The 56,145-nt window shown below is 68.2% G+C and carries 51 protein-coding genes and 1 pseudogene (2 of these 52 cut by a window edge); 24 read left to right on the top strand and 28 right to left on the bottom strand.

The features are described from left to right. Positions 1–406, bottom strand: partial view of a TorF family putative porin gene (locus ACERLL_RS03025; RefSeq protein WP_373654585.1) — the 5' portion only. 323 nt of this gene lie to the left of the window's left edge; 406 of the gene's 729 nt are visible here — the first part of the coding sequence; it begins with the start codon at positions 404–406; its stop codon lies off the left edge, out of view. A 457-nt stretch (positions 407–863) separates the two neighbouring features. Between ACERLL_RS03025 and ACERLL_RS03020 the strand changes: the two genes are divergently transcribed. Further along, positions 864–2,087, top strand: coding sequence for a M16 family metallopeptidase (locus tag ACERLL_RS03020; RefSeq protein ID WP_373654584.1), 1,224 nt, complete (start codon positions 864–866; stop codon positions 2,085–2,087). Between the two features lie 27 nt (positions 2,088–2,114). Here the strand turns inward: ACERLL_RS03020 and ACERLL_RS03015 are convergent, their stop codons facing one another. After that, positions 2,115–3,029: a LysR substrate-binding domain-containing protein gene (locus ACERLL_RS03015; protein ID WP_373654583.1), complete on the bottom strand. Its 915-nt coding sequence runs from the start codon at positions 3,027–3,029 to the stop codon at positions 2,115–2,117. Positions 3,030–3,158: 129 nt separating this feature from the next. On the opposite strand from ACERLL_RS03015, the gene ACERLL_RS03010 reads away from it, so the two are divergent. After that, entirely contained in the window at positions 3,159–3,614 is a 456-nt protein-coding gene (locus ACERLL_RS03010; RefSeq protein WP_373654582.1) for a c-type cytochrome, read from the top strand. 31 nt (positions 3,615–3,645) lie between these two features. Here the strand turns inward: ACERLL_RS03010 and ACERLL_RS03005 are convergent, their stop codons facing one another. Then, a complete protein-coding gene (locus ACERLL_RS03005) occupies positions 3,646–4,329 on the bottom strand; it encodes a cytochrome b/b6 domain-containing protein (protein WP_373654581.1) in 684 nt (227 codons plus the stop codon). 181 nt (positions 4,330–4,510) lie between these two features. On the opposite strand from ACERLL_RS03005, the gene ACERLL_RS03000 reads away from it, so the two are divergent. Further along, complete coding sequence (locus ACERLL_RS03000; protein ID WP_373654580.1) at positions 4,511–5,491, top strand: CobW family GTP-binding protein; 981 nt, start codon at positions 4,511–4,513, stop codon at positions 5,489–5,491. 6 nt (positions 5,492–5,497) lie between these two features. Here the strand turns inward: ACERLL_RS03000 and ACERLL_RS02995 are convergent, their stop codons facing one another. The 4 genes and pseudogenes from ACERLL_RS02995 to ACERLL_RS02980 form a co-directional block, all read right to left on the bottom strand. Beyond that, the gene (locus ACERLL_RS02995) at positions 5,498–6,469 is read right to left on the bottom strand and encodes a DUF5996 family protein (RefSeq protein WP_373654579.1); all 972 of its coding nucleotides are present in this window, start codon (positions 6,467–6,469) and stop codon (positions 5,498–5,500) included. Between the two features lie 83 nt (positions 6,470–6,552). Further along, positions 6,553–7,587, bottom strand: coding sequence for an Acg family FMN-binding oxidoreductase (locus ACERLL_RS02990; RefSeq protein ID WP_373654578.1), 1,035 nt, complete (start codon positions 7,585–7,587; stop codon positions 6,553–6,555). Between the two features lie 235 nt (positions 7,588–7,822). Then, positions 7,823–8,203, bottom strand: a pseudogene (locus ACERLL_RS02985) (methyl-accepting chemotaxis protein); the annotation flags it as partial. Between the two features lie 983 nt (positions 8,204–9,186). Further along, a complete protein-coding gene (locus ACERLL_RS02980) occupies positions 9,187–9,714 on the bottom strand; it encodes an SCO family protein (RefSeq protein ID WP_373654577.1) in 528 nt (175 codons plus the stop codon). A 415-nt stretch (positions 9,715–10,129) separates the two neighbouring features. Between ACERLL_RS02980 and ACERLL_RS02975 the strand changes: the two genes are divergently transcribed. Continuing rightward, a complete protein-coding gene (locus ACERLL_RS02975) occupies positions 10,130–10,549 on the top strand; it encodes a hypothetical protein (RefSeq protein ID WP_373654576.1) in 420 nt (139 codons plus the stop codon). A 195-nt stretch (positions 10,550–10,744) separates the two neighbouring features. Here the strand turns inward: ACERLL_RS02975 and ACERLL_RS02970 are convergent, their stop codons facing one another. Then, entirely contained in the window at positions 10,745–11,428 is a 684-nt protein-coding gene (locus ACERLL_RS02970) for a DNA alkylation repair protein (RefSeq protein ID WP_373654575.1), read from the bottom strand. 580 nt (positions 11,429–12,008) lie between these two features. On the opposite strand from ACERLL_RS02970, the gene ACERLL_RS02965 reads away from it, so the two are divergent. Together ACERLL_RS02965 and ACERLL_RS02960 are read left to right on the top strand one after the other, a co-directional pair. Next, a complete protein-coding gene (locus ACERLL_RS02965; RefSeq protein WP_373654574.1) occupies positions 12,009–12,350 on the top strand; it encodes a hypothetical protein in 342 nt (113 codons plus the stop codon). Positions 12,351–12,420: 70 nt separating this feature from the next. Next, a complete protein-coding gene (locus ACERLL_RS02960; RefSeq protein WP_373654573.1) occupies positions 12,421–13,062 on the top strand; it encodes a DUF6064 family protein in 642 nt (213 codons plus the stop codon). A gap of 7 nt (positions 13,063–13,069) precedes the next feature. Here ACERLL_RS02960 and ACERLL_RS02955 read toward each other — a convergent pair whose 3' ends face one another. Together ACERLL_RS02955 and ACERLL_RS02950 are read right to left on the bottom strand one after the other, a co-directional pair. After that, positions 13,070–13,762 carry a DNA alkylation repair protein gene (locus ACERLL_RS02955; protein WP_373654572.1) on the bottom strand — a complete coding sequence of 231 codons (693 nt, stop codon included), beginning with the start codon at positions 13,760–13,762 and terminating at the stop codon, positions 13,070–13,072. Positions 13,763–13,806: 44 nt separating this feature from the next. Beyond that, positions 13,807–14,106 (bottom strand): hypothetical protein, encoded by a 300-nt coding sequence (locus ACERLL_RS02950; RefSeq protein WP_373654571.1) that lies wholly within the window; start codon positions 14,104–14,106, stop codon positions 13,807–13,809. Positions 14,107–14,255: 149 nt separating this feature from the next. On the opposite strand from ACERLL_RS02950, the gene ACERLL_RS02945 reads away from it, so the two are divergent. After that, positions 14,256–14,798, top strand: a complete 543-nt coding sequence (locus ACERLL_RS02945) for a hypothetical protein (protein WP_373654570.1) — start codon at positions 14,256–14,258, stop codon at positions 14,796–14,798. Between the two features lie 64 nt (positions 14,799–14,862). On the opposite strand, the gene ACERLL_RS02940 is transcribed toward ACERLL_RS02945, so the two are convergent. The 10 genes from ACERLL_RS02940 to ACERLL_RS02895 all read right to left on the bottom strand — a co-directional run bounded on the left by ACERLL_RS02940 (position 14,863) and on the right by ACERLL_RS02895 (position 24,557). After that, entirely contained in the window at positions 14,863–15,750 is an 888-nt protein-coding gene (locus ACERLL_RS02940; RefSeq protein ID WP_373654569.1) for a universal stress protein, read from the bottom strand. A 107-nt stretch (positions 15,751–15,857) separates the two neighbouring features. Then, complete coding sequence (locus ACERLL_RS02935; RefSeq protein ID WP_373654568.1) at positions 15,858–16,613, bottom strand: hypothetical protein; 756 nt, start codon at positions 16,611–16,613, stop codon at positions 15,858–15,860. A gap of 423 nt (positions 16,614–17,036) precedes the next feature. Beyond that, positions 17,037–17,504 (bottom strand): very short patch repair endonuclease, encoded by a 468-nt coding sequence (locus ACERLL_RS02930; protein ID WP_373654567.1) that lies wholly within the window; start codon positions 17,502–17,504, stop codon positions 17,037–17,039. Between the two features lie 12 nt (positions 17,505–17,516). Continuing rightward, positions 17,517–18,704 carry a hypothetical protein gene (locus ACERLL_RS02925; protein WP_373654566.1) on the bottom strand — a complete coding sequence of 396 codons (1,188 nt, stop codon included), beginning with the start codon at positions 18,702–18,704 and terminating at the stop codon, positions 17,517–17,519. 6 nt (positions 18,705–18,710) lie between these two features. Beyond that, positions 18,711–19,949 carry a DNA cytosine methyltransferase gene (locus ACERLL_RS02920; protein ID WP_373654565.1) on the bottom strand — a complete coding sequence of 413 codons (1,239 nt, stop codon included), beginning with the start codon at positions 19,947–19,949 and terminating at the stop codon, positions 18,711–18,713. Positions 19,950–19,971: 22 nt separating this feature from the next. Then, positions 19,972–20,628: a TSCPD domain-containing protein gene (locus ACERLL_RS02915; protein WP_373654564.1), complete on the bottom strand. Its 657-nt coding sequence runs from the start codon at positions 20,626–20,628 to the stop codon at positions 19,972–19,974. A gap of 85 nt (positions 20,629–20,713) precedes the next feature. Then, positions 20,714–21,100 carry a type II toxin-antitoxin system VapC family toxin gene (locus ACERLL_RS02910; protein WP_373654563.1) on the bottom strand — a complete coding sequence of 129 codons (387 nt, stop codon included), beginning with the start codon at positions 21,098–21,100 and terminating at the stop codon, positions 20,714–20,716. Further along, the gene (locus ACERLL_RS02905; protein WP_373654562.1) at positions 21,101–21,256 is read right to left on the bottom strand and encodes a type II toxin-antitoxin system Phd/YefM family antitoxin; all 156 of its coding nucleotides are present in this window, start codon (positions 21,254–21,256) and stop codon (positions 21,101–21,103) included. A gap of 255 nt (positions 21,257–21,511) precedes the next feature. Beyond that, entirely contained in the window at positions 21,512–22,327 is an 816-nt protein-coding gene (locus ACERLL_RS02900) for a DUF4393 domain-containing protein (RefSeq protein WP_373654561.1), read from the bottom strand. A gap of 85 nt (positions 22,328–22,412) precedes the next feature. Beyond that, the gene (locus ACERLL_RS02895; protein ID WP_373654560.1) at positions 22,413–24,557 is read right to left on the bottom strand and encodes an adenosylcobalamin-dependent ribonucleoside-diphosphate reductase; all 2,145 of its coding nucleotides are present in this window, start codon (positions 24,555–24,557) and stop codon (positions 22,413–22,415) included. Between the two features lie 333 nt (positions 24,558–24,890). Between ACERLL_RS02895 and ACERLL_RS02890 the strand changes: the two genes are divergently transcribed. The 4 genes from ACERLL_RS02890 to ACERLL_RS02875 all read left to right on the top strand — a co-directional run bounded on the left by ACERLL_RS02890 (position 24,891) and on the right by ACERLL_RS02875 (position 30,750). Continuing rightward, the gene (locus ACERLL_RS02890; protein WP_373654559.1) at positions 24,891–25,682 is read left to right on the top strand and encodes a class I SAM-dependent methyltransferase; all 792 of its coding nucleotides are present in this window, start codon (positions 24,891–24,893) and stop codon (positions 25,680–25,682) included. Between the two features lie 18 nt (positions 25,683–25,700). Then, on the top strand, positions 25,701–27,398 hold the full coding sequence (gene ubiB, locus ACERLL_RS02885) for a 2-polyprenylphenol 6-hydroxylase (protein ID WP_373654558.1): 1,698 nt from the start codon (positions 25,701–25,703) through the stop codon (positions 27,396–27,398). 43 nt (positions 27,399–27,441) lie between these two features. Next, positions 27,442–29,034: a GGDEF domain-containing protein gene (locus tag ACERLL_RS02880; RefSeq protein WP_373654557.1), complete on the top strand. Its 1,593-nt coding sequence runs from the start codon at positions 27,442–27,444 to the stop codon at positions 29,032–29,034. A gap of 99 nt (positions 29,035–29,133) precedes the next feature. Beyond that, entirely contained in the window at positions 29,134–30,750 is a 1,617-nt protein-coding gene (locus tag ACERLL_RS02875; RefSeq protein WP_373654556.1) for a GGDEF domain-containing protein, read from the top strand. 7 nt (positions 30,751–30,757) lie between these two features. Here ACERLL_RS02875 and ACERLL_RS02870 read toward each other — a convergent pair whose 3' ends face one another. The 6 genes from ACERLL_RS02870 to gpmI form a co-directional block, all read right to left on the bottom strand. Beyond that, on the bottom strand, positions 30,758–31,462 hold the full coding sequence (locus tag ACERLL_RS02870; protein ID WP_373654555.1) for a DUF4396 domain-containing protein: 705 nt from the start codon (positions 31,460–31,462) through the stop codon (positions 30,758–30,760). Between the two features lie 206 nt (positions 31,463–31,668). Next, positions 31,669–32,238, bottom strand: coding sequence for a DJ-1 family glyoxalase III (locus ACERLL_RS02865; protein WP_373654554.1), 570 nt, complete (start codon positions 32,236–32,238; stop codon positions 31,669–31,671). Further along, complete coding sequence (locus tag ACERLL_RS02860; RefSeq protein ID WP_373654553.1) at positions 32,235–33,236, bottom strand: divergent polysaccharide deacetylase family protein; 1,002 nt, start codon at positions 33,234–33,236, stop codon at positions 32,235–32,237. The genes ACERLL_RS02865 and ACERLL_RS02860 overlap by 4 nt, the downstream gene beginning before the upstream one ends. A gap of 10 nt (positions 33,237–33,246) precedes the next feature. After that, on the bottom strand, positions 33,247–34,578 hold the full coding sequence (locus ACERLL_RS02855) for a S41 family peptidase (protein WP_373654552.1): 1,332 nt from the start codon (positions 34,576–34,578) through the stop codon (positions 33,247–33,249). A gap of 167 nt (positions 34,579–34,745) precedes the next feature. Further along, the gene (locus tag ACERLL_RS02850; RefSeq protein ID WP_373654551.1) at positions 34,746–35,945 is read right to left on the bottom strand and encodes a murein hydrolase activator EnvC family protein; all 1,200 of its coding nucleotides are present in this window, start codon (positions 35,943–35,945) and stop codon (positions 34,746–34,748) included. A 17-nt stretch (positions 35,946–35,962) separates the two neighbouring features. Then, positions 35,963–37,537, bottom strand: a complete 1,575-nt coding sequence (gene gpmI / locus ACERLL_RS02845) for a 2,3-bisphosphoglycerate-independent phosphoglycerate mutase (RefSeq protein WP_373654550.1) — start codon at positions 37,535–37,537, stop codon at positions 35,963–35,965. Between the two features lie 200 nt (positions 37,538–37,737). Between gpmI and ACERLL_RS02840 the strand changes: the two genes are divergently transcribed. The 12 genes from ACERLL_RS02840 to ACERLL_RS02785 all read left to right on the top strand — a co-directional run bounded on the left by ACERLL_RS02840 (position 37,738) and on the right by ACERLL_RS02785 (position 53,216). Beyond that, the gene (locus ACERLL_RS02840) at positions 37,738–38,061 is read left to right on the top strand and encodes an ArsR/SmtB family transcription factor (RefSeq protein WP_373654549.1); all 324 of its coding nucleotides are present in this window, start codon (positions 37,738–37,740) and stop codon (positions 38,059–38,061) included. Between the two features lie 182 nt (positions 38,062–38,243). After that, positions 38,244–39,599 (top strand): TolC family protein, encoded by a 1,356-nt coding sequence (locus ACERLL_RS02835; RefSeq protein WP_373654548.1) that lies wholly within the window; start codon positions 38,244–38,246, stop codon positions 39,597–39,599. A 37-nt stretch (positions 39,600–39,636) separates the two neighbouring features. After that, the gene (locus ACERLL_RS02830; RefSeq protein ID WP_373654547.1) at positions 39,637–40,698 is read left to right on the top strand and encodes an efflux RND transporter periplasmic adaptor subunit; all 1,062 of its coding nucleotides are present in this window, start codon (positions 39,637–39,639) and stop codon (positions 40,696–40,698) included. A 69-nt stretch (positions 40,699–40,767) separates the two neighbouring features. Then, positions 40,768–44,031: an efflux RND transporter permease subunit gene (locus ACERLL_RS02825; protein ID WP_373654546.1), complete on the top strand. Its 3,264-nt coding sequence runs from the start codon at positions 40,768–40,770 to the stop codon at positions 44,029–44,031. 177 nt (positions 44,032–44,208) lie between these two features. Continuing rightward, complete coding sequence (locus ACERLL_RS02820) at positions 44,209–45,225, top strand: ABC transporter substrate-binding protein (RefSeq protein WP_373654545.1); 1,017 nt, start codon at positions 44,209–44,211, stop codon at positions 45,223–45,225. Next, positions 45,222–47,591, top strand: coding sequence for a GGDEF domain-containing protein (locus ACERLL_RS02815; protein WP_373654544.1), 2,370 nt, complete (start codon positions 45,222–45,224; stop codon positions 47,589–47,591). The genes ACERLL_RS02820 and ACERLL_RS02815 overlap by 4 nt, the downstream gene beginning before the upstream one ends. Before the next feature lie 107 nt (positions 47,592–47,698). Further along, positions 47,699–48,547: a cytochrome c oxidase assembly protein gene (locus tag ACERLL_RS02810; RefSeq protein ID WP_373654543.1), complete on the top strand. Its 849-nt coding sequence runs from the start codon at positions 47,699–47,701 to the stop codon at positions 48,545–48,547. A 163-nt stretch (positions 48,548–48,710) separates the two neighbouring features. Next, positions 48,711–49,352 (top strand): SCO family protein, encoded by a 642-nt coding sequence (locus ACERLL_RS02805; protein ID WP_373654542.1) that lies wholly within the window; start codon positions 48,711–48,713, stop codon positions 49,350–49,352. Further along, on the top strand, positions 49,349–49,696 hold the full coding sequence (locus ACERLL_RS02800; protein ID WP_373654541.1) for a hypothetical protein: 348 nt from the start codon (positions 49,349–49,351) through the stop codon (positions 49,694–49,696). The genes ACERLL_RS02805 and ACERLL_RS02800 overlap by 4 nt, the downstream gene beginning before the upstream one ends. Before the next feature lie 143 nt (positions 49,697–49,839). Next, on the top strand, positions 49,840–50,988 hold the full coding sequence (locus ACERLL_RS02795) for a hypothetical protein (RefSeq protein WP_373654540.1): 1,149 nt from the start codon (positions 49,840–49,842) through the stop codon (positions 50,986–50,988). A gap of 93 nt (positions 50,989–51,081) precedes the next feature. Further along, positions 51,082–52,446 (top strand): hypothetical protein, encoded by a 1,365-nt coding sequence (locus ACERLL_RS02790; RefSeq protein WP_373654539.1) that lies wholly within the window; start codon positions 51,082–51,084, stop codon positions 52,444–52,446. Next, complete coding sequence (locus ACERLL_RS02785; protein ID WP_373654538.1) at positions 52,443–53,216, top strand: MipA/OmpV family protein; 774 nt, start codon at positions 52,443–52,445, stop codon at positions 53,214–53,216. Before ACERLL_RS02790 ends, ACERLL_RS02785 begins: the two co-directional genes overlap by 4 nt. Before the next feature lie 24 nt (positions 53,217–53,240). Here the strand turns inward: ACERLL_RS02785 and ACERLL_RS02780 are convergent, their stop codons facing one another. Further along, a complete protein-coding gene (locus ACERLL_RS02780) occupies positions 53,241–54,035 on the bottom strand; it encodes an undecaprenyl-diphosphate phosphatase (protein ID WP_373654537.1) in 795 nt (264 codons plus the stop codon). A gap of 206 nt (positions 54,036–54,241) precedes the next feature. Continuing rightward, positions 54,242–55,426: a class I SAM-dependent methyltransferase gene (locus tag ACERLL_RS02775; RefSeq protein ID WP_373654536.1), complete on the bottom strand. Its 1,185-nt coding sequence runs from the start codon at positions 55,424–55,426 to the stop codon at positions 54,242–54,244. Positions 55,427–55,552: 126 nt separating this feature from the next. Between ACERLL_RS02775 and ACERLL_RS02770 the strand changes: the two genes are divergently transcribed. Beyond that, a protein-coding gene (locus ACERLL_RS02770) for a pteridine reductase (protein ID WP_373654535.1) crosses the window boundary here: on the top strand, positions 55,553–56,145 show its 5' portion. 151 nt of this gene lie beyond the right edge of the window; 593 of the gene's 744 nt are visible here — the first part of the coding sequence; it begins with the start codon at positions 55,553–55,555; the stop codon falls past the right edge of the window.

Here is a 56,145-nt window from a genome sequence, read left to right as displayed (position 1 = left end):
AGCCCACCGAGCCGTACACCTCGCCGAAGTCGGCATTGTCCGACAGCGGGTAGGTGAACAGGGCGTAGCCCAGGTCGTAGGAGAAGTCGCTCACCGCTCCGCCATAGCCCACGTACCAGTCCTGCTCGATCTCGTTTTTCGAGGCGGGGGAACTGTCGGAAGCCGTGGTGGTATCGGAGAAATCCACGTTGGAGATCCAGGTTCCAGCGTAGAAGCCCGACTCATGGGCATAGTCAATGCCGCCGGAAACGGCCGGCTCGTCATTGGTCTGCGTGACGCCGCGCCAGATGTAGTTGTTGGACACTCCCACATTGCCGGTCAGCTCTGCGTGGGCCGTGGCGGCGCCGGCAAGCAGGACGACAGAGGCCCCAAAGGGAACGAAACGGGACGGGCAATGCTTGGCCATGCGGTTCTCCTAGCTGGAAACGAAATATGGTTCGCTTCCCCTAAGGCATGCTTTGTGCCAAATTCTTATTCCCTTAAAAAACAGTCCATTACGCGGTATACCCCAAACCGGGTAGCGGTTGTTTGCACCAAATCGGGGAGCCATTTCCAGCGCTGCTCAGAAAGGGTGCACAACAATTAAAGGTTGTATCCACAGATCGGCCGGCGGATGCGCACTCCGAAGAGACGGCGGTGGGGACTGTCCGGCGGCGGGATGCCGACAGGGGCCGGCGAGCCGGGGCACTCGACACCTTCCGCTGCGCCGTAGTACATGTCGAAAAAAGGGGTCGATTGCGGAAACCCCTTAGCCCTCAGCACGGCGAACCGGTCCGGGAACGGACGGTAGGCGATGTTCGGATGGTGCCCGGTGCAGGGCCCCATGCGCGCCCATGTGCTCCCGGAGCGGAAGGGAAGGATCGGTGCGAGAAGAAACCATACGGAAGGACTGGCCCAACGGGGTGCGCCTGGCCATGCAGCGCAAGCCGGGCTTCGCCGGAGCGGCCCTGGGCCTCTGGCTGGTGAACGGTACCCGCCACCAGGCGCCGGAGGAAGACGGCTACGCCCACCTTTTGGAGCACATCCTGCTGGAGGGGCCGGAGGCGGGCCAGGCCCGATTGCGGGCCTTCGAGCGGCTGGGCGGCCGGGTCAACGCCCAGACCGGCCGGGAGCTGACTACCCTCTACGGCACGGTTCCCGGAGACCGGGCCACGGATCTGGCGCGGCAGCTGGCGCAGGCGCTGCACTCGGGGCCCATCAGCCGGGACGCCCTGGTCCGGCAGCGGGGCGTGCTGGAGCGGGAGCGCGAGGCCTGGAACAGCGACCCCGCCGCGGTGCTGGAGGACCGGGCACTGGCGGCGGCCCTCGGCGACGACCCCCTGGCGCGGCCCCTGCCGGGCGAGTCCGACGCCCTGGCCCGGGCCACACCGCTTTCGCTCTCCCGCTACTGGTCCGCCACCATCCACGGCGGACGCGTCCTGGTGGCGACGGTCGGGAACGTGGACCCGGCGGACCTGGAGCAGGCCCTCAGCCCGCTGTCGGAGCTGCCCGACGGCGGCCCGCCCCCGGTCACCCCGGCCCGCTGGCACGGCCCGGTGGCGGTCTCGCCCTCCCGAGCCGACGAATTCGGCCAGCTGTCCTGGCTCCTGCCCGCGCCCGGCGCCGCCTCCCCCGACCGGGACGCGGCCCGCCTCGCCAACCAGATCCTGGGCGACGGCATGGACTCCCGGCTCGACCGCAAGCTCCGGCACGAATCCCAGCTGGCCTACCGGTTTCGCGCGCGCATCGAGACCTATTCCGACCTGGGCCTCTGGTGGCTGGAGGTGGACACCGACCCGCAATGGCGGGATACCTGCCGGCAGGTGGTGGAGGAGACCGTGCAGGAGCTCGCCGAGGAAGGGCCCACCGAGCAGGAGGTACGGGACGCGGTTGCCCACTGGCACGCCGAGGAAACCCTGCAGCGCGACGACCTGCTCACCCAGATGGAGCGTCTCGCCCTCCAGCGGATCTATGATCCGGAAGGGGAAGCGCGGGCTCCGGACGGGATCACCGCCGCCGCCCTGCGGGACTTGGTGGCGGATGCCTGGGGGCGCCGGATCGCGCCGCCCGCGGAGCTGCCCGCCCGGATGCGGGCGCCCGTCCATTAGCGGAAGGAGCGTCGCCGGGGAGCCCCCTCAGCCGCCATTCCCGGCCAGCCGCGCCAGCAGCGGCTCTTCCTCCGCCAGGGCCTCCAGGAACCAGTGCAGGGCGCGTCCCCGCACCGGGGTCCGCCAGGCCAGGTAGGTGGGGACAGGCGGCATGGGATCCCGCAGGGACAGGGCCCGCAGCGCCCCGCTCTCCAGATGGGGCGCGGCCGCATGGCGGGGCAGGTGGGCCACCCCCAGACCCCGCAGCAGGGCCGCCACCTTGGCCTCCTGGTCCGGCACGGTCAGCACCGGCTGGCCGTTCTGCAGCCCCGCCGAGCGCTCAGGACGGTTGCGCGCCGTGTCCGCCACCGCCACTACGCGGTACGGCCGCAGATCCTCGGGCTCAAGCGGTCCCTCCAGCTCGCACAGCGGCAGGCCCGGTGCAGCCACCGGAACGAGCGGCACCTCCCCGATGGTCCGGACCGCGTAGCCGCCTCCGGGCGGCCCTTCCCCGGTGGCGCCCACCACCAGGTCCGCCCGGCCATCGAGCAGCGCGTCCCAGGCCCCCGCCAGGACCTCGCGGCTCAGCCGCACCCGGACCCGGGGCTGCTCGGCGTAGAAGCGCTCCAGCAGCGGATACAGCGCAGTGAGCGGAAATATGCCGTCCACGGCGATGCGCAGCTCCGCCTCCCACCCGGTGGCCACGCGGCGCACCGTGGCCTCCAGCTCGTTGGCCGCCTCCAGCAGCGGACGGCCCTGCTCCAGCACCACCCGGCCCGCATCGGTGAGCACGGCGCGGTGCCCGCCCCGGTCGAACAGGGTCACGCCCAGACCCTCCTCCAGGCGCTGCACCGTGTAAGTGATGGCGGAGGGCACGCGGTGGAGCTCCGCCGCGGCCGCGGAGAAGCTGCCCTTGCGCGCGATGGCGTCCAGGACCTGCAGGGCTTCCAGGGTCAGTGCCATGGGGCTGCGCCCCCTTTCAAAAAATCTGAATGATTTTATCGAAACTTTCTTATTTACTTGCGGCCCAGCACTGCCTAGGTTCTGTACTTCCTTGACCCAAGCATCCATCGGAGCAGGAGGAGCAACCTCATGCAGCGCAAGACCGCCGCCCTGTTGGCGGGCACCCTCTTGGCCACCGGCGCCGCCGCCCATGCCGAGAGCGAGGCCGAGAAGGCCGTGGAATACCGGGAATCCGTATTCCATGTCATCGGCCACAACTTCATGCCCATGGCCGACATGGTAAAGGGCAAGATCGACTACGACGCCGAGGAGTTCGCCACCCGCGCCGAGCGCGTGGCCCAGCTCGCGCGGATGCCGCTGGAAGGCTTCGTGGAGGGAACCGCCGGGGTGGCCGGCAGCGAGGCCAAGCCCGGCATCTGGAGCAACTGGGACGACTTCCGCGGCAAGCTGGAGGACCTGCAGAAGGAGTCGGCGAAGCTGGCCAAGGTCGCCGGGAAGGGCGACCTGCAAGCCATCAAGCCCCAGTTCATGGCCGTGGGCAAGGCCTGCAAGTCCTGCCACGACGAGTACAAGGAAGAAGACTGAGGAATCCCCGCCGGGGCCCCGCCCCGGCGCCTCATCCCGCCCAGCTCACGCCCCCGTACACCGCCGCCGCGCACAGGCCCAGCAGGATCAGGGCCCGGACCCCGACCCGCCAGCCGAAGCCGCCCGCCGATCCCGAGGGCGCCGACAGGCGCTTGCGTCCCGTGATCATGGGGGCAATCAGATTGGTGCGGGCCACCAGGGGGTAGAACAGCACCACCGCCGCCACGTGCAGCCCCACCACCCACAGCAGGGCGTCGAACAGCACATGGTGGGCCCAGGTGAGGAAATCGCTGGTCTCCCCGGAAACGCGGCCGGCCAGCGGCCCCTCGGTGAAGATGTCGTCGCTGGCGAACAGTCCGCTGCTCGCCTGCAGGGCCACCAGCGCCAGGATCGCAACCACCATCCAGCCGCCCACCGGACCATGCCCCGTATGCGGCTCCGGACGGCCGCGCAGCAGGCCGCGCAGGTCGACGAGGACGCGGCGGGGACCGGCCAGGAAATCGGCGAAGCGGGCGTGGCGGGTGCCCAGCAGCCCCCATAGCACCCGGAAGGCCACCAGGGCGAGGATCGCCTGGCCGGCGAGCATGTGGGCGCTCATCCAGCCCAGCCCCTGCTCGCCGCTCCACCAGGAGAACCCGATCAGGCCCACCAGGGCCCAGTGAAAGAGGCGGAGCGGAGCGTCCCAAACGGCGGTGCGTTGCTCTGCGCTGGACATGACGGTCGGGCGGCCTCGCTGGATTGCGGGAATTGCCCGCAAATCTTGCAAGGCCTCCGGGTTTTTTTCAACAAATCTGAATGAAAAAGTCGCTGGGCCCTTGTGCCGCAGGCTGGACGGGCCGGCGCAACCTCCGTCAGGATACCCGCCCAACCACACTCCGGAGCCGAAACCAGCCGCCATGTCCAAGGAATCCGCCCTTCCCTGCCACGTGATCGCCGGGCCCCTGGGGGTCGGCAAGACTACCGCCATCCTCGACTACCTGCGCCGCCACGCCGGCCAGCAGCAGGTGGGCGTGCTGGTGAACGATTTCGGTCCCGTGGGGCTGGACGGCGCCATCCTGGAGGGCGACCCGAGTGGCGACGGCCTGCGGATAACCACCGTTCCGGGCGGCTGCGTCTGCTGCGCGGCCGCGGAGGGCCTGGTCACGAGCATCCAGCGCCTGCTGGAGGTGCCCGGCCTGGACCGGCTCATCATCGAGCCCAGCGGCATGGCCGATCCCGAGCAGGTACTCGGCCTGCTCCGCCAGATGGCCGGCACCACCCGCCTGGAGCTGCGGCCCACCATCGCCCTGCTCGACGCCACCGAGTTCGAGCCGCAGCGGGCGTCGCAGATGCCGTTCTTCCGGCACATGGCCGACGCCGCCGACATCCTGGTGCTGAACCGCTGCGACGCCGCGGATGCGGCCACCACGCAGGCCTTCCGGGACTGGGCGGAGGCGCTCGAGCCGGCCAAGATGCGGGTGGTGACCACCGAGCACGGGCATCTGGACGATGCGCTGTTCGCCCTCCGCCTGCCCGAGGGCTCCGGACCGGAGGCGCCCGGCCACGAGGGGACGCACGAGCATGCCCACGGGGAGGCCGACGGCGAGAGCGACCGGACCGGCGGCGCCACCTGGCCCCCGGAGCGGCAGTTCCACCACGGCCGCCTCACCGCCGCCCTCGCGGAGCTCGCCGAGGCGGGCGTGAAGGAAGGGGAAGTGGAGCGCTTCAAGGGGATCTTCCACACGGACCGGGGCTGGTTCGTCCTGCAGATCGCCGGGGGCCGCTTCACGCTCCGGGAAACGCCGCCCCGGCGCGACAGCCGGGCCGACTGGATCGTCTCGGACGGCGACCCGAGGCGAGTCCGTCAGGCCCTGGAGGATACGCTGGCCGGCGAATAGCCGCCCTCAGCCCTCCGGCCCCGGTACCGGCCGCGGCACGCCCGGCCGTCCGGGCTCGCACTCCAGGGCCGCGCGGTCCCATCCGCCCCGGTCCGCCGCGGCGGCATAGGCGGAATCCAGGAACCGCAGCAGGGTAGCCTCCGGATCCCGGGCCCGGCGCACCGCCTCGTAGGGCAGCACGAATTCCCCCAGCCGCGCGTTGTAGGCGGCGGCTTCCGGCTCCACCGGGCCTTCCCGGAAGCCCTCCGGCTCCGGATAGGCGTAGGCGTAGAAAACCGGCTCCTCCCAACCGGCGCCGCCCGGCCAGAATCCGGCGCTGAACACCTCGTGGGAATAGGCCTCGCGGGCCACGGCGTCCGGCAGATTGGGCACGCCGCCGGGATGGGGCGGCGCCGGCCGCCCGGAGAACCGGGTAACCGCCAGATCGAAGCTGCCCCAGAAGAAATGCACGGGACTGGTCTTGCCCAGGAAGGCGCTGCGGTGCTGCTGGCAGACCCGCTCGGCAGCCACCAGCACCCGCCAGAAGCGCTCCGCGTGGACCGGGTCGTAGGTGCCGTGCACCCGGTCCTCCGCGAAGGGAATGGCGTCGGGGAGCTCGTTGGGGACGCCGTGGAGCCGGACCGGGGCGCCGACCGCCTCCAGGGCCGCGCCCACCTCGGCGTGGAAATCCGCCACCGTCCGCGACCGCAGGGCCAGGCGGTACGCCCGGCCCGCGCTGGACTGCAGGACCAGCTGATGGGCGAGGAAATCGAAGTCCATCTGCAGGGCGTCCGCGCCGTGGGGCATCACCGAGGTGGTCAGGCCCCGGGCGGTGACGTACAGTGCCGACTGCCAGGAATGATTGATCCACGGCGCCAGGGCCACCCGGACCTTGCCCACGATCTGCGTCCAGAGGTGGAGGGTGTCCCGGGTCTCCCGCCAGGCTTCCAGGGGCAGAGCCGGCCAGGTTTCCGCGCTCGGGCTCGCGATGCTCGCCATGACGCCCTCCCAATAGATCCGCGATCCTCTCCGGAGAACATAGCACTGCCGAACGCCGGGGGGTCCTGGGGAATTCCCGCAGGCTAGGCCGGGTCCACCACCTCGTCCACCGGGCGGCGCGGCGTGGGCGCGCGCTTTTCCACGCCGAACCCCATGCGGAGCAGCACCTGGGGCATGCCGTGAACCCCGCCCACCTCCTGGAGACGCAGGCGCAAGGCCGGGATCTCGACGGGCTGATTGAGGAAGGAGGCCTGCACACCGTCCTCCGCCGCCCGCAGCAGCACCCCGGCCAGGCCCTGGCCGGCAGCCAGCCAGCACAGGGGATCGTCGCGGTCGGTGGCCACCACAGCCAGCACCGGGGCGTTCACCGCCCAGTAGCGGTCCCGTTCGGCCTGCCGGCCGCCCCAGTTGATCCAGCGCAGCATCCAGGGGCCCACCAGGGACGGCAGCCGCCCGAAGCCCAGCGCGTAGCCGGGCAGGCCGTCACGGCGCGGCGAATCGTTGATGCGCACCCACTCGGACAGCTCGCGGCGGAACCGGGCGCTCGCCCCCTGACGGCGCGTTCCCTCGGCCACCAGGCCGGCCACCGGCTCCTTCTCCTCCGGCCGGGCCAGACAGAGCAGACGCGCCCCTTCCGATTCGGCCATCCAGGTGAGCATGTGGGTAAGCTCCGGCGGCACCGGCGCCTCGCGGAAGGCCCCGCGATGCGTGAAGCGGCGGAACAGGGCGCTGAACAGGAGCCGATCCGAATCCTCGGGGGCGTGCGGACCGCCGGGCGCCACCCGGGCCAGCCAATCGGGCCGGTCCGGATCGGGCAGGAGGGTGACGGCGTCCCGCAGGCCGAAGTGGCGCAGCGCCACGCGCAGGTGGAACAGCGCCGCGCCGCAGCTCATGATCAGCTCGCGGTCGTTGGGATCCACCACCGGCAGGCCACGGCTGTGATCGGCGAAGAGATCCACCCCGCCGTCGCGGATGCGGAAACGCCAGGGCTGGGAATTGTGGCTGGACGGAGCGAGGACGGCGTATCGCAGCAGGAAGCGGAGCTGCTCGTCGATGCTGCCCTTGCGCGGAAAATCCGATTCGGCCACCCGCCAGGAATGAACGGCTTCCTTGCCCATGACATACCTCCCTAGCCCCTTCCCCCCTTAAAACAAGAATAACAAGCTTGGGGAAGGGGTGCCGGATCCCGAGGGCCCGGCGGTGTCCCCGCGGTTACCGGGTGGTGGTGAAGCCCGCCAGCGAGGCCTGCAGGCCGTGGGCCATTTCGCCCAGCTCGTGGGCGGAGCGCTCGGTGTCCCCCACCGTCTGCGCCACGGTCTCGGCATTGCTCTGTATGCCGGAGACATTCTCGGTGGTGTCGTTCATGGTGGCGGCCAGCTCCTCCGCCGCCGCGGCGATCTGATTGGCGATCTGATCGGTCTCCTCGATGCCCGAGCGCACTTCGTCCATCACCGAGCGCACCTGCCGCATGGAGGCCACGGAGGAATCCGACTGGCTGCGCAATCTGGCCAGGATCTCGTTCACCTGGGTGGTGGCCTGCGCGGTCTGGTCGGCGAGCTTGCGCACCTCGTCGGCGACCACCGCGAAGCCCTTGCCCTGCTCGCCGGCGTTGGCGGCCTCGATGGCCGCGTTCAGCGCCAGCAAGTCCGTCTTCTTGGCGATGGATTCGATGGAGGCGACGATCTCGTCCACGCGCTGCGCGGAATCCGACAGCTCGTGGATGCGGTCCGAGGCCTCCGAAACCGATTGCATCCCCTTCTGGGTGGTTTCGGCGCTTTTCGAGGCGGCATCCGAGACCTGGCTGATATTCTCCGCCACTCCTTGCACCACCCGGTTCACCTCCTGGGTGGAATCGGCCACCTGCTCCACCCGCTGGCTGGAGGCGTCGGCGCTCTCCTTGAGGTTGTCGGAAACCGCCGAGAGCTCCTCGCTGGCGGCGGCGAGCTGGCCCGACTTGCCCTTCCAGTCGCCGAACAGCCCCTCCAGGGCGTCCATCAGCTCGTTGAAGGACTGCACGGCATCGCTATGCCCCCCCACCTGCCCGCCGTCCACGCGGATGCGCAGATCGTGCCGGTCCTGCAGCTCCCGGACCGCCCCGGCGATGCCCTCGTTGGCGATGAACTGGGCCGCCTGATCCCGCAGGATCAGCATCAGCACCGCCGCTTCCACCAGCACCCAGGCCGCGTGCAGGAGCACGATGTCCAGTCCGGTGCCGTAGTTGAACACCAGGAGCGGGGCGCCGAACAGCTCCACGCCGTTCACCTGGCAGTAGTTGAACACCAGGTGGTGCAGGGCCGTGGTCGCAACCGCCACCAGGACGGGGACCCCGTCCCGGTAGCGCAGCAGGAAGGCCAGGGCGGCGAAGATGTGGAAGTGCATCTCGATGCGCCCGAGGTGCTGCTGGATGAAGATGGCCGAGAACACCATGAGGGACATGGCGATGATGCTCCGGGAGAGGACCCGGCCGGGGAAGGCGCGATAGGCGATGAAGGCGGCGCCGAAGGTGAGCCCGCCGGCGGTGAAGCCGAGCAGGTAGGTGCCATGGCTGAAGGCCATGAGGGTGGTGGCCACCACCCAATGGATGAACAGCAAGCCCACCAGGAAGCGGTCGGCGTTTTGGTTGTCCTCCCGGAGCGCCCGTTCGAGGCCCGCCGGGAGGTCTTTCCGATAGGGGAGGAAGAGCTGCCAGAACATACCGGCTCCTTGTTCGTGCTCCATCAACCGGCGCGGGGAGGCGGCAGGGCCCGGCGAATGCCGGCGATCACCCGCTCGCCGGCGGGGATCCGGGCCCGAATGCGCCAGCCTCTGTCACCGCGGCCCAGGACGTAGACATAGGGATTGTGGAAAGGCTCGCTGCCCTCCCCCATGCGATACAGCCAGGCCCCGAACTCCCGCGACAGGCGAGCCAGGGCGTCCTCGGCGGGTGCCACGCCCTTGAAACGGGGATCGTGCGCACGGATGTAGGCGTGGGTCCGCTCGGAATCGGGGACAGGCTGGAGGTTGACGAAGAACACCTCCAGACCGGGGTAGTGGTCCCGCAGGCGGGGATAGGCGTCGGATAGCCGGTGCAGGGTCAGGGGACAGCTCCGGGAGCAGCCCGGGAAGCCGAAGAAGACCAGCGCGAGGTCCCCGCGGGCGCGCTCCAGAAAAGGGGCGGTCACCCCCTTTTTACCGTGAAGGGGAAGCTTGCCAGCGACGAGCAGCGCACCGAGGTTGAGGAGGACCAGGGCGCCGAACAAGGTCATTTTCTGCCACCGGGACAAGCAGTAGCCCCTCCGCAGCACAGCGGGTTCAAGGAGCCCGGCGCGCAGCCGACCCGCGGATCCGTCCGACCCCCGACGTCCTCGCGACATTCTCCGGCGGCCCGGGAATGTCCCCAGGGGAACAGGGTGCTTTCATTATGGACCCGGGGACATCCCCGTCAAGGAAAGCGGTTCATTCCGCGGCTCGCCCGCGCTCCGGGGGCAGCGCGGCACCGGGGCGCCGGAAAAGGCCGCGGAGCAGCGGCGGCTGCACGAAACGCGGACAGGGGGGCTGTCCGCCCTTGCGATTCGCTGTCCCGGGAAATTGATGGGGCCCGGGGCTTCGGATTGCCCGGTGCCCCGAGGACGGTTATGGGTGGTGGGACCATTCGGTTCCCCACACGACCGGAAATGCACCTTGGCCATGAAAATCTTCGACGTCTACCACCACCCCGAGCACGGCCTGCGCTCGGTGAAGCAGGGCTTTTGCTGGCCGGCGTTCCTGGGTAACGGGCTCTGGGCCCTGCGCAGGGGGATGGCGGGCCTGGGGGCGGGCCTGCTGGTCGCCGTCCTGACCCTGGCCGGGACAGTGGCCGCAGCGGTCCTCCTGGAAGCCTACGGAGCGGCCGCGGGAGCGGGCCTGGCGGCCATGGCGATGCTGTCCTTCGCGGGACGCCGCGCCAACCACTGGTGGCGCCTGACCCTGCGCAGGGAGGGCTTCTATCGACTCTGCACCGTGGACGGACACACCTCCACGGCGGCCGCCGCGCAGGTGGCGCCGCCGGAACCGGAGCCGGACCGGTCCGAGAGCGCTCCGACCATCATGGACCGGGAATAGGGCAGGCTTGCGCGCTCCGGGAGGGACCGGGTCCGCGCCCGCCACCGTCGCGGCCGGAGGCCGCTCCCACAATGGCCCATAAACCAGAGGGCCGATCCGGCGGGAAGACGCGCACCACAGCGCCAAGCCAGCGAATCCGGCCGGTCAATGCCGGGCGTCCCGCCCGCTTCGACCGGCCATCCCGAAGCGTCGCGGCTAGGAATCGCTCCGCATGCGCGCCCGCACCTCCTCGGAGTCCAGCTCGCCGAGGACGTCCTGCCCCACCCAGCGGGCCGCCTCCTCCGGCTGCTCCTGGAGCCCGCGGGCGATCTCCAGGGCCTGGTCATACAGCCCCGCACTGCGCAGGCCGATGCGGCGCAGGGCCCAGCTCACCGCCTCGCGTACCCGCTCCCGCTGGTCACCGGCGGCCATCTCGATGGCGGGATAGAACACCGAGAAGCGGTCGTCACCAGCATCCAGGTCGTACATGGCCAGGGCGGCAATAAGGGCGAAGGCGGCCCGCTTGACCTGCTCCTCCTCCCGTTCGGTCCACTCCTCCGCCTTCCGCCAGGCGCGGTCCATCCGGCGGAACAGGTAGAGGCTCGCCTGGTCGCTCAGCTCCCAGGAGTCCAGGGAAGCCACCCACGCCTCCGCCTGCTCGTCATCCACGCGCTCGGCATCGGCGAGGCGGGTGGCCAGCAGCCGGGCCTCGTGCGCTCCGCTTTCCCAGAGGGAGAGGGCCAGCTCGTGATCGGTGCCGATGCTCGTGGCCAGCTCCTCGATCACCTCCTCGGACACCCCCAGGGCATTCTCGGAACGCACCCCCTGCCGGACTCTATCCGTCACGCGATCCGGCTCCGACCGGGACCGCAATACCTCCAGAACCTCATTTGCGTCCATGTCACCCCACTCGCTGAATCGGGCTGGTGGCCGCATCGCCATCCAGGTGGAAATCCCGCCCCGCATCAAGGGGGCCCATGACGGCGCCGGGATGGGCCCCGGCGACCGGCCCGCGGGACGGCACGCCCCACGGCCGCGCTCCATGGCCGAGCAATCCACTCCCTGGACGGACGGTATTCCGTCCCGGGCGGCATGGATGCCGGGAAGGCCGTGCCGGCTTCGAGAAAAACCTAGGGTTTTCCGGGATTTTTACCGAATGTACCCGGCTACGGCAATCCCGAATCATTCTTCGGCGCGGGACAATGCCGACGGCATCCCCAGTGGGATTCGGCACGGAAGGACAGTGCCGCAGCGACTTTCCCGGGAAAACGGAGAATTTTTTCCGTTCCCGACAGTCCAATGCGGCGACAGCCGGACGTCCCGGAAGCGGACGCCCGTGCGGCGGAAAAACGATGCATCCTTATAGGCATAGGGAGTCCCCCCAATTGGTGCGGAGCGGGGCTTCGAGGCTTAATACACCCTCAGCCCGAGGACGTCTCCGACGGGGAAACCAACCTTCTTTCGAGCAGGGCCGACATTCATGAAGCACAAGGATTGGCAGACGAACCTGGACACGGCGCGATCCAGCCTCCGTGCCCAGGAAGAGATCCTCGAGCAGCTCCGCAGGGAGGCCGAGGACGGCGAGGATCCCTATCTCTCCGTTTCCGAGCTTATGACTCGCTGGCAGTTCCTCCGTACCCACTTCCGCAAGACCCAGCTCACGCTCATGCGGGAAGCCGATCGCATGCCGAGCCTGAACGACTACCAGCAGCGCCGGGTCATGGATTCCCTGGAGCTTCAGGCCCGACAGCTCGATTCCCGTCTTTCCGCGATCCTTGGCAGCCTGGAGCGCCGCGAGGGGAAGCACTGCGTTAGCGCCTGAGGACTCGGCCCGGGCCACGGCACCCGATGGTGGTGTAGACTGGTCCCGTTACCACCTCACGGGGTACGGGATGCCCTTCACGGCCGAGGAGTTCTTCGCGGTCTTCGCCGCCTACAATCGTGCCCTCTGGCCCCTGCCCCTGGTGACCGAGCTACTGGGGCTGCTGGCGGCGGCCCTGCTGCTGGTGCGCCCCCCTTGGGCGAGCCGCGCGGTGGCCGGGATTCTGGCCATCCTGTGGCTGCTCGTGGGGGGCGGCTACCACTTGGCGTTTTTCACCGCCATCAACCCCATGGCCCACGCATTCGGGGCGATGTTCCTGGTACAGGGCGCCCTGCTGGCGTGGACGGGGGCCTGGCAGGGCGCCTGGCGATTGGAGCCCGTTTCCGGAGCGCAGGGCTGGCTGGCCGGCCTGCTGGGCTTCTACGCCCTGGTTGTCTATCCCCTGATGGGTCTGCTCGCGACCCATCCCTATCCCGGCACGCCGCTGTTCGGCATGGCCCCCTGCCCAACCGCCATCTTCACCCTGGCCGTGCTGCTGCTGTCCACGGACGGACCGCCCTGGCGCCTGACCGCCATCCCCCTGGCATGGGCAGGCATCGGCGGCAGTGCCGCCATGCTGCTGGGCGTCCTCCAGGACTACGGGCTGATCGTGGCCGGCCTCCTGGTGCTCGGGGCCACCCTCCACCCCTCGGGCGCCCGCACCGCCTCCTGAAACCGGCTCAGGAGGACGCGCCGCGCAGACGCCCCTGCACCAGCTCCGAGCGCAGCTCCACCTCCGCCTCGTGGCCCAGCCGGTGGGCCTCCTTGGACTGATTGACCGGATCCTGCAGGCCCTGGGCCACCTCCAGCGCCCGGGCGTTGAGGCCCGGGGAGCGCTTGCCGATCTGGCGCAGCGCCCAGCTCACGCCCTTGCGCACGCGGTCGCGGTGCTCGCCGGCATCGCGCTCTATGGCGGGGAAGAAGGCCTCGAAGGCGTCGTCCCCGGCCTCGTCGTCGTGCAGGGCCAGGGTGGCCATGAGCACGAAGCCGGCGCGCTTGGGATAATCCTCGTCGCGCGCCGACCAGGCCAGCGCCTTGTCCCAGGCGGGCGCCGCCTTCCAGAACAGGTTGGCGCAGCACTGGTCCACCAGGTCCCAGGAGTTGAAGTCCGCCGCCCAGGCCTCCATGCGCTCGCCGTCAACCCGGGCGGGGTCGGCCACCATGGAGGCCAGGATGCGCGCCTCGTGGATTCCGGTTTCCCAGAGGGCCACGGCCAGCTCGTGGTCGGTGCCGAGCTCCCGGGCGAGCTCGCGCAGCCGGGGCACCCGCACCCCCAGGGCGTGCTCGGTATTGATGCCCAGGTGGGCCATGGAGGGGATGGTGCCCGGCTCCACCAGGGCATGCAGGCGTTCCATTACGGCGTCGGCGTCCATGAATTCCTTCCTCGGAGGGTGGCTCGTCGGGACGGGAAGGGGCGCTATTCCTCCCATTCCACGTTCTTGAATATACAAAGGTAATCGGCATCCGGCCGCCCCCGGCACACCTGGTAGGCCTCCCAGAAGGACTGTCCCCAGCCGCCCAGCCACAGGCCCACCAGGAAGGCGAAGGGAACGAACACCGCCTTGCGCTCCCGGGGCCCCTTGCCGGACCGGGTGGCCCAGGCCCAGAAGCGCTTGAGCTGACGCAGGAGCAGGTAGAGCGCCGGCAGCCCCACCGCCCCCACCCAGACCACCGGACCGAGGTCCCAGAGATCCACGAATCGGGTGAACAGCTCCATGCTCCCTCCCCGGCGGCCGGACCGCATTTCCCACCGCGACCGCAGGCATCCCCGGACATCCGGCCCCGGATGTCCCGCTGTCCGCCAGCCCCTTGCCACCTCACCGGACGTGGGAGAGACTAGGCGCGACCGAAAACAAGGGGATTACCATGAAACCGATTACTGCTGTGCTCGCCGTGTTTCTGGCGGCCGTGCCCACGCTGGCCCAGGCGGTGGATCGCAACTTCGCGGGCCTGGAGCTCGGCACCTTCTCGCACCGCATCAGCCTGGAATCGAGTGGTGACGAGTACGACACGGACAGCGACGGCGATTATGCCGGCCTCTCCCTGGGCCGGGTGTCCTCCGACTGGCGGGCCCTGGCCACCGTGCACGTTCCCAACCTGGAAGACGATGACACGGTGATCTGGCTCACCGCCAGCTACGACTACCTGTTCAACGAAGGCTCGGTCCTGCAGCCCTACGCAGGCGGCCATTTCGGCTACTACACCTTCAACGATGACGACTCGGACAACTCGGTGAATTCCATCACCGTGGGCCCGGAGGCGGGGGTGCAGCTGCGGGTGGACCCCTTCATGGCGGAAGTGGGCGCCAAGTACGGTTTCGGCGTGAACTCCAGCGACAACGTCAACGGCGCCAACCTGCAGGTGGACTACGCCCAGACCGTCTTCATCCGGATCAGCTCCCTGTTCTGAGCATCCCGGGGAACCGGCGATTGCGGCAAGGGCGGCCCGGCGGGCCGCCCTTTTCGCTTCCCGGTCACGGCCGGACGGTGAGGAGATCGCAGGTGCAGCGCTGCATGAGGTGCACGTTGACGCTGCCCAGGAGCGATTCGGTCCACGGTCCCAGGCCGCGCGAGCCCACCGCCACCAGGTCCACCTCCTGGCTTTCCGCCTGGCCCAGAATGACTCGCGCCGGATTCCCCTGACGCACCAGGGGCCGGCACCGCTGGCCGTCGAAGGCGGCCAGGAAGCGCTCCAGGCCCTCCCGGGACTGCTCGTGGCCCACCTGCCGGTAGCGCTCGGCCACCTCCCACGGCATGGCCTCCAGGTCGAAGGTGCCCTCGAAGGGCAGCTCGAAGACGTGCAGCACGTACACGGTGGCCTCCGGACAAAGATCCAGGGCCCACTGGAGGGCCTTCCGGGAAGCCTCGGAGAAGTCCACCGCCACCAGGACCCGCCGGTAGGCGCGCCCCGGATGGTCCTCACTACGGACCAGCAGCACCGGCCGGTCCGCCGAGCGCACCACCTTCTGGGCGGTGACCCCGGAAAGCAGCCGCTCGTTGCCGCCCTCGCCGAAGGCCCCGGCCACCACCAGATCGAAACCGTGCGCCCGGGCGTACTCGCTGATGGCGAGCTTGGGATGGCCCTCCTCCACCGACGCGGACAGGGTGCCGGCGAATCCGGCGCCCAGGCGCGCCCGCAGCGCCTCCATGCGCTCCTCCGCCTGGGCCAGCGCGGCCCGGCGCGCCGCATCGCCATCGGCCATGCCGAGCACCTCCCGGATGCGCTCCAGGAGTCCCGTGGGCAGCACGAAGAGCAGGTGGATGGTGCCGTCGGCGGGCGCCAGGGCCATGGCGCGCCGCGCGGCCCGCTCCGCCTGGGCGGAGAAGTCGGTGGCGACGAGGATTCGGCGAACTCCGGACATGGGCGCTTTCCCCACTGTGGAACACGGGACCTCCGCCCAATGGTATCCGGGTGGAGCGCGCGGAGCGAGGAGGGACGGGCGCCCGGAGGGAGTCCATCCCTTTTCGCTCAGTCCCTGGAGTGCGCGATCAGGGCGCAATCATCCGGATAGGCGGCATCCGTCAGGCTGGTGCAACCGACCGTGAAGGCGAACGCCTTGTCCGGGGTCAGGTAGTGGCGCAGGTCGCCGCCGGAAATGCAGTTGGGTCCGGAGTTATTGGTGAAGGTGCCCGGGAACACCCCGTAGGAAGAGTCGGGCGCGTTGATGGTGCCGGAGTCCTTGCACCCCGAGCCGTCCTCGTAGGAGAAGGCCAGGGGCGCGCTGGACCCGGTAATAGCGGTTCTGGTATCGGCCCGGCCCGCCAGGGTGAAGTCCCCGTAGAGGGCGATGCCCTCCCCGTCATAGGACCCGGCCGCATCCTGGACGGAATAGGTGGACAGAGCGGACGCCCCCTTCTCCAGGACCCCCACCACCGCGGTGGAATCGGCGATGGCGATGTGCTCGTGGCCGCTGTCGGCATAGACGGCCAGGGTGTCGCCGGCCGCATCGGTGTAGTCGTAGAGGCGCTGGCTTTCATCGTTCAGGGCGGCCGTGTTGCCGGTTACCGCCCCGTCGATCTCGATCTTGGTGATGGCGCCGTTCGAGTCGAAGGTGAGCCGGATGGTCTTATAGCTGCCGGCATCGGTAATGTCGTCGGCCACTCCGTACCAGACCCCGGTCAGGGGATGCTCCGAATCGGAGGAGCCACTGCCCCCGCCCGAGCAAGCGGCCAACAGGAAAGCGCCCAGCAGCACCCCGGCCAGAACGCACGCAAACTTCCGCATTTATACCCCCTTTTATGTACGCATTAAGTAGTAAAGGGGTATCCTAGGAAAAAGTTTTCTCCCGGGAAAGTGCGCCCGCCCGTTCCGTTTTTCCGAAGCGTCTTTCCGTAAAATTCGGATTCCGGGGCCGATTCCCTGCGGGGCAATGAATTACCGCTCTCTCCTACTACACGGTACGAGTTCGAGCCGGAAATATTTTGAGATGGCGGGGATGGCAACGTATGGGCTGGTCGGGTAGCCATGCGGCTAATACTTCCGAAAACAGGCCGTCGAAGCCGTTTCTGGCATGGAAGACCAAAATTGCGGACCTTCCAGGGAAGCCGCTCTCGACGGTGCACTGTTTTAGTTGCAGACAGTGTGAGGTGGCATCGAGCCGGAGGGGCTATCTTTCGGAACGGCCCGACGTGTCCTGGAAGGCTTCTATCAACCACCTCCCGGGTTCCGGGAGGCTATTGCGGCGAGCACTGCTTCCACCGCTTCTTGAAGGTCCTTCTTTACATCCGTCTCCCAGAAACGGAGCACCGTCCAGCCCAGGGCTTCCAGCGCTTTTGTCTGATGCCGGTCCCGCTCCATGTTGTACTCGATTTTGGCCACCCAGTAGTCGCCATTGCTGCGCCGGGCAACCTTCTCCCGGTTTTTCTCCCAGTCCCGGCCATGCCAGAAATCGCCGTCCACGAAGACGGCCACGCGCTTGCCTCGAAAAACCAGATCGGGCTTGCCGGGGAGGTCCCTGGCATGCAGTCGATAGCGGGCTCCTCGGGCCCAGAGCGCCTTACGAAGCAGCATTTCGGCGCGGGTGTCGGTCCGGCGGTTCTTCCGCTTGGCCTTGGAGGCGTGCTCGGAGGCGGGTCTGCGGTCATCGAAGCGGGGGGCCTTGCGCTGGTCGCCCATGGCGGAGGCTGCCTATGCTTGAGGTGCTGACCGGATAACTTCCAGGGGATCGGAAGCCCAATCACCGGTCACCTTGATCCGGTTATTGATTCGTCCCGGACACTTCTCATGCACACCCAGCTCCCGGGTCAATGCGTAACGAAACTCCCATTGCTCGGTTCTGGGGTGCAAGCAGGCCGCCGCTACCTGGAACTCAGTAGGAGAATAGTAACGGGAGCAGGGATCCCCCTTGGCCGCACGGGTGCGCTGGAAATCCAGCTTGTAACTGCCGTCGGCGTAGGCATCCCGAAGGATGTTCTTGCACTCGATCAGGACCGGCCCCTGGCCGGGAAACCGCACCTCCACGTCCGGCTGGCCTTCCCCTTCCAGGGGGCGGCATTGCTCCAGCTCCGGCAAGGCCCGCAGCTGCTCCACCAGATGGCGCTCGGCCACCCAGCCCCGGACGGCCATCTTGAGGCGCGGCGCACTCTGGATGAGGTCCAGGATCTCGTCGGTGGTCAGCTCGAATTCCGCCGCCAGATCGTGCAGCCGGCCCGGCCCCATGACCGGCTCGGGGGCTTCGAGGCCTGCAATACGGAGGGCGCTCAGATCGCCGAACTTGTCCGCCAGCAGGGAGCGGTGGCCCTGGGAAAGGCCCTTGGCGGCCCGCTCGAAGCGGACGTACTCCAGAAAACGCTCGGGCTTCCCGCCCACCAGTACTTCCGTGGGCTCCTCCAAGCCCGACTGGTCCCGCTTCTCCCGCTCCCAGGCATGCCAGCCGGATTCCTCGATGGCCTGGACGTGCTCCTCCTTGTACTCCAGGGAGATGAAGAAGCGGGTGGGGCTGTGCAGGACCGGATCGGCGGCCACGAAGAAGCCGCGCTCGGTATTGATGCCCACGAGCAGGGTGGTGTACAGCTCGTATGGATCCTGCCACAGGTCGTGTAGCTCCTTGCCCTCCCGCTTTTCCGAGCCGTATTTCACCTGGAAGCGGTGCTCGTCCTCGGGGCGGTTCTTGGTCTCGCGCTGATTGGCGTTGAAGGCATAGGCCACGATGCCCATGCGCTCGCCGTCCGGAGCCTCGAAGGTGATGCGGAAGGGGGCATGGTCCGGATCGGAGGCGTTCAGGATGCGGCAGCCGCTCGCCTCCAGCGCCTCCCGCATGAAGCGAACCAGCGGCTCGCGGGCATGGTGCTGAACGGAATAGGCGCGGTATTCCATGCCCGGCTATTCCGCGGCAGCCCTGCGGCCCTGACCCGTGCCCGGGTGGGCCGTATCGCTGTCCACCAGATGCAGGTACTTGTCGGGAACCGGCGCCACCGGCTCCGCAGGCGGGCAGTCGCTGCGTGCGGCGGGGACTAAGGACGGGGGCCGGTCGCGGGCGGTCTCGTCGCCGAAGAAACGGGCACGGATCTCCAGGCCCAGCTTTTCCGCGAGTGCGGAGGGCACGGCATTACCCAGCTGCTTCTGCACGCCATTGATGTCCCCCCGTACCACGAAATCGTCGGGGAAGGTCTGCAGCCGGCACAGCTCGCGCATGGACAGCCGCCGGCTGTTCCAGTGGAAGGGTCCCGTGGCCGGGCCGGGCTGGGCGGTCAGGGTCCAGGAGGGCCGGTCCTTGGCGATCTTGAGCAGGAAGTTCCAGAAGCGCCGGCGCCAGCCGAACAGCGGCAGACCCTCGCCGCGCTCCGTGTGGTAGAGGTAGTTCTGGCCCTCGGGGACCGCAGGCAAGAGGTCGCCCCATTTGCCCCGGGGCTGGAGCTCGGGATCGTCCTCGTCCGTTTCCAGGTCCCCGAGCGCATCCCAGGCAGTGCGCCAATAGGGCAGGCCCTCGTCCAGGGGCAGGGCGCGCTGCTTTTCCAGGCCGGGCAGAGCCCGGTGGGTGGGCTTCAGCTCGCCGAAGGTGCGTCCGTCCCTTGAGCCGATCAGGAACACCCGCTCCCGGGTCTGCGGTACGCCGAAATCGGCGGCGTTGAGGATCAGCACCTCCACGTCGTAGGCGGTGCCGAACTGGCGGTTAATGTCCTCCAGGGCCCGGCGGATGAGCTGCAGACCCTCGTCCTTGCCGGAATAGGCCATCCCCGTGACGTTCTCCATGAGGAAGGCCCGGGGGCGGGTGTCGCGCAGCACGCGCAGGAAAGCCTCCACGGTATCGGCGCGGGGGTCGTCCAGGCGGGCGGAATCGCCGGTGGCCCAGTAGCCGCATTTGGAGAAGGGCTGGCAGGGAGGGCCGCCGAACAGGAGATCGGGCTCTTCCGGGGCCAGTCCGGCGGCCTCAAGCAAGGATTCGGAAGGGACTTCCTGGATGTATTCGGGGAAAACGGGCCAGTCCCGGTTAGCCCGGAGGGTTTCTACGCAATCGGCATCGGACTCCACGGCGGAGCCAACCTGGAAGCCGGCGGCTTCCATGCCGAGGTCGAGCCCTCCCGCGCCCGAATAGAGACTGACCGCCCGAAGCGCAGACACGGTTACCCCTTTTCCCGGTGGCTCAGCCACACTTAGAGTCGCCGCACTCCAGGCAGAGGTTGCATCCATCCATGCGCACCATGGCCATGGCGCCGCAGGCGCCGCACTGGGTGGCGTTGGACAGTGCCCCAGTCTCCTCGGCCTGGGCCTTCTTGGCCTTGAGCTCCTCGGGGGTTTCCTGCTTCTCGATCATGCCGATCTTCTGCAGGTGCATCTCCAGCACCTCGCCGAGCTCGGCCACCAACGAGGGCATGTAGCGGCCGCCCTTCTTGAAGTAGCCGCCGGAGGGGTCGAACACGGAGCGCAGCTCCTCGACGAGGAAGCAGACGTCGCCGCCCTTGCGGAACACGCCGGAGATCACCCGCGTCAGGGCGACGATCCACTGGAAGTGCTCCATGTTCTTGGAGTTAATGAATATCTCGAAGGGCCGGCGGTGCTCCTTGGGCGTGCCCTCGTGCATGACCACGTCGTTGATGGTCACGTACAGGGCGTGCTCGGACAGGGGCGTTTTGATCTTGTAGGTGGAGCCCTCCAACCGCTCCGGCCGCTCGTCGGGCGGCGTCACATGCACCACGTCGGCCTCGCCCTGCTCGGCGGCCACCTGCGGGCCCTGCGCCCGCTCTTCCTCGTCCTTCACCACCGCGTAGCCGGTGATCTGCTTGTCGATCTTGATGGTCATGTCCGTTTCCTTCTGCGGTTGTGCGGGCGGCGGGCCTCTCCCCCGAAGGCCCAATGAATTCGGTCCCGGTTATTCCGGGTTCGGGTCAGGCCTCGGCATTGACGGTGCGGATGCCGTAGGCCTTGCTCTGCGGATCCCGGGTGACGACCACCAGCCCCTCCGCCTGGGCCTGGGCCACCAGCATGCGGTCGAAGGGGTCGCGGTGGTGGGCGGGCAGGGCGCCGGCCTGCTCGCCGTGGAAGAAGGTGATGGGCAGATGGGTGAACCCCTCCTCCGCCACCGCCGCGTCCAGGTCGTCCGGGGCCTGGAGCTTGCCCAGCGCCTTCTTGATGCCGATCTCCCAGCCGGTGGCGGCGCTCACGTACACCGGATTGGCGGGCTCGGCGATCCGCGCCCGGGCGCCTTCCCCCAGCCGGGGATCGTCGGCGAGCCACCAGGGGAAGGCGTGGGTATCGAGGAGCAGGCGCTCCACTCAGCCGTCCTCGAAGTCCCGAATCACCTCCTCGGGCGTCGCGTCGAAGTCCTCGGCCATGTGGATCCGCCCCTTGAACCACCCCGGCGCACGCGGCTCGGTGCACTCCCGGTGCGGCACCAGGTCCAGATAGGGCTTGCCGGCCCGGGCGATCACCACCCGCTCCCCCCTTCAGCACCAGCTTGCCCAGCTTGGAGAGCTTGGTCTTGGCCTCGTGGATGTTCACCTGCATGGGCGTGTCCCCCAATGGCTTGGCCCTGGTTGGTCCAGTCTAGCTAAGCCGGGTTCCAGAAAGCACTTTTGAGAGGTTCTCGACGGCCCTCCTACAGGCTTCACCCTACTCGTATTGACCCTTTTCTACCAAGCTAGCGTCAATACCTAGTTCGAATTTGACGTTCATTATATTTATTTTTAGACTTCAACCTCACTGCCTTTTTCTATCACGCAAGCTAACGCAAACTGTTTACCAAATTCGCTCAAAATAACAGACTTTCTATCAATTTCTACATCATAATCTTCACTATTCTCGTAATAATTAAAAAGTTCCTCTACAAGAGACTTTTTTTCAATATTTTTATACACCTCTTTTCTATTTACCTCTCCACTATTGATTTCCATCAACCCCATTCTTTGCAAATTGTTCAAATAAGATGGAGTCAGATCCGGACATTCACAACCAGCCCTATCTCCTGCCGTGGACAAATTTCTATAAAGATACTTAAACCCTTTTTCATTATTATCTATAAGCTTCAAATCAATAACCGGGTAGAATCTATTTAAGTTTTCCCCAAAAATTTTCATGATTTTCGCTTCATCAGAGGTCATACTTTTCAGAACTTCCACAAAAGCAGGATGCGCATTACGCATTTCTTCAGCATCCATGGCGTTAGCAAGCAAATTAGCGAACAGGTCTTGGAGATCTTCCTGGTAACCCGAGTATCTAAGCGCTTCTAACACCGGACCGGCAACATTCGGCGCTGGAGTGGTAATGTTCCTCTCATCTGTCCGAGATAATTTCTCCGCGACCTTTTGGTTAATGAAATCCTGGCACTGCTCGTATCCCCAAACCAAGGCCCCAACCGGGGAAAGGGCTGCATTAACTGCTTTCGTTAGAGTCTCAAGACTTTTACCCAACTCTTGGACAGCCGGCTTAAGTGAATCTTGGTATGCCTGATCTGCCAAATCAGGCCATGTTTTTCCTTCTTCCTCACCTCCATCTTCGCTCATAACCACTCTCTCCATTCAGGCCCTTGACTAGAGTCATGCCTCGTCAAAAGGTTGTTAAGAGGAAGGAAAGCCTTCCCCTTAAAGTTCAGAAGCGACCGTAGTACCCCTCCTTGAGGGCATCGTATAAATTCGCCGCGTTGTGCACCTCGCCGTCGTACTCGATCTCCTGGTCGCCCGTCACCTCCACCGTGGAGCCGTCGTCCAGCTCGAAGCGGTAGGTGGTGTTCTTGAGGTCCTTGTCCTGCACGAGCACGCCCTGGAAGGCCTCGGGGTTGAAGCGGAAGGTGGTGCAGCCCTTGAGCCCCTTGTCGTAGGCGTAGAGGTAGATGTCCTTGAACTCGTCGAAGTCGAAGTCCTGGGGCACGTTGATGGTCTTGGAGATGGAGGAGTCGATCCACTTCTGGGCGGCGGCCTGGATCTCCACGTGCTGCCAGGGGGCGATGTTGTTGGTGTCCGCGAAGTACTCGGGGAGCTGGTGCGCCGGGTCCTCGGCCTCGGGGTCGGCGTCGGGGTCGATGAACTGCTTGTAGGCGAGCAGCTCGTAGGAGTCCACCTCCACCTTCTCCTTGGACTTGCGCCCCTCGCGGATCACGTTGCGGAAATACTTGTGGGCGAAGGACGGCTCGATGCCGTTGCTGGCGTTGTTGGCCAGGGACAGCGAGATGGTGCCGGTGGGGGCGATGGAGCTGTGGTGGGTGAAGCGCGCCCCGTGCTCGGCGATGGGGTCGGTGATCTCCCGGGGGAACTGCTGCATGTAGCGGCTGTAGCGGGCCATGAGCACCTTGCCCGGCACGGTGTCGCCCACGCCATAGCCATCCTTGGCCATCTCCGGGCGCAGGCGCAGCATCTCCTCGTCTACGGTGAACAGCTCTTCCATGATGGGCGCCGGGCCCTTCTCCTGGGCCAGCTCGGCGGCGGTGCGCCAGCCGGCCTCGGCCAGCTCGCGGGAGACCCGCTCGGTGAATTCCACCGACGGCGGCTCGCCGTATTTCATGCGCAGCATGGCGAGGGTGGAGCCGAGCCCCAGGAAGCCCATGCCGTGGCGGCGCTTGCGCTCGATCTCGCGCTGCTGCTCCTCCAGCGGCAGGCCGGAGATCTCCACCACGTTGTCGAGCATGCGGGTGAACACGGACACCACCTCGCGGTACTGCGCCCAGTCGAAGTAGGCATCCTCGGTGAAGGGGTTGCGCACGAACTGGGTGAGGTTCACGGAGCCGAGCAGGCAGGCGCCGTAGGGGGGCAGACCCTGCTCGCCGCAAGGATTGGTCGCCCGGATGTTCTCCACGTACCAGTTGTTGTTCATGTCGTTGTACTGGTCGATGAGGATGAAGCCGGGCTCAGCGTAGTCGTAGGTGGAGGACATGATGGCGTTCCACAGGTGGCGCGCCTTGATGGTGCGGAACACCTTGCAGGCCACGCGGCCGTCCTCGCCGGTGATGTAGCCCGCCTTGCCTGGCCAGTCGCGCCATACCACCTGCTCGGGGTCCTGGAGGTCGATGTCCTCCACCTCCGCCTGCTTCTCGGAGATGGGGAACACCAGCGGCCACCAGCCATCGTTCTTCACCGCCTCCATAAAGTCGTGGGTCACCAGCAGCGACATGTTGAACTGGCGCAGGCGGCCATCCTCGCGCTTGGCGCGGATGAAGTCCTGCACGTCGGGATGGCCCACGTCGAAGGTAGCCATCTGCGCGCCGCGCCGACCGCCGGCGGAGGAGATGGTGAAGCACATGCGGTCGAAGATGTCCATGAAGGACAGCGGCCCGGAGGTGATGGCGCCGGCACCCGCCACGAAGGCGCCCTTGGGCCGCAGGGTGGAGAAGTCGTAGCCGATGCCGCAGCCCGCCTTCAGGGTCAGGCCCGCCTCGTGCACCTTCTGGAGGATGCCGTCCATGGAGTCGTCCACGGTGCCGGATACGGTGCAGTTGATGGTGGAGGTGGCGGGCTTGTAGTCCTGGCCGCCGGCGTTGGAGACGATGCGTCCGGCGGGGATGGCGCCCTGGCGCAGCGCCCACAGGAAGCGCTCGTACCAGTGATCACGCTTGTCGGCCTCCTCCACGTCCGCCAGGGCCCGCGCCACCCGCTGGTAGGTGCCGTCCACATCCGCGTCCACGGGCTCGCCGCGCAGGTCCTTGAGGCGGTACTTCTTGTCCCAGATGTCGAGCGAAGCGGACTGGAACGCCACCTGGACCGGCGCGGCGGACTCGTTGAGCGGCTGGACTTTGGCGGTCATGGGTTTCCTCCGGGCTGACGGTATGGCAACCACAACGTCGCCGCCGCACGGCCATGGCGGCGACGCTGTGGAAAATGTGGAATCTGTGGAAAAACACAATATCTTGTGTCTCCCGATTCAAGCTAACCGAATATATGGCCCGCTGCAAGGGTGGATTTGATGGCCGTCAAAGACCCGCCGTGCCGGGAAATCCGGCCCAACAGAAGCACAGTGTAAGTGCTTACACCTACATCCGAATTGAAGGGCTGGCGGTCTTGCAGTAGGCTGCTCCTCTTATCCTCCGTCCTCCCCCGGACGGACGGACTGACTCCGGAGCCAGAGGACCGAGCCGCCATGAGCGCCGATCGCAGCGACGACACCCCCGACCGCACGGAACAAGGCCCCCCCGGCAGCACCACCCACTTCGGGTTCCAGGAGGTGCCGCTCGGCGAGAAGGCCCGGCGGGTCAAGGGCGTGTTCGACTCGGTGGCCGGCAGGTACGACCTGATGAACGACCTCATGTCGGGCGGCCTGCACCGCTGGTGGAAGCGCTACACGGTCATGCGCGCCGAGCCCAAGCCGGGCGATCGGATCCTGGACGCCGCCGGCGGCACGGGCGACCTGGCGCGGCTGTTCAGCCCCCGGGTGGGGCCGCGCGGCCGGGTCCTGGTCTCGGACATCAACTACGAGATGCTGCACGTGGGCCGGCGGCGGCTGGCCGACGAGGGGCTTGTGGGCAATCTGGACTGGCTCACCGCGGACAGCGAGCGGCTGCCGCTGCCCTCGGACGCCTTCAACATCGTCACGGTGGCCTTCGGCCTGCGCAACATGACCCGCAAGGGCAAGGCGCTGCAGGAGCTCCTGCGGGTGCTGAAGCCGGGCGGCCAGCTCCTGGTGCTGGAGTTCTCGCACCCGGTGGCGCCGCTCAAGCCCTTCTACGACGCCTACTCCTTCCAGATGATCCCGCGCATGGGCAAGATGGTGACCGGCGATTCGGACAGCTACCAGTATCTGGTGGAGTCCATCCGGCAGCACCCGGACCAGGAGACCCTGCGCGAGATGTTCGACGACGCCGGCTTCATCCGCACCGGGTATACCAACCTCACCGGGGGCGTGGTAGCCCTGCATACCGGCTTCAAGTCCTAGCGGGCCCCGGGGGAGCTCATGGCCGCTCCGCCGCCCGCAAGCCGCCCGGCCGCCTACCGGCGCCTGGGCCCGCGGCACGTGCTGCGCATGCTGCGCATCGCGCGCACCTTCGCCAAGTACGGCCTCGACGAGCTGATCGGCGCCATTCCCTTCTTCCGGCCCTACGCCTGGGTCAGCCGCCTGGTGCCCTTCCGCAACCGCATGGTCCGCGCCCACAGCCGTGGCGCCCGGCTGCGCCTGGCCATGGAGGACCTGGGCCCGCCCTTCATCAAGCTGGGCCAGATCCTGTCCACCCGTCGCGATCTGCTGCCCGGCGACATCATCGACGAGCTCTCCGCGCTGCAGGATGCCGTGCCGCCCTTCCCCGGGGCGGAGGCCGCCGCCATCGTGGAGCGCTCCCTGGGCGCCCCGCTGGCGGAGAGCTTCGCCGAGCTCCACCGCGAGCCGGTGGCCTCCGCCTCCATCGCCCAGGTGCACCGGGCGGTGCTGCCGGACGGCGAGCCGGCGGCGGTGAAGGTGCGCCGCCCCGGCATCGAGCGCCTCATCGAGACGGACCTGGCGGTAATGTTCGCCTTCGCCGCCCAGGCGGAGCGCTATATCGCCGAGGCGCGGCGGCTGCGCTTCGTGGCCGTGGTCTCCGAGTTCGCCAAGACCATCCACGACGAGCTGGACCTGGAGAAGGAAGGGGCGCACGCCAGCCAACTGCGCCGCAATTTCCGCAACAACCCGGTGCTGCGCGTGCCGCGCATCCACTGGAGCCACACCACCCGCGACGTGCTGACCATGGAGTGGGTGGAGGGCATCCCCATCGACGAGCCGGACAAGCTGGCCGAGGCGGGGGTGGACGTGGTGGAGGTGTCGCGCAACGCCGCGGAGGTGTTCTTCCAGCAGGTGTTCCGGGACGGCTACTTCCACGCCGACATGCACCCGGGCAACGTGTTCGTGGGGCCCGGCAACCAGCTCCGGGTGGTGGACTTCGGCATCATGGGCATCCTCGCCGCCGACCAGCGCCACTACCTGGCCGACATGCTCCTGGCGTTCCTGCACCGCGACTACGCACGGGCCGCGGAGGTCCACCTGGAGGCGGAGTTTGTTCCGCCCGACACCGACATGGTGGCCTTCGAGGACGCCCTGCGCGCCATCGCCGAGCCGGTGCTGGACCGGCCGCTGCAGGACATCTCCATGGCCAACCTGCTAATGCGCCTGTTCCAGACCACCCGGCGCTTCCACATGCCCACCCAGCCGCAGCTGGTGCTGCTGCAAAAGACCATGGTGAACGTGGAGGGCATCGCCCGCGACTTCAATCCGGAGATGAACATCTGGCTGGCGGTGCAGCCGCTGCTGCGGGACTGGATGGAGGAGGAGAAGGGCCCCACCCGCATGTGGCGGGAGCTCAACCGCGAGGCGCCGGAGTGGGGCCGCCTGCTGCCGAGCCTGCCGCGCGTCACCTCCGCCTTCCTGGAGCGGGCCGTCAACGACGACCTGACCCTGAACCTCCGGGGCCCCCAGCTCGACGTCCTCCACCGGGAGGTGCGCGCCGGTATCCGCCGGCTGGCCTACACGGGAGCCGGGGGCTTCCTGCTGTTGGCGGCGGGGCTGTCCGCCCTGATCCCCGATCTCGGCGCCCGCCTGGACCTCCCCGCCTGGTGGCTACCCTCGGGGCTTGCCGTCCTCGGGGGATCGTCCATCCTGTGGGGCCTGATCGGCCGCCGCTGAGCCGCCCGCGGGGAACCGCGCAAACCCGACGAGGGAAGGGAGCTTGCCCGACATCGTGCTTTTCCATCTGGACCCCCAGACGCTGTTCTTCCTGCTGGCAGTGCTGGGGGGACTCATCGCGGTGGTCTTCGGCGGTCTCTGGCTGCAGGGCGTGGGGCGTCCGGCCACGGGTCCCTGGGCCCTGGGCCACGGCGTGGCGGCGCTGGGCTACCTGCTGTCCCTGGGACGCGGCGCCATCCCCGACCTGTTGTCCACGGTCCTCGGCAACACCCTGGCGCTCGCCGGGGGCGTGCTGATCCTAAAGGCCCTGTATCTGCGCGTCGGCCGGCCCTTTTCCAACGGCGGCGCCCTCGCCGGGGTGGCGGCGATAGCGGTGCTGTTCCTCGTCTACACCTACGCGCTGCCCAGCCTCCCGGCCCGCATCATGCTCCTTTCGGTCTGCGCCGGCGCCCTGCTCACCGCCTGCGCCGCGGCGCAGCTGAACCTCACTGGAGAGCGGCGCACCTGGGCCCACCTGTTCCTGGGCGCGTCCTTCCTGTTCGCCGCCTTCGGACAGCTGATCCGAGCGGCCCTGACCCTGGAATCGCCGCCCACCGCCGGCCCGTTCGGCGAGCCCATGGCCTACGGCCTCTCCAAGACCATGCTGCTCACTGCGGTGGCCACATGGACCCTGAGCTTTCTGTGGCTCATCACCCTGGACCTGCGCCGCACCCTGGAGCGGGAGGTGGAATCCCGCCGCGAGAGCGAGCGGCTGTTCCGGTCGGTATTCGAGAATACTGCCAACGCCATCGCCCTCGGCGACGCGGAGGGCCGCGTGATCCTGGCCAACGAGGCCTTCGCCCGGCTCCTCGGCCGCTCCCCGACCGAGCTCCAGGGCATGCACTACGAGGAATTCACCCACCCGGAGGATCTGGGCGATTCCCAGGCGGTCGTGCAGCGGGAGCTGGCCGCCGGACACCGCTTCGCCCGCCTGGAGAAGCGCTACCTGGATGCCTCGGGCCGTCCCGTGTGGGTGGACCTCACTCTTTCCCAGCTCAAGGAGCCGGTGGGCCCCGGCATCCGCCATATCGCCGTGGCCACCGACATCCGCGCCAGGAAGGCCGCCGAGGCCGAGCTCGAATACCGGGCCACCTACGACGCCCTGACCGGGGCTGTGAACCGCTTGCACTTCGAGACCTTGCTGGAGCAGGAGGTGGGGCGGGTGGACCGCTACGGCAGCGAGGCGGCGCTGGTGATGTTCGACCTGGACCACTTCAAGGCCGTTAACGACACCCACGGCCACGGCACCGGCGACGCGGCCCTGCGGGAGGTGGCCGCTCTGGTGCGCGGCCGACTGCGCGACGCGGACGCGCTGGCCCGCTGGGGCGGCGAGGAGTTCCTGGTGCTGCTGCCGGAGACCGGCGGCGACGCCGCGGCCCGGGTGGGGGAGGAGCTGCGCCGCGCCGTGGCCGGAACGCGCTTCGCCGAGGGCGTAGCCATCACCATCAGTCTTGGCGTTACCGACATCCGGCCCGGGGACACCCGGAAGGACCTGCTCAAGCGCGCCGACGACGCCCTCTACGCCGCCAAGCACGCCGGACGCAACCGTCTGGAGCGCATCGTGGGGCACCATGTCCCATCCCCCGACACCGAATAGCGGGCCGGCGCCGGCTCCCCTTGTGGCGTGCCCGCAAGCCAATACAATACGGGGGTAGAAGGGGAAGTCCGGCCATTCCGGAAAAGGGCTCCATCGCCAGTGGACAACCTCACCGCTTTCACCCCCGACATCCGCACCCTGACCCACCTGCTGGCCGCGGTCACCCTGCTGACCAGCGCCGTTTACTGCGGGCTCTGGCTCCAGGGGACGGGCGCGCGGGCCAGCGGATTCTGGGCCCTGGGCCATGGCGGCGGCACCCTCGGCTACCTCCTGATCGGCCTGCGCGGCGTGGTCCCGGACTACCTGTCCATCACCCTGGCCAACCCCGCGGTGCTGGGGGGCGGCCTGCTGCTGGTGAAGGGCCTGTTCACCCTGCTGGAGCGCCCCTTCCCGGCGCGCTGGGCGGGTGCCGGGCTGGCGATAACGGCCTTGGCCTTCGCCTACTTCACCCACCTCCAGCCGGACCTCACCATCCGCACCCTGCTGGCCACGGGCATCGGCACCGTCATCCTCCTGGCCGGGGCCCTGCCCCTGCTGCGCATGCCGAAATCCGAGCGCCGCTGGGTGCATATCTTCATCGCCACCGCCTTCCTGGGCGTGGCCGCCGTCCAGCTCCTGCGCTTCGCCGGCACCCTGACCCAGCCCGCGGGCGCCGGCCTCATGGAGGCCACGGCCATCCACGGATTCGCCCTGGTGGCGATCCTGCTCGGGGTGGTTACCTGGACGCTGGGCTTCTTTTGGATGATCACCCTGGACCTGCGCCGCGACCTGGAAAACGAGGTGGAGACCCGCAAGCGCCGGGAAGAGACCCTGCGCCAGAGCGAGCAGCGCTTCCGCGCCATCTTCGACAACTCCGCCACCGGCATCGGCTTCGGCGACGAACAGGGCAATATCATCCTGGCCAACGACGCCTTCGCCCGGCTGGTGGGACGCTCCCGGGAGGAGCTGCTCGGCCGCAATTTCCTGGACCTGACGCACCCGGACGACCGCGATGCGGAGCTGGAGCTGGTGGAGCGCATGCTGGCCTCCGGCGGCAACGATTACCGTCTGGAAAAGCGATACGTCAGCGGCAAGGGCCACAGCGTATGGGTGGACCTGACGGTTTCCGCCGTGCGCGACGAGCACGGGCGAACCCTGCATTTCGTCGGCGTTGCCAACGACATCGGCGAGCACAAGGCGCTGCAGGAGGAGCTCAAGCATCAGGCCACCTACGACCGACTCACGGGCACGGTGAACCGGCTGCAGTTCGACCGGCTACTGGAGCGGGAGCAGGAGCGGGTGAGCCGCTACGCCAGCCCGGCCACCCTGGTCATGTTCGACATTGACCATTTCAAGGCGGTGAACGACACCCACGGCCACGACGTCGGCGACACGGTGCTTCAGGAGCTCGCCGGTCTGGTCCGGCAGCGGCTGCGGGAAACGGACGTGCTGGCCCGCTGGGGCGGCGAGGAGTTCATGGTCCTGCTGCCGGAGACCGATGCCGGCGCCGCCGCCACCTTGGGAGAGGAGCTGCGCCGCGCGGTGGCCGCCGGGACCTTCGCCGACGGGCTGGCCATCACCATCAGCCTGGGACTCGCCGAGCTCCGGCCGGGGGACACCATGAAGGCCCCCCTGAAGCGGGCCGACGATGCCCTCTATGCCGCCAAGCACGGCGGACGCAACCGCCTGGAGCGAGCCGACCCGGAGACCGCGCCCGCCTCCAGCAACCGCGGCTAGCTCGCGCCTACATCTTCTCCTTGATGCCCTGCCGCAGCAGCCACCAGTTCACCGGATAGCTGGTGAGGAAGCCCGCCAGCATGGCGATCTGCATCATGAACCAGAAGGTAAAGGTGGTCTTGTGCAGCTCGTGGCCGACGATGCCGAAGGTGACGATGGCCATCCAGCCGTACATGCCCAGCTGCCAGCTGGTCAGGGACAGGGCGTCCGCCTTCACCGCCGCCACCATACCCTGCCCCGGGGACAGGCCCCGCATGGGCTTGATGGTGAAGTACTGGAAGACGATGCCGAAGGAAAAGGCCAGGAGATAGTCGTAGACCCAGACGCTGAAGATCTTGTAGCCAAAGAGGTGAAAGACCAGGAAGGGCAGCAGCACCACCCCCCATTCGGCCACGATGTCGCCGAGGGTGCATCCGGCGCCGCAGTGGGTGGTGCCCAGCCCGGTGGTCTGCCAAAAGGGGCGCCGGCTGGCCGGGTGGCCCCTGCCCTCCTCCATGGCCCGGTCCACGTTGGCCTTGGTGGTCAGCCGTCCCTTGCGGAAGTAGGACCACAGCCCCAGGGGGCCGGCATAGAGGGCGGTGAGCGGCCACACCAGCTCCATGATCCACATCTTCTGGCGGTGGCCCATGATGATGTCGATGGCCACGATGACGGCGCACAGAACGCCCAGGCTCACCGAGAGGACGGCGAGGATATGCACCCATTCCGGCATGGGGCTCCCTTCGCGGTGGGGAATGGTCCTTTTTCAGGCCGGCGGCGCCGCCCCGCCCGCGGGCCCATGTCCCGACCCATACCCCATTGCCGGCCCGACCGGTAAGACGGGCGCCTCCCTAGGCATCCTCCCCAGCAACACCCAACGAAAAGGCCCCGTCCCCGGGGCGGGGGACGGGGCCTTCCTGCCCGCGATTCCCGGCGAGCTCAGGCCGTGGCGGAGGACTCGGGGCGCATGAGGCGGGACTCCACCTCGTCGCGCTTGCTCCGGCCCTCCAGGATGGCCACCAGCTCCAGGGCGAAGTCCATGGCCGTGCCCGGTCCCCGGGAGGTAGTCACCTTGCCGTCGCGGACCACCGTGGTCTCCCGATAGTCCACGCCCACCTCGATCAGCTTGTCGCGCACCGCCGGGAAGCTGGTGGCGCGCTTGCCGTCGAGCACGCCGAATCCCGCGAGCACGGAGGGCGCCGCGCAGATGGCGGCGATCTCCTTGTCCTCACCCTGCAGCCGCTCCACCAGGGCCTTGAGGTCGGCGCTCTCGCCGAGCTTGCCGGTGCCCGGACCGCCCGGCAGCACCACCATCTCCACGCCGGGATCGTCCTTCACGGCGGCCATGGTGGTATCCGTGCCCACTGGGATGTTGTGGGAGGAGAGCACGGGGCTGTCGCTCACAGCCGCCGTTACTACATCGATCTCCGCGCGGCGGAGGATGTCGACGATGGTGAGCGCCTCGATGTCCTCGAAGCCTTCCACGAGGGGTACGACGACGCGGCTCATGGTCTTTCTCCTTGCGTTTGTCGGGCTCTGCGGGCGGCCAGGGTGCCGTCGTTCGGCTCCTGTCGGGCGCGCACCGCCACCACCTCCCGTACCGGGACGATCTCCACGCCCATGGCGGAGGTGGCGGGCAACAGCTCCCGCAGCACCTTGAGGGTGGCGGGATGGGGGTGACCGATGGCGATGGCCGTGCCCTGTGCCCGGGCCTCCTCCATTAGCCGCTGGAACTGGCGGCGGACGAATTCCTCCGTGGGCCGGTGGTCCAGGAAGATGTCGCGGCCGGCGGAGGGCACCCCGGCGGCATGGGCCTGCTCCAGGGCATGGGTATCCGCCGTGGTGCGCGAATCGATGAAGAACAGTCCGCTCCGCCCCAACGCCTCCATCACCCAGCCCATGGGCCGGGAATCCGCGGTGAGGGCGCTACCCATGTGGTTGTTGATGCCCACCGCGTAGGGAATACCCTGCAGGTTGGCCCGCATGGTGCGCAGCAGGGTGGGCCGGTCCATGCCCTGGCGCAGGAAGGTGGGCCCGAGCGGGATGCTGCCGTCCTCGGGCTCCATGGGCATGTGCACCAGGACCTCCTTGCCCCGGGCGTGGGCACGGCGCGCGGTGCGGTCCGCATAGGGCGTCCCCGGAAGCACCGCCACCGCCACGGGGAACGGCAGCCGGCTCACCGCCTTCCCCTGGGGCCAGCTGTTGCCCAGGTCATCGATGATGATGGCGGCCCGGGGGCCACGCTCCATCAGGCCCTCTTCCGGCTTGCCGTCTTCCCGCTTTCGCGACTCCTGGCGAGGGGGCGGAGGGTCCGTTTCCATGCGGGGCGATTTGCGCACCGTCCGCTCCGCCGGGGCGCCCCCGCTCCCCGGCCCGAGCAGCCAGACCACGGTGCCGGCCACCAAACCGACCAAAAGGCCGATCCCGAGAAAGCCGGCGGCGAGGTAGCGCCGCCGGCGCTGGGCCGGGGTCGGCTTCTTGCGCTTGGCAGCGCCCTTCTTGGCCACGGTCCGCTCCTCAGGAGGCCTTCTTGGTCTCCATGAGGATGATGCCGCGCAGGAGGTTCATGGCCTGGTTGAGCTGATAGTCCTCAAGGTAGGTAGGCGTCTTGCCGTCCTTCTTCGCGCCCTCGCCCCCGCCGGGCTGACCGGAGCCGCCGTTGTTCATCAGATGCCCGGGCAGATCCTTCTCCGTGAGCCGCTCGCCGGACTGCTCGGGCTTAGAGACCTCCAGCGGCCGCACGGTGATGTCGGGCTCGATGCCGCGGGCCTGGATGGACCGGCCCTGCGGGGTGAAGTAGCGGGCGGTGGTCAGCTTGAGCCCGGAGCCGTCGGAGAGCTCCAGGATGCTCTGCACGGAGCCCTTACCGAAGGTGGAGGTACCCACCACCAGGGCCCGTTCCCGGTCCTGCAGGGCACCGGCCACGATCTCCGAGGCGGAGGCGGAGCCGCTGTTCACCAGCACCACGATGGGCTTGTCGCTGAGCACGTCGTCGGGGTTGGCGCGCAGGGTCATCTCGCTGCTGTCCTCGCGCCCCTCGGTGTAGACGATCTTGCCCTGCTTGACGAAGGCATCGGCCACTTCCACCGCGGCGGAAAGGACGCCTCCGGGGTTGTTGCGGAGGTCCAGGATCAGGCCCTGCATGCTGCCCTTCTGTTCATCCTTGAGCTGGGCGATCTGCTCGCGGACCTTGGCCCCGGTATCCTGCTGGAACTGCTTTATGCGCACATAGCCGATGCCGTGCGGCAGCATGCGCGAGTCGACGCTCTCGATGCGGATCACGTCCCGGGTCACGGTGAAGTCGCGGGGCTTCTCGAAGCCCTCCCGGACCACGGTGAGCTTGATCTTGGAGCCGGGCTCGCCGCGCATCTTCTTCACCGCCTCCATGAGATTCATGTCCTTGGTGGGGGTGCCGTTGATGCGCACGATCAGGTCGCCGGCCTGCAGACCCGCCTTGTCGGCGGGGGTGTCCGCGATGGGTGAGACCACCTTGATGAAGCCGTTCTCGGTGGTCACCTCGATGCCCAGCCCGCCGAACTTGCCCTCGGTCTCCACGTGCATCTCCCGCAGCATATCCTTGGTGAGATAGGTGGAGTGGGGATCCAGCTCCTGGAGCATGCCGTCGATGGCCCCTTCCATCAGCTTCTGGTCAGAGACCTTCTCCACGTACTTGCCCTTGATCTGCGAGTACACCTCGCTGAACAGCTGGAGCTGCTCATAGGGAATGGAGACTTCTTCCGAGGACACTTCCCGGTCCGCCTGGGAGATCCGCTCTAAGGTCAATCCGGTCCCGATGAGGATTCCCAAAAACAGAACAAACAGGGTTTGCAGGCGTTTCCGCGGTTTCATGCATGGCTCCATATGGCAAACACGTTCCCCTCGCCCCGGCCGAGAGGACAAGGAGGAGGAAAACTGCGCGGACAGGAGGAAGTGTCCGGTGACAGTCGGTTACGATCGGGATGACGGACCATTTAAGCAGACTCCGGTCCACCGGCAAAACGCCTCCGACCGGATTGTCAGCGGCTGGCCGAACGTTCGGCGTCGGCTCCGGGCGAACGGCACCAGTGCATGGGGTCCACGGGCTGTCCGTCCTTGCGGATCTCGAAATAGGTCGCCGGCCGCGACCGGCCTCCGGTGCTGCCCACGGCGGCGATCGCCGAGCCCGTTTCCACCCATTCCCCCACTTCCTTGTATAGCACACGGTTATGGGCGTACAGCGAGAGCAGATTATCGCCGTGATCGATGATGGTGAGCAGCCCGTAGCCCCGCAGCCGATCGGCGTAGGCCACGCGGCCCCGAAAGATGGCCCGGACCTCGGTGCCGGGGCGGGCACCCAGGAGCATGCCGTTCCAGCGCAGGGACCGCTGTTCGCGTTCGGTTCCGAATCGGGCCAGAACCTCCGGCGCGGGGACGGGCAGGGCGAGCTTTCCCTTCAGCTCGGCCATGTGCTTGTCGCCGACCTCGAGCAGGATACCGTCCTCACGCAGCCTGCGCAGCCGGGCGATGACCTTCTTCAGGGCTTTCTGGTCGGACCGCACGGCGACCAAACGGTTCCGCTGCCGTTCGGCCTTATTCTTCAACTGTTCTAGGAGATCCCGCCGTCGGTCAAGCCGTTCGGCGATTGCGCGCTTCTGGCGGGCCAGCTTTTCCTCGAGCCGCTTGTGCTCCGCCTGCTCGTCCCGTAGCTCGGTCATGACGCCGGCGAGGCGCTCGCGGGTCCGCTCCAGGCGGGCCATTTCTCGGCGGCGGGCCTTGTGCAGGTAGCCGAGGTAGGTGAGGGCGCGGCGGACCCGACCGGGATCCTCGTGGCCGAAAAGCTGCCGCAGGAAGCCGTGCCGTCCGGTTCGATGGGCGGCCTGCAGGTAGACGGCCAGCCGGTGGCGGTGCTCGGCCACCCGTTCGCGGAGGCGGTCGCGCTTGCCGGTGAGCGCGTCGAGGCGGGTGGCGTTGTCCTCGAGGGCCTTTCGATTGTCGCGGCGCTTGGCGCGGAGGTCGGCGACCTGCGCCTCCAGGTCGAACACGGCCTGCCGGGTGCCCTTCTTGCGGGAGCGGGTCCGCTCCAGACGGTCGGCGAGGTCACGGGCGGTGCGGCGGAGCTCGGCCAGCTCGTCCTTTTTCTGCTCCAGGCGGGAATCGGAGCTATCCGCGGCAGCGGGAAACGGCGCCGCCAAGGCGCCGAGCAGGAACAGCACGGCGGCCGTGGGGAGGAACCGCACCCCGGACCGCCCGGGGGTCACACCCCTTCGGCCTGTTCCGCCGGCATGTCCAGCTGCGCCAGGGCGTGCCCGGTCATCTCGTGGGGCTGAGGGAGCCCCATGAGGTGAAGCATGGTGGGCACCACGTCCTCCAGGGCCCCGGTTTCCGCCATGGTCACCTTGCGGTCGCCCACGTAGAGGAACGGCACCGGATTGGTGGTATGGGCGGTATGCGGCTTGCCGGTCTCCGGATCCGCCATCTGCTCGGCGTTGCCGTGGTCGGCGGTGATGAGCAGCTCGCCGCCGTGGGCGCGCACCGACTCCACCACCCGGCCCACGCACTCGTCCACCGCCTGCAGCGCCTGGACCGTGGCGTCGAAGTTGCCGGTGTGGCCCACCATGTCGGAGTTGGCGTAGTTCATGATAATGACGTCGTAGGTACCCGCGTCCACCGCCTTGATCACCTCGTCGGTGAGCTCGTGGGCGCTCATCTCCGGCTGCAGGTCGTAGGTGGCCACCGGCGGGGAATGGATGAGGATGCGGTCCTCGCCCGGGAACGGGGTTTCCTCGCCGCCGTTGAAGAAGAAGGTGACGTGGGCGTACTTTTCCGTCTCCGCGATGCGCAGCTGCCGCAGCCCCCGGGCCGAGAGGTACTCGCCGAAGATCTGCTTCAGGCGCTGGGGCGGGAAGGCCATGGGCACGTCGAAGGCGTCGTTGTACTCGGTGAGGCACACGAACCGCGCCAGCTCGGGCACCACCGAGCGCTCGAACTTGTCGAAGTCGGGCTCGATGAAGGGCTGGGTGATCTGACGGGCGCGGTCGGAGCGGAAGTTCATGAACACCACCGCGTCGCCGTCGCCGATCAGGCCCACCGGCGCCCCCGAATCGTCCACCAGGGCGGTGGCCTCCACGAACTCATCGGTCTCGCCGCGCTCGTAGGCCTTGTCCACCGCCTCGATGGCGCCCCGGGCGGTATGCCCCTCGCCCCGGGTGAGGAGGTCGTAGGCGGCCTGCACGCGGCGCCAGCGGCGGTCGCGGTCCATGGCGTAGTAGCGGCCGATGACGGTGGCAATCCGGCCGCCGCCCACCTCGGCCATGAACTTCTCCAGGCGATCGATGTAGCGGTGGGCGCTCTGAGGCGCGGTATCGCGGCCGTCGAGGAAGGCGTGCACGTACACCTGCGGGGCGCCCCGCTCCACCGCGAGCTTGATCATGGCCTCGATGTGGGACTGGTGGCTGTGCACGCCGCCGTCGGAGAGCAGGCCCATGATGTGCAGGGCCTTGCCGGAGCCCTTGGCCGCGTCCACGGCGGCGGTGAGCTCGTGGTTGCTGTAGAAGGAGCCGTCCTCGATGGCGCGGTTCACGCGCGCGTACTCCTGATACACCACGCGGCCGGCACCCACGTTCAGATGCCCCACCTCGGAGCTCCCCATCTGGCCGGAAGGCAGACCCACGGAGGCGGCGGAGGCCTGGATCAGGCTATGGGGGCAATCCCGCCAGAGGCCGTCCAGCACGGGCAAGTGCGCCGCATGCACGGCGTTGGATTCCGGGGCTTCCCGGTACCCCCATCCATCGAGAATCATCAGCACCATAGGACGATGCGGCAGCGCCATCGGGCCTCCCTCTTCCTTCATCTCCCGCCGCGGTCTTCGAGCAACCCCGCGTGCGAGCCCGCGGGATTAAGAAAGGTTCTAAATTCTAGCAAAAACCTGCGTACTTGTGACGCCCCGAAAGCGAACGGGTTCCTTGACGCGGACATATAATATTATTATTACTCAGTAAAACAGTCCCAGAATTCTGGGGGAGGAAGGTCATGGAGTCCACCGAACACCTGCTCGAGGGTGACGAGAATATCGAGCAGGCCTCTCGCTCCCTCAAGGCGATGTCGCACCCGCTCCGCCTCAAGGTGCTCTGCACGCTCAGCGACAAGGAGATGAGCGTACAGGAGATCGTTGAGCAGGTCGGCACGTCCCAGAGCAATATCTCGCAGCATCTGGGAATCATGCGGGACAAGGGCATCCTCAAGGCCCGGAAGAACGCCAACAAGGTGTACTACCGGGTCGGCGACCCCCGCACCCTGAAGCTCATCTCCCTGATGCGCGAAGTCTTCTGTCCGTTCGAGGATGACCACATGTAGCTCGAACCTGGAAGGACCCGGCTACGCCGGGTCACCGGGAGGTGGCCCTTCCCCTCCCGCTCCTGGCCGCAGAGGAGAAGCCCATGCGGATAGGAAGCGACGTCCTGACGAACCGGAGGATCCGGGCCGAGCGCTCGGATTTATTTATGGACTCAAATATTAGAATATGGTTATTTAATAAAATGAACGCGCGCACCCTCTCCCGCATCCTGCCGGTTACTGCCTTCGCCGTCCTCCTCGTCCCGGGCACTGCTGGGGCTATCGGGCTGGAGGAAGCGGTGCGCCAGGCCCTGGAGAACAATAACCAGGTCTCCGCCAGCCGCTATCGGATGAAGGCGGCCGGGCACCGGGTGGACGCGGCCCGCAGCGGCTACCTGCCCCAGGTGGACCTGCAGGTGGGCGCCCGGGCCACGGACAATCCGGCGCAGGCCTTCATCGCCAAGCTGAACCAGGCGGAGGTTACCAGCCAGGATTTCCGGCCCGGCACGCTCAACGATCCGGACACCACCACCGACTTCGCCACCGCCCTGGTGCTGCGCCAGCCCCTCTATCAGGGCGGGGCCACCAGTGCCCGGGTGACCCAGGCGCGCTCCAGCCGCGAGGCCGCGGGCGAGCAGTTCAACCAGACGCGGCTGAACGTGGCCCTCGGGGCCACGCGCGCCTTCCTGCAGGTACAGCTGGCGCGGGCGCAGGTCCGGGTGACGCGCGAGGCGCTGGAAGCCGCCCGCGAGCACCTCCGTATCGCCGAGGACCGCTTCGAGACGGGCTCGGCCCTGCGCTCCGACATGCTCCAGGCGCGTACCCGGGTCAGCGAGCTGGAGGAGCGGCTGCTGGCGCGCAAGAACGGCCTGGCGCTGGCCAAGAGCACCCTCAACGAGCAGCTGGGACGCGGCCTTGACGCGCCCGTGCGCCTTCAGCAGGACCTGGGGGCGGAGCTGCCCCCGGCGACGCCGGATTTGCGGTCCCTGATCCGCAAGGCGCTGGCGGAGCGACCGGCCATCACCGCCACCGAGGCGCGGCTGGCTGCCGCCCGGGCCCGGGTGACGGAGGCCCAGGCCGCCTTGCTGCCCCACCTGAACCTGGAGGCGCGGCTGGAGGATCATCGCGACAGTGGCGCCGATCAGAGCTGGCTGGCCGGGATCCGCATGGACTGGCGCCTCTTCGGCGGCGGCCGGGTGGCCACCCGCCAGGCCGCCGAGGCGGAGCGCTTCGCCACCCATGCCCAGCTCACGGACACCCAGCGCAAGGTCCGGCTCGAGGTGCGGCGCGCCAAGCTCAATCTGGAGACGGCCCGCCGCCGGCTGGAAACCGTCCGGCACGCCGTGGAGAGCGCCCGCGAGAGCCTGCGCACCAACACCAACCGATACCGGCAGGGGGCCGCGACCATCGTCGAGGTGCTCGACGCCCAGCTGGCCCGCCATCAGGCCCGGGCACGGCAGGTAGAGGCGCTGTACGACCTGCGCCTGAGCCATGCGCGGCTGCAGAAGGCAGTGGGCCAGACCCCCGTGCTGGACCGGCTCTCCCGGAACAGCGGCTGACCCGGTCGGCGACGATCCCAACCCACAGGAGCACCGCATGAAAAGGATGGCCGTTCTTCTGGCCGCGACCGCCCTTCTCGGGACGGCGTCCACCGCCGCGGCGGAGATGCCCTTCGAGACCCTGGTGGTGGAGCCCAGCGCGCTGGACCGCATCCGCAGCGCCCCGGGCACCGTGGAGTCGCGGCTCACCTCGCGGATCTCCGCGGAGGTGAGCGGACAGGTGGAAGCCATGCCCTACGAGGTGGGCGACTCCGTGGCCAAGGGGGATACCCTGGTGCGGCTGGACGATTCGGCCCTGCAGGCCCAGCTGGCGGTGGCCCAGGCCGCCCTGCGGGCCGCCGAGGCGCGGGTAAAGGAAGCACGCCAGAACTTCCAGCGGATCCAGAACCTTTACGAGCAGAATTCCGCCTCCGAACAGCAGCTGGACAAGGCCACCGCCGCCCTGGACAGCGCCGAGGCCCAGCGCGGACAGGCGCGGGCGGAGATCCGCAAGCTGCGCATCCAGCTCGACAAGACCACCATCAAGGCGCCGGTGGACGGCGTCATGATGGCTACCCATATCGAGGAGGGCGAGCTGGCCCAGCCGGGAGCGCCGCTTGTGACCGTGCTCGACCCGCGACGCCTGCGCCTCACCGCCCGGGTCCAGGAGAGCCGTATCCCGGAGCTCATGGGCGACGGCGAGGCCCGCGCCTGGATCCCCGCCCTCGGCAAGCGGCTTCCGGTGGAGCGGGTCACCGTGGTGCCCCAGGGAGACCCGCAGACCCATACCTTCCAGGTGCGTCTGCGGCTCCCGAAGGGCGCCTCCGTGTCCGCCGGGATGTTCGGCCGGGCGGAGTTCCTGCTCGGCAGCTACGAGGCCCTGGTGGTCCCCGACCGGGCCGTCGTTCACCGCACGGAGATCACCGGCGTCTACGTGGTGGAGGACGGGCGGGTGGCGTTCCGCCTGGTGGAGCTGGGCGAGCGCACCGACAAGGGCCGCGAGGTGCTCGCCGGCCTGCGTCCCGGCGAGCGCGTCGCCCTGGAGCCGAACCGGGCGCTGCGCTACCTGAAGGAGCAGCAGCCCGCCGCCTCCGGCGGCGATTCGGGCGCCTCCCACTAGCCGGACCCCCACGCACCCCCCGGCCCCGGAACGGGCCGCAACGGGCAGCCACGGAGCCAAGGAAGAGCCATGGCCGAGCACAACTACGGGATCGCCGGACGGATCGCGAACGCGTTCATGCGGGCCCGCATCACGCCCCTGCTGGGCGTCATCGCCCTGCTGGCGGGGGCGCTGGCGGTGGTCCTGACACCGCGCGAGGAGGAGCCGCAGATCAAGGTGCCCCTCGTGGACATCTTCATCCCCTTCCCCGGCGCCTCCGCGGAGGAGGTGGAATCCCTGGTGGCCACGCCTGCGGAGCAGGTCATCTCCGAGATCAAGGGGGCGGAGTACGTCTACTCCGCCTCGCGGCCGGGCATGGCCATCGTCACCGTGCGCTTCGAGGTGGGCACGGAGCGCACCGAGGCCCTGGTGGACACCTACAACCAGGTGATGGCCAACCGCGACTGGATCCCACGCGCCGTTGGCGTGGGCGAGCCCATCGTCAAGCCCAAGAGCATCAACGACGTGCCGGTGGTGAGCCTGACCCTGTTCTCCGACAAGTACACCGCCTACGAGCTGCGCCAAGTGGCCCACACCGTGGAGGCGGAGCTCAAGAAGGTGGAGAACACCGCCGACGTCTACACCATCGGCGGTCCGGACCACAGCGTCCGGATCCAGCTGGCGCCCGACAAGATGGCGGAGTTCGGTGTCAGCCCGGGGGCCATCCGCGAGGCCCTCCTGGTCTCCAACAGCTCGCTGCCTTCGGGCCAGCTCACCCGGAACAACGACTCCGTTCTGGTGCAGACGGGGACCTTTCTGTCCACCGTGGACGAGGTGCGCAACCTCGTGGTGGGGGTGCACGAGCAGGCCCCCGTCTATCTGAAGGACGTGGCCGGGGTTTCCGAGGGGCCCGAGGACCCGGAGCAGTACGTCTGGATGGGGGCCGGACCCGCCGGCGCGCAGAAAGGTCTGGAGCCCGGCACCCGCAGCCCGGCAGTCACCGTGGCGGTGGCCAAGAAGAAGGGCACCAACGCCGTGGAGGTGGCCGACGCGGTGGTGAACCGCTTCGAGGAGATCAACGGCCACATCGTCCCCGAGAACGTCCGGTACACGGTCACCCGGGACTACGGCTACACCGCCAATCACAAGGCCAACGAGCTGCTGTTCCACCTGGCCCTGGCCACCATCTCGGTGGTGGTGTTCATCGGCCTGGCCCTGGGCCGCAAGGAGGGCTTGGTGGTGCTGGTGGTCATTCCCATCACGCTGGGCCTGACCCTGTTCGCCTCCTACATGTGGGGCTTCACCATCAACCGGGTGTCGCTGTTCGCCCTGATCTTCTCCATCGGCATCCTGGTGGACGACGCCATCGTGGTGGTGGAGAACATCCACCGACACCACATGCTCGGCGAGCGGTCGCTGGAAACCGCCACCCCATTCGCCGTGGACGAGGTGGGCAACCCCACCATCCTGGCCACCTTCACCGTCATCGCCGCCCTGCTGCCCATGGCGTTCGTCACCGGGCTGATGGGTCCCTACATGAGCCCCATCCCCATCAACGCTTCCTTCGCCATGTTCTTCTCCCTGCTGGTGGCGTTCATCATCACGCCGTGGATGGCCTACCTGCTGCTCAAGCGCAGTGGCGGGGGCGAGGGATCCCCGGCGGGGCACCACGCGGAGGACCAGGGAGCCGAGCAGTCGGGGGGCGAGGGCTGGACCTTCCGCTTCTACCGCTGGTTCCTGACGCCGTTCTTCGACAGCCGCGGCAAGCGCTGGGCCATGTTCGGCGTGGTGCTGGTGCTCATGGGGGCAGCCATGTCGCTGGCCTATTTCAAGCTGGTGACCCTCAAGATGCTGCCCTTCGACAACAAGTCGGAGCTTCAGGTGGTGGTGGACATGCCGGAGGGCACGGCCCTGGAGGCCACCGCGCAAGTGGCCCAGGAGCTGGGCAGGCACCTCTCCACGGTGCCCGAGGTCACCGATTATCAAGAGTACGTGGGCGTCCACTCACCCATCAACTTCAACGGCCTCGTCCGGCAGTACTACCTGCGCGAGGCACCGCACATGGCGGATATCCAGGTAAACCTGGCCCACAAGGAGCACCGCGAGCGCTCCAGCCACGAGATCGCCCTGGAGATCCGCGATACGCTGCACAAGATCGGAAACAAGTACGGCGCCAACGTGAAGATCGTCGAGGTGCCGCCGGGACCGCCGGTGCTCGCTCCCCTGGTGGCCGAGATCTATGGCCCCTCTTACGAGGGCCAGCTCGACGTGGCGAAGCAGGTCAAGGAGCGCTTCAAGCAGGTGGAGACGGTCACCGACGTGGATACCACCGTGGAGGCCAAGGCGAAGAAGCTGCGCCTGGTGGTGGACAAGGAGAAGGCGGCGCGCGCCGGCGTCTCCGAACAGCGCATCGTCCAGGCCATCCACATGGCCCTGAAAGGCGAGGACATCTCGGCGCTGCACCGCGACGACCAGAAGTACCCCCTGCTGATCCGCGCCGAGCTGCCGCAGAAGGACAAGGCGCGCATCGAGTCCCTTCTGGAGATGCGCGTGCAGTCCCGCGAGGGTCGGCTGGTGCCGCTGGCGGAGCTGGTGACTCCGGTGGAGACCACCCGCGACCAGACCATCTACCACAAGAACCTGAAGCCGGTGGTCTACGTCACGGGCGACAAGGCCCGACCCAACGACAGCCCCCTCTACGGGCTCTACTACATCTGGAAGAGCCTGCAGGAGGAGCCCATCGACCAGGGCTACACCATCCCGCAGCTGTTCACCCAGCAGCCGGAGCAGGAGTACAAATACGCCCTCAAGTGGGACGGCGAGGCGCAGGTCACCTATGAGACCTTCCGCGACATGGGCGCCGCCTACGCGGTGGGCCTGGTGCTGATCTATCTGCTCATCGTCGGCCAGTTCCGCAGCTACCTGGTGCCCGTGATCATCATGGCGCCCATCCCGCTGACGGTGGTGGGGGTGATGCCCGGACACGCCCTGTTCGGGGCCCACTTCACCGCCACCTCCATGATCGGCATGATCGCCCTGGGCGGCATCATCGTCCGCAACTCCATCCTGCTGGTGGACTTCATCAACCAGGAGACGGCCCAAGGGGTGGACTTCAAGGAGGCGGTGATCCGAGCCGGCGCCGTCCGCCTGCGGCCCATCGTGCTCACTGCCGCGGCGGCCATGGTGGGCGCCTTCGTGATCCTGTTCGATCCCATCTTCCAGGGACTGGCGATCTCGCTGCTGTTCGGCATCGCCGCTTCCACGCTGCTGACGCTGGTGGTGATCCCGGTTATGTATTACGCCTTCATGCGCAAGCGCATGGACCGGGTAATGGAGGCGGGCCGCGGGGCATGAGGCCCCGGGCCCGCGGTTCCGGGCAAAGCACCCGGAGCGCATGACCCGGGTCTTCGCTCGGCGCTGTGCCGCAATGCACACGCCCCTTTGCGCATTGCGGATTCGCTTTTGCTATAGTTTGGGTAACCTTGACTCCGCGCGGCGCCGGGGGACGCCGCATGGTTAGGATCACCCGGAATGCCCGCAGCCGCACTCTTCCCTCCCGGTCGCCGTGCCTATCCGAGGCGCGCCTCTCCGTGGCTTCTCATGCTCCTGCTGGTGGTGCTCGGCGGCTGCCAGAAGGCCGAAGATCCCCTTCGCATAGGCATCAATCCCTGGCCCGGCTATGATTACCTCTATCTCGCCGCCCAGAAGGGCTGGTTCCGGGAGGCGGGCGTGGCGGTGGACCTGGTGGAGTTCACCTCGCTCGGGGACAGCCGACGGGCCTTCGAGCGCGGCCAGACCGACGTCCTGGGCGGCACGGTGGTGGAGCTGCTCCTGATGAGCCACCACTCCGAACGGCGGCCCCGGGCCTTCTATGCCGTGAACTGGTCCCGGGGCGCGGACGAGATCCTGGCCCGGGCGCCGATCCGGTCGGTGCGCGACCTGGAAGGCAAGCGGGTGGGGGTGGAGCCCGCCTCCCTGGACCTGCTGGTGCTTGCCGTTGCCCTGGAACGGAACGGCCTGCCCTTCTCGGCCGTGGAGCGGGTGCCTATGCCCCAAGCGGAGATGCCGGCGGCCCTGGCCAAGGACCGCATCCAGGCCGCCGTCACCTACCCGCCCGCCTCGCTGGACATCCTGCAGCGGGTCCGCTCGCGGAGCATTTTCAGCACCGCGGAGGCCCCCCATACGGTCCTCGATCTTCTGATCACCGATGTCCGGATCCTGGAGAACCGGCCGGAGGACCTGGTCCGCGTGGTGCGCACCTTCCAGCGCGCCCTCCGCTATGCGGAAGCCCACCCCGATGAGGCGCATGGCATCATGGCGCGCCGCGAGGGCCTGCCGCCCTCCGGTCTGCGCCGCCTGCTGGAAGGCCTCGAAGTCCTCGGCCTGGCGGAGCAAAAGGAAATCTGGGCGCCGGGCGGACCGGTTCCCACCAACCTGGCGCGCTCCGCGGCCATCCTGCGGGCCGCGCACCAGCTCGACGGAGAAACCCCGGAGGTGGCGAACCTCCTCGACGCCCGCATCATACGGCGGGCGGCGGAGAACCGATGACCGGCGTGCGGCAGTGGTATCGACGCTCGCTGCACCTCAAGCTCCTGGTCCCCACCCTGCTGGCCGGGCTGGTGCTGGCGCTGGTCTGCGGCTTCGGGCTGTATGCGCTGTTCAAGAGCCACGCCAAGGAGGAAATGGCCAGCTGGGCCATCCGGATCGCCGACGCGGTGAACTACGCCAGCGAGTCCAGCCCGACCACGTCGGAGCTGGAGCGGTTCGTCACCGCCCTGGGCGCTGAGCCGGACATCGAGGAGATCGTGGTAGCCGCCGGCGACCCGCTGCGGGTGATCGCCGCCACCCGAATGGCCTGGTGGCGCCATCCGCTGCGGGAGGTCCCCGACGGCCGAATCCGCGACCAGATCCGGGCGGCGCTGGAGCGCGGCGCCCATTCCCGCTGGCGGGACGGCGGCCGCTCCCTGACGGCGGCGGTACCGCTGCACATCCACCGCCCGAAGATGGATCTGGCCCGGTTATCCACCGGGGCCGTCTACGTGGCCCTGGACAGCCGGGGGGAGCTTGCCGCGCAGAAAACCCACGCCCTGTTCGCCGGGCTCGCCCTGGGCGGATCCATTCTCCTGCTCACGATCATCGGCTACGCGGTACTCCGGAACCGGGTCATCCAGCCCGTATGGGCCATCCATCGGACACTGGAAGACCGCCGCGCCGGCAATCAACAGCCCTACGCGCCGGTTGCCTCCGACGACGAGCTCGGGGCGCTGGCGCGAGCCACCAACGATCTGCTGGACGCCCAGGACGAGCGCACGTCCCTCTATCGGCAGATGTTTCAGAACCATCCGGCCGTGAAGCTCCTCATCTCCCCCGAAGGATCGGGCACCATTACCGACGCCAACCACGCCGCCGCCCGTTTCTACGGCTACGCCATCGAGGAGCTGCGGGGCATGCCCCTGGGCCGGATCAACACCCTCCCGCCGGACCAGCTCAGCCGCAATCTGCAGCGGGTACGCGTGGAGCCCGATTTCCGGGTGCAGGTCCAGCACGCCCTGGCGAGCGGCGAGGTACGCGACGTGGAGGTGCACTCCGGCCCCATCCATGTGGGCGGCCTGGAGTACCTGTACTCCATCATCCACGACGTCACCGAGGAGAACCGCTCCCGCCGGCAGCTGGAGATCTACCACCAGGTCTTCCGGAACCTGCCCGTGGGGGTGTTCCGCAACACGCCGGGCGTGGACGGCCGCTTCCTGGAGCTCAACCCGGCCATGGTGGCGATCTTCGACGCCTCCTCCCTCGAGGAGCTGGCCCGCCATCCCGTGGCCGACCTCTATCAGGACCCCGCCGAACGGGAGCTCTTCAGCCGGCAGCTCCTGGAAAAGGGCTCCGTGCAGCGCGAGGAGGTGCGGATGCGCTCCTTGCGGGGCCGGCCCATCTGGGCGGCGGTGACCGCCTATCGGCACCGGGATCCCGACGGCACCATCTACTTCGACGGGACCATGGAGGACATCACTACCCGCAAGGAAGCGGAGATGGCCCGCGACCGGCTCATCCAGATCCTGGAGGCCACCCCCGACTTCGTGGCCACCTCCGATCTGGAAGGGCGCCCCCTATATCGCAACCGGGGCGGCTGGCGCATGCTCGGGCTCTCCCCGAATACCCCCCTGGAGGAAGCGCCCCGCGACGACATCCACCCCGACTGGGCGCTGCACCGTATCCAGGAGGCGGGCATCCCCACCGCCATCCGCGAGGGCTACTGGGAAGGCGAGACGGCCCTGCTCGACACGGCGGGGCGGGAGATCCCCGTGTCCCAGGTGATCGTAGCCCACTACGGGCCGGACGGCGAGGCGGAGCGGCTGTCCACCATCATGCGCGACATCAGCGAGCGCAAGGCGCTAGAGTCGGAGCTCCAGCGCCAGGCCACCCACGACCGCCTCACCGGCCTGTTCAACCGCCATCATTTCGAGGCGCTGCTCAGCGACGAGATCCAGCGTGCCGAGCGCTATGCCAACCCCTTCTCCCTGGTGATGTTCGACATCGATCACTTCAAGCGCGTCAATGACACCCACGGCCACCCCGTGGGCGACCGGGTCCTCTGCCAGGTGGCGGATACGGTGCAGGAGCGCCTGCGCCAGACGGACATCCTGGCCCGCTGGGGCGGCGAGGAGTTCCTGGCCCTGCTTCCCGGCACCCCGCTTCCGGGCGCCGCCGAGCTGGCGGAATACCTCCGCCGCGCCATCGCCGACACGGAGACGCTGCCGGGTATCCCGGCCACCATCAGCCTGGGCGTGGCCGAATTCCGAGTCGGCGAGTCCTGGACCACCCTGCTCAAGCGCGTGGATGATGCGCTATACCGGGCCAAGACCGGCGGCCGCAACCGGGTGGAGACGGCCCGGGAGCCGGATACCACGGCCTGAGCGGGAATCCGCCCGCCGGCTCTCCGGTCTCAGAATCGGGCCCCTTGCCCGCGGCGCGCCCGCGGGGCATGCTGGCAACGGCCATCGGCTTCGGGATCCCTAGCACCATGAGCGCGGTAGTCGGCTTCCTGGCTCCCTACGAATTCTCCCCAACGGTTCTGGCGCTCACCGTCACGGCGGGCGCCCTGTTCCTGCGCGGCATGCTCGTCCGCCGGCGCCGGGGCGGGCGCACCGGGTTCTGGCGCGCCGCGTCCTTCTTCCTGGGTCTGGGGCTCACTTACGTCATGCTCCAGACCCAGCTGGACTACCTCGCCCAGCACATGTTCTGGATCCACCGGGGCCAGCACCTGGTTCTGCACCACGTGGGACCGGTGCTCATGGTGCTGGCGCTGCCGCACGAGATCCTGGGCGAGGGCCTGCCGGAAGGGCGGCTCAAGCAGGCCCTGCGCCGATTCTGGCGCCATCCGATCACCCGGCGGATTTACGGCGCCGTGCAGCACCCCATTACGGCCTCCCTGCTGTTCGTGGGCCTGATCTACCTGTGGCTCTATCCGCCGGTCCATTTCGACGCCATGCTGAGCGTTCCCCTGTACAAGGCCATGAACTGGAGCATGGTGGTGGACGGCCTGCTGTTCTGGTGGCTGGCGGTGGACCCGCGCTCCCCGGCCCGCGGCGGATTGGGCTTCGGCACGCGGATCATCATGCTGTGGGTCATCATGCTCCCCCAGATCGCCATCGGCGCCTACATCAGTCTGAGCAACGGCGTGCTGTTCGACATCTACGAGGTCTGTGGCCGGGCCTGGCCCATTTCGCCCCTGCTGGATCAGCAGATCGGCGGCCTCCTTACCTGGATTCCGGCGGCCATGATGAGCGTGGTGGTGGGCCTGATCGTGCTGCGCATGTGGATGCGGGAGAACAACCAGGCGCACCTGGAGGCCGCCGGCTCCGAAGCCTGAATACACGCCGAACCGCCGGGCACGCGCGGTACGCCTGGAAAGGAACGGAGCGCATCCACGGATGGCGCGGACGAACGCAGATAAAAAGGCCGGAGGGGTTATGCGTATGGATGAATGCCGTTTTTTCCTTGGCGTCCTTGGCGGTGATCCCAGGAGCTGAACCGTGAAAAAGGCGCGCATCCAAGGCCCCCTTTTCCCTCGGCTGCGCGGAGCGGCCTGGCTCCTGCTGGCGGCCCTGCTGCTGACCGGCTGCAGCGGCGACGGCCCCTGGCGCCTCAAGGACATCTCCGGGCTCATGCCGCGCCTGGCCTTCACCATGACGAGCCACACCGGCGAGACCGTGCACGGCAGCGATTTCCGGGGCAAGGTGACCCTGGTCTATTTCGGCTTCACGCACTGCCCGGACGTCTGTCCGGCCACCCTGGCCACCGTGCGGCAGGCGCTCGACCGGCTGGACGTAGGGGCCGACCGGGTGCGGGTGCTGTTCGTCACCGTGGACCCCGCCCGGGACACCCGGGAGGTGCTGCGCTCCTACGTCAACGCCTTCGGACCCCGGTTCGTGGGGCTGCGCGGCAGCGAGGACCGGCTGGAAGCCCTGGCCAAGCGCTACCGGGTCGCATACGGCCACGGCGAGCCCGACCGCCACGGCAGTTACGACGTCTCCCACAGCAGCGGCCTGTTCGTCTTCGACAGGCGCGGCTACCCCAGACTGCTGGCCCTCCCCGACGACGAGGCTCCGGCCCTGGCCCACGATCTCCGGCACTTGTTGGAAAGCGGCGGGGGCACGGAGGTGGCGGGGCGATGACCAGCGACCGGCCGCTGTTGCTCGCGGCCCTGCTGCTGACGGCGGGGCTGATCCGGCCCGCGCCGGCGGGCGCCGAGGCCGGATGGACGGACTATGGCTACGTTCAGGAGTTCCGCCCCACCACCGCCGGCCGGTTCCTGTTCCGGCTGCCGGTGAAGGAGAACCCCTCCGGCTGCTCCGAGAAAGAATGGTTCTTCCGCGACCACACGGGGCCGGGAGCGGAGCACATCTTCCGCATCCTGCTCAGGTCGGTGGAGGACAACCTGCCCGTCCGCGTGCATGTCACCGGAACCTGCGACCACAATGGCTATTCGGCCGTCAACGCCGCCGCCGTAGCCCCTTAGCCCCCGCCGGCCGTCCCGCATGCCCCAGGAGATTCCTTGCCGGTCCCCGGACTCACCCGAAGTGACCCGGGCCCGGATGCTGCCGCAGGCTGGGAATCCTCCCCGCTCGGGGGCTTCGTACCCGAAATCGCCGGGAATTCCATATGGCAGCCCATCTCACCCTGGGTCTGGTTCCCGCTCCGGGGCTCTCCGAAAAGCTCGCCTGCAAGCTCGCGGAAGCATTACCCGAGCTGCTCCGCTCGGAAGTGGACGGGAACGTCTCCTGGGAGGTGACCGTCCGCACCGACCCCCTCACCGGGAGCGACATCGAGGCCCCGGACCTCCTCACCCAATGCCGGAAGCGGAAAGAGGAGGAAGGATGGGATCTGGCCCTGTTCCTCACCGATCTGCCCATCCTGCGGGACCGCCGGGTGGTGGTGGCCACCGAGAGCCAGGCACAGGGAACCGGGGGATTCTCCCTACCTGCCCTGGGCGCCTTGCACCTGTATGCCCGCGCCCGGGAAACGGCCCTGCAGCTCATCCGGGGCATCCACGGCATGGAGCGCGAGCGGGATGCCGGATCCGCGGCAACGCCACGGAGCGGACCGGGGCGCCCGTTTCAGCTGTACCGGGGACCGCTCAGCCAGCGGGTAGCCCCCATCCGCCAGCATGCCCAGATCCAGCACGGGGACTCCGATTTCGGCGGCGACGTGGAGTACACCTCCCCCAAATGGCCGGCGCTGTTGCGGATCCTGCCCGGCATGGTACGGAACAACTCCCCCTGGAACCTGTTTCCGAGCTTCCGGGGCGTGTTCGCCGCGGCCTTTGCCACCGGGGCCTACGTGCTGTTCTTCACCAGTATGTACCAGGTAAGCGCCACCCTCGGCGGGACCCGCCTTTTGGCCTTGATGCTGCTGTCCCTGGGCGGCATCACCGTCTGGACCATCATCGCGCACAACCTGTGGGAGCGGGACCGCTACAGACGGAGCACCCGCGAGCTCACCATGCTGTACAACGCCGCCACGCTGCTGACCATGTCCACGGCGGCGGTCATGTCCTATGCTGCCCTGTACGGCCTTCTGCTGGTGGCGGGCGCCATGTTCGTCCCTCGGGAGGTCTTCCAGTCCTCGATGCGGATGGTGGTGGAAGGTTACTCGGTGGGCTGGGGCGACTATTTCACCCTGGCCTGGATGGCCACCTCGCTGGCCACCATCGGCGGTGCCCTGGGCACCGGCCTGGAGGACGAGGAGAACGTGCGGCAGGCGGCCTTCGGCTACCGCCAGCGGAAAAGGACCCAATCGGAGTCCACCTGATGCGGGGCCCGCCCGGAAGGACAGGGATGACGGCTTCCCGGCCCTGGGCCATACTCCATACTCGGCATTTCCTTCCCGCCATCCGGAACCTCTATGGACGCTGAAACCTCCAACCGGGAATACCCCCCGAAGGGAGACCGGGCCGCCGCGGGCCTGCCCGGCGCCTCTGCGCGCGCCGAGCACCGGCTACGGGAGGCCGGCATCGACCCGGACCGGCTCTCCATTTTCCATCTGGGCCTGCCCCCGGGGACGCTGCGCCCGCCCTATCCCCGCTGGGCCCGGCGGATGGCCCTCGGCATCGCCCTGTGGGGGGCCCTGTACTTCGGCGACCTGGCCGGGCTGGCGCTGCCCCGCTGGGCCGTCGCGGCCGGTGCCCTGGCCGCCGGGCTACTGCTCTTGCAGTCAGCCTGCGAGGCCTTCGTGGTGGGTACGCAACGCCTGGCCGCGCGCCTGGAATGGGACCACTACGTGGCCGGAACCGTGAGCGAGATCCTGTCCACCATTCCCGAGCTCGCGGCAATCGGTTTCCTGATTCCGGTGAGTCCGGCCGCCGCCTTCACCCTGGCCCTGATCACCATCTACCTGAACACCCTGGTCTTTAGCCTGTATTCCTATTTCCTGCCCAAGGACACCCGGGGCAAGTACCTCATGCCGCGCCCCATCACCGAGGCGGGTGCCCAGCTGCTCACGGCCGGGGCGGCGATGGGGCTGATCCTGGGGCTGGTCATGCTGAGCCTGAGCGTGAACGGCCACGCCAAGGCCGCCTTCGCCCCGGCGGATCTGGCCATCGTGGCCGCAGTACTCCTGGGCGTCTTCGGGGTGTACGTCTACAAGCTGCTCGAGGAGTACGCGCGCGAGGAGACGGCGGTGCGGGAAGCCCTCGACCTTTCGGAAACCGAGGTGGCCCGGCGGCGGGATCTGGCCTACCGGGGCGTGGGCCGCGGAACCCTGCCGGTGATCGGCTGGCTGTTGCTGGTGGGGGTGGTCGGTGCCTTCCTGGGCGGCGAGCGGGTGGCCGCCTTCGCCGAGGTAGCCATGACGGATTTCCGCTTCAATCCGCTCCTGACCGCCCTGATCCTGGCCGGTTTCGCGGGTATGAGCGAATACGTGATTCTCTGGCAGGCCCACCGCAAGGGCGAATATGGCATCGCCCTGGCCAACGCCTTCGGCGGCATCACCCAGGTGATGTTCCTGGTGCTGCCCCTGACGCTGTTGGCCATCGCCATCTATCAGGGATGGGTCGGCCATCCGGCCCTGCCGCTCGACTTCGGCCTGTCCAACACCTTTCTGCTGCTGTTCCTGTTCCCCACCTTCTTCGTACTTTTGGAGCTCCTCGAGGAGGACCACACGTTGGGACTGCTTGATACCACCATCATGACCGCCATCGTCGCCCTGCTGCTGTTGGTGCTCGTCACCTACGGGACCTCTTCCGGAACCGCTTCGGGGGGCGGCGGATGAGCGCGTTTCTGGTCCTTCTTTCCCTGCTCGCCTTCCTCGCACCGGGCATTTCCATCGCCCAGCCGCCGCCGAAGCGCCCCCCGGTAATGATCGGGGCGGGGGTGGTGGCCTCTCCGTCCCCCTACGAAGGGGTGCGCCGGAACCTCACGCCCGTCCCCCTGCTCAACGTGAACCTGGGGCGGTTCAGCTTCCGGGGCATCCAGGCCCGGTACCGCCTCTGGGGCGACCGGAGGCTCAACCTTGCGGCCGTGCTCCAGCCCCGCTTCCAGAGCTATGAAGGGGGCGACAGCCGGGCCCTGGAGGGCATGGCGGACCGCCGGAAGACGGCAGAGGCGGGGCTGGAGCTCACCCGGCGGCTGGGGCGGTGGCGGTTGCAGGTGCAGGGCGTGACGGACCTGCTCGGCCGCCACCAGGGGCAGGAGGCCTCCGCCCAGCTCGGCTACCGCCTAGGCGGACGCCGGTTCACCTTGTCTCCCGGGGCTGGGGTGGAATGGGCGAGCGACCGCTTCGTGGACTACTACTACGGGGTCCGACCCGGGGAAGCCCGGGCGGGACGCCCGGCCTATTCCGGGCAGGACGCCTGGAGCCCCTTCGTGGCCCTGGTGGCCCGGGTCCGTCTCACCGGCCGCTGGGGGGCATTCACCTACCTGCGCCACAGCTGGCTGGACGAGCCTGTCACCGATAGCCCCATCGTCGACCGCGCCACTGTCTACAGCGGCGTGGTGGCGGTGAGCTACGCCTTCGGTGGAGGTTCCGGGGAGGGGAAATAGGGGAAGCACGGCGGTTCGCCCTTTTCAGAACACCGCCAGAAGCAGCCCCCCCAGGGCGATCCGGTAGAGCACGAAGGGGCCCATGCCGATGCGGCGGATGAAGGCCAGGAAGGCCCAGATGCAGAGGTAGGCGGAGACGGCGCTGGCCAGGAAGCCGGTGGCCAGCAGGGGAAGGGGCTGACGAGCCTCGCCCTCGATGATATCCACCACGTCGAGGCCGCCGGCCAGCACGATCACCGGGATGGCCAGCAGGAAGGAGAAACGGGCGCTGGCCTCCCGGGTCCACCCCACCGCCAGGCCGGCGGTCATGGTGATGCCGGAGCGGGAGGTGCCGGGGATCAGCGCCAGGGCCTGGGCGAAGCCGATCACCACCACGTCCTTCCAGGTGAGCTGGCGCTCGGTGCGGACCCGGCGTCCCCGGGCATCCGCTGCCCACAGCAGCACGCCGAATCCGATCAGGGCCCAGGCCAGCACGTGGGGATCGCGCATGGCGCCCTCCACCACATCCTTGAAGGCCAGGCCCGCCAGACCCACCGGAATGGTGGCGAGCAGCACCGCCCAGGCCAGCCGGGCCTCGCCCTCCAACCGCCGCGTCACCACCGACCGGCCCCAGTCGCGCGCCATGGCGGTGATATCCGTGCGGAAGTAGATCATCACCGCCGCCAGCGACCCCACGTGCACCGCCACGTCGAAGCCCAGCCCCTGATCGGGCCAGCCCACCAGGGCCGGAAACAGGATCAGATGCGCGGAGCTGGAGATAGGCAGCCATTCGGTGATGCCCTGGAGCAGCGCCAGCACCAGGGCCTGGAGGTAGGTCATGGAGTCCCCTTTGCGTCAAAAGACGGCAAAAAACGCCAAGGAGCCAAGAAACCAGGGAAAGCGGATAACCTAACGGGAAAAGCAGCCAACCTTTTCAATAGGGGCGGCCAATCACCTCCCCCCTTATCCTTACTTCCGGTGCTGCCTATTCAGGGGTTTGATCCTGCCGTTTTTCCTTGGCGTATCTTGGCGGTTTCTGTTCTCTCCTACAGCTCCCCGGCCCGGTCGCCCTGGCGGAAGCCCGGAAAGGGCCCCTCCACCCCGCGCACCAGCAGCAGGGCCTTGAAGGACTCGCCCATGCCCTGGGGCAGAGTGAGCTGCTTGAGCGCGGTGGCGAGCTGGAGCTGTTCCTCGTCGCTCACGCCGCCCGCCCCGAGGTAGGACTCCACACGGTGCGTGAGCCCCAGATTGATGAGGAACTGGGCCTGGGTGGCGAATCCCCCCAGCTCCAGACCGGCGCCGGCGGAGGCGCCCGCCACCGCGGAAAAATCCACGTGGGCGGTGATGTCCTGGACCCCCGGCAGGTAGAAGGGATCATCGTGGGCACGGTGGCGGAAATGGCACATGAGGGTTCCGCGGGCCCGCCCGGGGCTGTAGAGCTCGGCGGCCGGGTGACCGTAGTCGATGAGCAGCACGCCGCCCCGCTCCAGGCTCTCCGCCGCCTGCACCGTCCAGGCCGGCGCCTCCAGATTGACCTCGGTCTCCATGCCCGCCGGCAAACCGTCCAGGCTCCCGATCGCATCGGCGATGCGTGGGTCGCTCACCGGGCCCTCCCGCCACTGGAAGCCGCCCGAGTCGTTCGGAGCCACGTGGAGCTCCTTGAGGCCTTCCTCAGTGATGCGCACCCGGTGCACCGGCAGGCTGTCCAGCAGCTCGTTGGCCACCACCACCCCACGCCAGGCCTCGGCGGGGAAATCCTCCAGCCACTCCACCCGGTCCATGAGGTGGGGCAGGGTGCGCTCCAGGGTGCGGCGCTGGCGTTCCTTCAGGTCCGGACTCACCTCCAGGATCCGGTAGCGCTCCGGGAGGTTGCCCAGGCGCTCCAGCTCCGCCAGGAGCTGCGTGGCGAGGGCGCCGCTTCCGGCCCCAGCCTCCAGAACGTCGCCACCACCGCAGCGCGCCAGCAGGTCCACCACCTGGCCCGCCACCGTGTATCCGAAAAAGGGCGTCAGCTCGGGGGCGGTCACGAAATCGCCTCCGCGGCCCAGGCGCTCGCGTCCGCCCACGTAATAGCCCAGGCCGGGCTCGTAGAGCGCCGTGCGCATGAACCGGTCGAAGGGGATCGCGCCGCCGCTAGCGGCCATGCGGTCGCGCAGGACGGCGGCGACGGACTCCGCCCGCTCGCGCTCCGCGTCGTTGGGCTCGGGGAGAGCGGATTCAGTAAATTCCATGGATATCCTCGACGGGCAGGGGCGTTCCCTGCTTGGCTACCGGGGAAGGGCGTTATACTAGCAGCCACGGGGCCTCGGGTCCCTCGGGAACCGCCCGGCCCGTCAACGCGCAGCAAGGAGCCCCCCATGGCCGATGGCGATCTTGCCGGTCATGTGGCCCTGGTCACCGGGGCCGCCCACCGCCTGGGCCGGGCCACCGCCCGGCACCTGCACGCGGCCGGGGCGGACGTGGCCATCCACTATCACAGCAGCCGCGCCGCGGCGGAGGCCCTGGCGGAGGAGCTGGAGGCGCAGGGGCCGGGAAGGGCGCGCGTCTTCGGCTGCGCCCTGGAGGAGACCGCCAACCTCGGCCCCCTGGTGGAGGCGGTGGTGGCTGCCTTCGGCGGCCTGGACATCCTGGTGAACAACGCCGCCCGCTTCTATCCCACGCCCCTGAAGGAGGCGAGCGAGCCCGCCTGGGACGAGCTGCTGGACACCAACCTCAAGGCGCCCTTCTTCCTGGCCCAGGCGGCCCAGGAGCACCTGGAGGCCCGGGGCGGGGCGATCATCAACCTGGCCGATGTCCACGCCGAGCGGCCCCTGGAGCACCACCCCGTCTATTCCGTCTCCAAGGCCGGCGTGGTGATGCTGACCCGGGCCCTGGCCAAGGAGATGGGCCCGCGGGTGCGCGTCAACGCCGTGGCGCCGGGCGCGGCCCTGTGGCCGGACGCGGGCAAGAG

The organism is Thiohalorhabdus sp. Cl-TMA, assembly GCF_041821045.1.
GTDB lineage: Bacteria > Pseudomonadota > Gammaproteobacteria > Thiohalorhabdales > Thiohalorhabdaceae > Thiohalorhabdus > Thiohalorhabdus methylotropha.
Note: the sequence above shows the minus strand (reverse complement) of the source record. Positions and strands in the feature narration are given on the sequence as shown.

What these genes read in the sequence shown, in the direction of transcription:
- ACERLL_RS02810 (WP_373654543.1), top strand. Translation starts at nt 47,699, where the DNA reads ATGAGCGCGGTAGTCGGCTTCCTGGCTCCCTACGAATTCTCCCCAACG.
- ACERLL_RS02890 (WP_373654559.1), top strand. Translation starts at nt 24,891, where the DNA reads ATGAGCGCCGATCGCAGCGACGACACCCCCGACCGCACGGAACAAGGC.
- ACERLL_RS03015 (WP_373654583.1), bottom strand. Translation starts at nt 3,029, where the DNA reads ATGGCACTGACCCTGGAAGCCCTGCAGGTCCTGGACGCCATCGCGCGC.
- ACERLL_RS02955 (WP_373654572.1), bottom strand. Translation starts at nt 13,762, where the DNA reads ATGGACGCCGACGCCGTAATGGAACGCCTGCATGCCCTGGTGGAGCCG.
- ACERLL_RS02800 (WP_373654541.1), top strand. Translation starts at nt 49,349, where the DNA reads ATGACCAGCGACCGGCCGCTGTTGCTCGCGGCCCTGCTGCTGACGGCG.
- ACERLL_RS02840 (WP_373654549.1), top strand. Translation starts at nt 37,738, where the DNA reads ATGGAGTCCACCGAACACCTGCTCGAGGGTGACGAGAATATCGAGCAG.
- gpmI (WP_373654550.1), bottom strand. Translation starts at nt 37,537, where the DNA reads ATGGCGCTGCCGCATCGTCCTATGGTGCTGATGATTCTCGATGGATGG.
- ACERLL_RS02815 (WP_373654544.1), top strand. Translation starts at nt 45,222, where the DNA reads ATGACCGGCGTGCGGCAGTGGTATCGACGCTCGCTGCACCTCAAGCTC.
- ACERLL_RS02865 (WP_373654554.1), bottom strand. Translation starts at nt 32,238, where the DNA reads ATGAGCCGCGTCGTCGTACCCCTCGTGGAAGGCTTCGAGGACATCGAG.
- ACERLL_RS02940 (WP_373654569.1), bottom strand. Translation starts at nt 15,750, where the DNA reads ATGTCCGGAGTTCGCCGAATCCTCGTCGCCACCGACTTCTCCGCCCAG.
- ACERLL_RS02830 (WP_373654547.1), top strand. Translation starts at nt 39,637, where the DNA reads ATGAAAAGGATGGCCGTTCTTCTGGCCGCGACCGCCCTTCTCGGGACG.
- ACERLL_RS02935 (WP_373654568.1), bottom strand. Translation starts at nt 16,613, where the DNA reads ATGCGGAAGTTTGCGTGCGTTCTGGCCGGGGTGCTGCTGGGCGCTTTC.
- ACERLL_RS02780 (WP_373654537.1), bottom strand. Translation starts at nt 54,035, where the DNA reads ATGACCTACCTCCAGGCCCTGGTGCTGGCGCTGCTCCAGGGCATCACC.
- ACERLL_RS03010 (WP_373654582.1), top strand. Translation starts at nt 3,159, where the DNA reads ATGCAGCGCAAGACCGCCGCCCTGTTGGCGGGCACCCTCTTGGCCACC.
- ACERLL_RS02995 (WP_373654579.1), bottom strand. Translation starts at nt 6,469, where the DNA reads ATGGCGAGCATCGCGAGCCCGAGCGCGGAAACCTGGCCGGCTCTGCCC.
- ACERLL_RS02825 (WP_373654546.1), top strand. Translation starts at nt 40,768, where the DNA reads ATGGCCGAGCACAACTACGGGATCGCCGGACGGATCGCGAACGCGTTC.
- ACERLL_RS02945 (WP_373654570.1), top strand. Translation starts at nt 14,256, where the DNA reads ATGAAACCGATTACTGCTGTGCTCGCCGTGTTTCTGGCGGCCGTGCCC.
- ACERLL_RS02895 (WP_373654560.1), bottom strand. Translation starts at nt 24,557, where the DNA reads ATGACCGCCAAAGTCCAGCCGCTCAACGAGTCCGCCGCGCCGGTCCAG.
- ACERLL_RS02870 (WP_373654555.1), bottom strand. Translation starts at nt 31,462, where the DNA reads ATGCCGGAATGGGTGCATATCCTCGCCGTCCTCTCGGTGAGCCTGGGC.
- ACERLL_RS02980 (WP_373654577.1), bottom strand. Translation starts at nt 9,714, where the DNA reads ATGACCTTGTTCGGCGCCCTGGTCCTCCTCAACCTCGGTGCGCTGCTC.
- ACERLL_RS02960 (WP_373654573.1), top strand. Translation starts at nt 12,421, where the DNA reads ATGCCCTTCACGGCCGAGGAGTTCTTCGCGGTCTTCGCCGCCTACAAT.
- ACERLL_RS02795 (WP_373654540.1), top strand. Translation starts at nt 49,840, where the DNA reads ATGGCAGCCCATCTCACCCTGGGTCTGGTTCCCGCTCCGGGGCTCTCC.
- ubiB (WP_373654558.1), top strand. Translation starts at nt 25,701, where the DNA reads ATGGCCGCTCCGCCGCCCGCAAGCCGCCCGGCCGCCTACCGGCGCCTG.
- ACERLL_RS02855 (WP_373654552.1), bottom strand. Translation starts at nt 34,578, where the DNA reads ATGAAACCGCGGAAACGCCTGCAAACCCTGTTTGTTCTGTTTTTGGGA.
- ACERLL_RS02835 (WP_373654548.1), top strand. Translation starts at nt 38,244, where the DNA reads ATGAACGCGCGCACCCTCTCCCGCATCCTGCCGGTTACTGCCTTCGCC.
- ACERLL_RS02790 (WP_373654539.1), top strand. Translation starts at nt 51,082, where the DNA reads ATGGACGCTGAAACCTCCAACCGGGAATACCCCCCGAAGGGAGACCGG.
- ACERLL_RS03005 (WP_373654581.1), bottom strand. Translation starts at nt 4,329, where the DNA reads ATGTCCAGCGCAGAGCAACGCACCGCCGTTTGGGACGCTCCGCTCCGC.
- ACERLL_RS02775 (WP_373654536.1), bottom strand. Translation starts at nt 55,426, where the DNA reads ATGGAATTTACTGAATCCGCTCTCCCCGAGCCCAACGACGCGGAGCGC.
- ACERLL_RS02785 (WP_373654538.1), top strand. Translation starts at nt 52,443, where the DNA reads ATGAGCGCGTTTCTGGTCCTTCTTTCCCTGCTCGCCTTCCTCGCACCG.
- ACERLL_RS02930 (WP_373654567.1), bottom strand. Translation starts at nt 17,504, where the DNA reads ATGGGCGACCAGCGCAAGGCCCCCCGCTTCGATGACCGCAGACCCGCC.
- ACERLL_RS02900 (WP_373654561.1), bottom strand. Translation starts at nt 22,327, where the DNA reads ATGAGCGAAGATGGAGGTGAGGAAGAAGGAAAAACATGGCCTGATTTG.
- ACERLL_RS02915 (WP_373654564.1), bottom strand. Translation starts at nt 20,628, where the DNA reads ATGACCATCAAGATCGACAAGCAGATCACCGGCTACGCGGTGGTGAAG.
- ACERLL_RS02925 (WP_373654566.1), bottom strand. Translation starts at nt 18,704, where the DNA reads ATGGAATACCGCGCCTATTCCGTTCAGCACCATGCCCGCGAGCCGCTG.
- ACERLL_RS02965 (WP_373654574.1), top strand. Translation starts at nt 12,009, where the DNA reads ATGAAGCACAAGGATTGGCAGACGAACCTGGACACGGCGCGATCCAGC.
- ACERLL_RS02990 (WP_373654578.1), bottom strand. Translation starts at nt 7,587, where the DNA reads ATGGGCAAGGAAGCCGTTCATTCCTGGCGGGTGGCCGAATCGGATTTT.
- ACERLL_RS02970 (WP_373654575.1), bottom strand. Translation starts at nt 11,428, where the DNA reads ATGGACGCAAATGAGGTTCTGGAGGTATTGCGGTCCCGGTCGGAGCCG.
- ACERLL_RS02820 (WP_373654545.1), top strand. Translation starts at nt 44,209, where the DNA reads ATGCCCGCAGCCGCACTCTTCCCTCCCGGTCGCCGTGCCTATCCGAGG.
- ACERLL_RS02950 (WP_373654571.1), bottom strand. Translation starts at nt 14,106, where the DNA reads ATGGAGCTGTTCACCCGATTCGTGGATCTCTGGGACCTCGGTCCGGTG.
- ACERLL_RS03000 (WP_373654580.1), top strand. Translation starts at nt 4,511, where the DNA reads ATGTCCAAGGAATCCGCCCTTCCCTGCCACGTGATCGCCGGGCCCCTG.